Genomic DNA, 54,789 nt, shown 5'->3' with positions numbered 1-54,789 from the left:
CAAGACATCCGACGGTGTCTCGGGCAGCGTCAGTTCGGCCATACCGGTGGTCTCCTGTTGAAACCGAATCCTCCCAGACCCCGAATTGTAAACCATTCGTTAACGCGCGCCGACGTCTTCGTGACTCCGATCTTGTGACATCGCTCCGGCCGGGTCGCGACGTCAAAGAGGCATCAGGGCCCAGTAGTCGAGGTCCAGCAGGACGTCCGGGCCGTACTTCCCGTCCTCGCCGCGAAGCGCAAAAGGCGCGCCGCCCGTCGTGGCCACGAGACGCAGCCGGATGGCCCCCACCCCGGGCGCGCCGGTTTCGGCCTTGTCGAGCACCTCGGACCAGGCCTTGACGGTGTCGCCTGCAAAGCACGGATTGGCATGGGCCCCGCCATTCAGGCCCACGATCATCTGGGCGTTGGCCAGCCCGTTGAAACTGAGCGCGCGGGCCATGGAAATGACGTGGCCGCCGTAGATCAGCCGCCCCTCGGGACGAAAGGTCAGGTCGAAGTGCACCTTGGCGGTGTTCTGCCAGAGGCGCGTGGCCATCATGTGCTCGGCCTCTTCGATGGTGACGCCATCGACGTGGTCGATGGTTTCGCCCACCTCGTAGTCCGCCATGCGGTGCGGTTCGCCCGCGAGGGTGAAATCGTAGCCGGTGAAGTCGAGCCCCTGCGGCACCGTGAGGTCGGCCGGGTCGAGCACGGTCTTGAGGTCGGGTACCACGGTCTCCGGCGCGGGGGCCGAGATGTCGCGTTTGCGGACCATCACCCAGCGGCAGTATTCCAGCACCACCTCGTCGCGCTGGTTGAGCCCGCGAGTGCGGACCCAGACGACGCCGGTCTTGCCGTTGGAGTTCTGCTTGAGGCCAATCACTTCGGATGTGCTGCGCAGCGTGTCGCCCGGCCAGACCGGCTTCAGCCAGCGGCCCTCGGCATAGCCGAGATTGGCCACGGCGTTCAGGGAGACATCCGGGACGGTCTTGCCAAAAACCACGTGGAAGGCGGCGAGATCGTCAATCGGCGCGGCCGGCAGCCCGCAGGACTGAGCGAAAAGATCGGAGGAATAGAGCGCGTGGCGGGCGGGATAGAGCGCATGGTAGAGCGCCCTTTCCCCGCCCGAGACCGTCCGGGGTACGGCGTGCTCGATCACCTGCCCGATGGCATAGTCCTCGAAGAAGCGTCCCGGATCAATTTTGGCCATCATTGCTGTCCCAGCTTCAGGTCGGGATGATAGTCGCCCTCAACCTCCTTGGTCACCGCCTGGCCGCAGCGCATGACGCCGTTGGCCGCATCGAAGGCGTAGGTCGGATCACCGTGCAGTTCCCAGCCCTTGGACAGGGCTTCGGAAACCTTGTGGCAGAAGGCCGAGGTGTCGTCCTCGGAGAGGAAGCGGTAGAGTTTCATGATGTTATCCGAACGCAGGGTAGCCGAGGGCGTAGTGAATGCCTGCGATCGCACCGTAGACCACGAGCGTGGCGACGACGGCGATGATCTCTTTGCGGGCAACCACCTGCACGGCGGGTTTCGTGAATGTCGTCTGCTTGTTGATGAGGATCACTTCCACCACGGCCCAGGCCATGAGCCCGCCGAAGAGGATGAACGAGGGCAGGTCCCCGTTCACCAGGATATGCGCCAGCGACCACGTCTTGACCGCGATCAGCTGCGGGTGGCGCATCCGCTGGCCGAGGTAGGTCTTCATGCCGGAGGCAGCAAATAGGTAGACCGAGAGCAGCATCAGCAGGTTGTTGATGCCCACGGTGGCGGGATGACGGCCCCAGAAGAAGGGCCCGTAGCTGCCCCGGTAGCCGATGACCATGAGGACGATGGCGACGACAAGCGCCAGGGCGACCAGTCCCTTGGCCTTGCCCCCCATGGCAGCACGGCGCGCAGGCGCGAGCCTCTTGAAGAGGTGCGCGCCGGACCAGAGCGCGACGCCGATGATGAGGACAAGGTAAGACATGTGGGCTACTCCGCGGAGAGGGCTGCAATCGCCTCCGCTTTTGCCAGAGTCTCGCGTGCGGTCGCAACGTGCAGGTTCTCGACGATCTTGCCGTCGACCACCGCGACGGCCTGACCTTCCTTGCCTGCGGCCTCGAAGGCGTCGATCTGTCGCTGGGCGAGATCGATCTCGGCCTGCGAGGGGGCGAAGGTTTCGTTGGCGATCTCGACCTGCGCGGGGTGAATCAGCGTCTTGCCGTCCGTGCCCATGTCGCGGCCCTGTTCGCATTCAGCCCGCAGTCCATCGTCGTCCTTGAAGGCATTGTAGACGCCATCGACGATGACGGTGCCATGCGCCTTGGCCGCCAGCAGGCAGAGCCCGAGGCCGGTCATCATCGGCAGGCGGTCGGGGCGGAAGCGGCTTTGCAGTTCCTTGGCAAGGTCGTTGGTGCCCATGACCATGCCGGCAAGCTTCGGGTGGGCCGCGATCTCGGCCGCGCGGAGCATGCCCTTGGGGGTTTCCATCATGGCCCAGAGCGGCGTGTCGCCGGTAATCTGCGCAAGCGCGTCGAGATGCTCGGGGCCGTCGACCTTGGGCAGCAGGATCGCGTCGCAGTTCATCTGCGCGGCGGCCTCGGCATCGGCGCGGCCCCATTCGGTGTCGAGCGCGTTGATCCGGACGATCGTGGTGCGCTTGCCGTAGCCCTGCGCGAGCGCGGTCTTGAGCGTGTCGCGGGCAGCCGGTTTCTCGGCGGGCGCGACGGCATCCTCGAGGTCGAAGATGATGGCGTCGACGGGCAGCGTGCGGGCCTTTTCAAGCGCCCGCTCCTTGGAGCCCGGGATGTAGAGAACCGACCGGTAGGGGCGCGCACGCATGTCCATGGAAGCCTCCGTTAGTAATATTCTTGCGCATTTGTGCGCATTTTTGGGCGTAAAATTCAAGCACGTTTGCGCCGCAACGCAGAAAATCTGCTCGAGAAGGAGGGATCGGACGTTGCGTTAACCGGATTTAATTTCCTTCCACCGCAGTCTGTCCAGAATTCCGAAGCGGCCGAAGCCGCGCCTGGGGGTGAAGCGATCCTGATCGAGGGGACGTGGACGCGGGACCTGCCCCGCGTCGCCAGCGCCGAAAGGGCATGATGATGACGCAGTTGCAGATGAAACGGATCTTCCTGGCCGCGGGGCTGTTGCTTGCCGCGGCCACCATGGTGAAGGCGGACGGGAACCGCCAGTGCGCACCGCGCGACCAGGTTGTGGAGCGGCTTGCCAAGAAATACGGCGAGACGCGGCAGAGCATCGGGCTTGGCACCAACAACCACCTGATGGAGGTCTTTGCCTCGGACAAGACCGGGTCGTGGACGATCACCGTGACGACGACCGCGGGTCTGACCTGCCTGCTCGCCACCGGCCAGGCCTTCGAGACGCTGGCCGAGGCGCTGCAGGAGGGCGACGACGCCTGACAGTTCAGGTCAACGCGTCCCAGATCAGCTTGGCCCCCGTCAGCGTCAGCGCGAAATAGGTGATCGCGAAGAACGTCCGTTCGGACACGCGGTCATGACCCTTGATGCCCAGCCACGCGCCGAGAACCGCGAAGGGAGCCAGCGCAAGATCCAAGGCCAGCGTTTCGGTCGAGAAGATGCCGAGGCTGGCGTAGAAGCCGACCTTGAAGAGGTTCACCGCCCAGAAGACCAGCACGGTCGTTGCCTGGTAAGCGGTCTTGGGAAGCCCCTGCCCCAGCAGATAGACCGCCGCCGCCGGTCCGCCCGCATGGCTGACGAAGCTGGTGAAGCCGAGCACCGCCCCCGAGATCAACCCTGCCCGCGACCCGAATTTCCGGTCGAACCTCAGAAGACCCGATTTCTGCGCCATCTGCCAGGCGACGAAGGCGAGCGAGACGAAGCCGATCAGGAAGCGGATCACGTCGGGGTTCGCCCACGAATAGAACAACGCCCCCAGAACCACGCCGGGCAGCGCGCCGATCAGCAGGACGCGCGCCTCGGCCCAGTGCCACTTGCGCCAGTAGGCCGGCAGGCTGGACACGTCGATCAGCATCAGCAGCGGAAGCATGATCCCGAGCGCGAGCCCGGGATCGAGCACCAGCGTCAGAATCGACGCGCTTGCAAAGGCCGCCCCCGACCCGAACCCGCCCTTGGAAATTCCGGCGAAGAGCACCGCCGGCACTGCGACCGCAAGGATCGAAACGCTAAAAAGCTCCATGCTCACTCCCCGATAACCTGCCGTTCTTCTTGACGTTAGCGCGCAATATCCTGTCCACTCGCCTGCGGCGCGCGCAACGGACGCGCCTCCGCAACCTTGCGAAAAGTGGCATCGCGCACTAGAGGGGCGGAAACAACCAAGGATCGGAGATACATCCATGGCCAGACCCAAAATCGCCCTGATCGGCGCGGGACAGATCGGCGGGACGCTCGCGCACCTTGCCGCCCTCAAGGAGCTGGGCGATGTCGTCCTCTTCGACATCCAGGAAGGCGTGCCGGACGGCAAGGCGCTCGATATCGCGGAATCCGGGCCCGCCGAAGGCTTCGACGCGAAGCTGAAAGGCACCTCGGACTATGCCGACATCGCGGGCGCAGACGTCTGCATCGTGACCGCCGGCGTGCCGCGCAAGCCGGGCATGAGCCGTGACGATCTTCTTGGCATCAACCTCAAGGTGATGAAGGCCGTGGGCGAAGGCATCCGCGACAACGCGCCGGACGCCTTCGTGATCTGCATCACCAACCCGCTCGACGCGATGGTCTGGGCGCTGCAGAAGTTCTCTGGCCTGCCGACCAACAAGGTCTGCGGCATGGCCGGCGTGCTCGACAGCGCGCGCTTCCGCCACTTCCTGAGCCTCGAGTTCGACGTTTCCATGAAGGACGTGAGCGCCTTCGTCCTGGGCGGCCACGGCGACACCATGGTACCGCTGACCCGTTACTCGACCGTCGCCGGCATCCCGCTTCCCGACCTGGTGTCGATGGGCTGGACCACGCAGGAGAAGCTGGACGCGATCGTGCAACGTACCCGTGATGGCGGCGCCGAGATCGTCGGCCTTCTGAAAACCGGCTCGGCCTTCTACGCGCCCGCCACATCGGCGATCGAGATGGCCGAGGCCTACCTGAAGGACCAGAAGCGCGTCCTGCCGTGCGCCGCCTACTGCGACGGCGAGTTCGGCCTGAACGGCTTCTACGTGGGCGTGCCGACGGTGATCGGCGACCGCGGCATCGAGCGCATCGTCGACATCAAGATGACCAAGGACGAACAGGCCATGTTCGACAACTCGGTCAGCGCCGTGAAGGGCCTGGTCGAAGCCTGCAAGGGCATCGACGAGTCGCTCGCCTGATATAGTTTTCCGGCCGGGCGTCAGCGCCCGGCCGATCCCCTCCCGAGATCCGGCGGGGGCCAAGGCGGGCCAGCTCGGTTCGCCGCAGCCGATTTCCCGAGATCCACGGTATTTCGCGAACGCATGCGCCCCGCGCAATACGAGCAATGCCGCGCCCTCGAATCGTGCAATTTTAGAGACACTTCGCATTTTGTGATCACACGAATTTCGACAGTGATCACAAATGTCGTTTTTCTGGCCGAAACCAGCTCATGCGGCAAATTTTCGTTTAGGTCCCCTGCTCCCAGCGCTTATATCGCAAGGAAATCGCAGCAGAACGGGGACATCCGACCCATGAACATCCACGAATACCAGGCGAAGGCGCTTCTGCGCAGCTACGGCGCGCCGGTTTCGGACGGCAGGGCCGTCACGAAGGCCGAGGAAGCCAAGAACGCCGCCGGCGAACTCGACGGCCCGCTCTGGGTCGTGAAGGCCCAGATTCACGCGGGTGGCCGCGGCAAGGGCAGCTTCAAGGAGGCCGATGCAGGCGAGAAGGGCGGTGTACGCCTGGCGAAATCCGTGGAGGAGGCCGCTGAAGAAGCCAAGAAGATGCTCGGCAAGACGCTGGTGACCCACCAGACCGGCCCCGCCGGCAAGCAGGTCAACCGCATCTACATCGAAGACGGTTCGGACATCGAGAAAGAGCTGTACCTTGCGCTTCTCGTCGACCGCGTCACCAGCCGCGTGTCCTTCGTCTGCTCGACCGAGGGCGGCATGGACATCGAGGATGTCGCCGCCTCGACCCCCGAGAAGATCCTGAGCTTCAGCGTCGACCCGGCCACTGGCTACCAGCCGTTCCACGGCCGCCGCATCGCTTTTGCGCTCGGTCTCGAGGGCGGTCAGGTCAAGCAGTGCGTCAAGCTGATGGGCATCCTCTACAAGGCCTTCATCGAGAAGGACATGGAGATGCTGGAGATCAACCCGCTGATCGTGACCGACAAGGGTGATCTGAAGGTTCTCGACGCCAAGCTGAGCTTTGACGGCAACGCGATGTACCGCCACCCCGACGTGGCCGAGCTTCGCGACGAGACCGAAGAGGATTCCAAGGAACTGGAAGCCTCCAAGTACGACCTCAACTACATTGCGCTCGACGGCGAGATCGGCTGCATGGTGAACGGCGCGGGCCTGGCCATGGCGACGATGGACATCATCAAGCTCTACGGGGCCGAGCCTGCCAACTTCCTCGACGTGGGCGGCGGCGCGACCAAGGAGAAGGTGACCGAGGCGTTCAAGATCATCACGTCCGACAAGAACGTGAAGGGCATCCTCGTCAACATCTTCGGCGGGATCATGCGCTGCGACGTCATCGCCGAGGGCGTTCTGGCCGCCGTGAAGGAAGTCGGCCTCGAGGTTCCGCTGGTCGTCCGTCTCGAGGGCACCAACGTGGAGCAGGGCAAGGAGATCATCGCGAACTCCGGTCTCAACGTGATCGCCGCCGACAACCTGTCCGACGGGGCCGAGAAGATCGTGAAGGCGGTGAAGGGGTGAGCCGCAAGGCCTCATACACACCCTTCCTGTTCGGACTGGGCATGGTCGGGCTGGGGCTTCTGGCGCGGCGGGCGAAGCCTTCCGCGCTGCGCCTGCCGGAGCCGGCGGACAAGCCGTCGCTGCGGGGCATCCGGGGCGGGCGCGACGCCGCCCGGGCCGCGCGCGACGGGATCGCCGACATCACGCCGAACAACCTGACCAGTTCGCTGGGCCGGACCCTGATCTTCATGGGCGGTGCGCTCCTCGCGGTGCGCGCGCTCGACGAACTCGTGGATGATGACAGCGCCGAGTACTGACCGGCGCGCCGGGGTGCCAAGCTGCCCCGGGACAGACAAAGGATGATTGAACGATGGCCGTTCTAGTCGACAAGAATACCAAGGTGATCTGCCAGGGCCTGACCGGCTCGCAGGGCACCTTCCACACGGAACAAGCGATCGCCTACGGCACCAAGATGGTCGGCGGCGTGACCCCGGGCAAGGGCGGGCAGGAGCATCTGGGCCTTCCTGTCTTCAACTCGGTGCACGAGGCGAAGGCCAAGACCGAGGCGAACGCCAGCGTGATCTACGTGCCGCCGCCGTTTGCCGCGGATTCGATCTGCGAGGCTATCGACGCCGAGATGGAGCTGATCGTCTGCATCACCGAGGGCATCCCGGTGCTGGACATGATGAAGGTGAAGCGGGCGCTTGCGGACAGCAAGTCGACGCTGATCGGGCCCAACTGCCCCGGTGTCATCACGCCCGACGCCTGCAAGATCGGCATCATGCCGGGCCACATCCACAAGCGTGGCAAGGTGGGCGTCGTGTCGCGCTCGGGCACGCTGACCTACGAGGCGGTCAAGCAGACCACCGACATGGGTCTGGGCCAGTCCTCGGCCGTGGGCATCGGCGGCGACCCGATCAAGGGCTCCGAGCACATCGACATCCTCGACATGTTCCTCGACGATGACGAGACCGAGGCCATCATCATGATCGGCGAGATCGGCGGCAGCGCCGAGGAAGATGCGGCCGAGTTCCTGAAAGAACAGAAGAAGAAGGGCCGCTGGAAGCCGACCGCGGGCTTCATCGCCGGGCGCACCGCGCCTCCGGGCCGCCGCATGGGCCACGCGGGCGCGATCGTCGCCGGCGGCAAGGGCGGTGCCGAGGACAAGATCGAGGCCATGAAGTCGGCCGGGATCGTGGTCGCCGACAGCCCCGCCACGCTGGGCGAGGCCGTGATGAAGGCCATCGAACAGGGCTGAGCCGGGCCCGTCTCCAAGAGGTGTCCCGGGCCGGGACACTTTCGGGGACAAGGAAAATCAAGGGGTTAGAGTTTCGGGTTTACCCGGCCTTAACCTCTGACAGGGTTTCCGCCCCCTCCGGGCGGGGCGGAGACCCGGACCTTCAGGGCGCCGCGCCCTGCCCCGCGACAAGGGCGAAAGGCGGCAGAGGGTGAGGAGCCTCCCGGCGGGGGCCGGCGTGATGCCGGTCTCCGCCCGGATGCTTCCAGACTGGGTTTGAAGGAGCCCGTTGTCACGTGATGAGAAAGATCCCTGTGCTCGTTCCGGCCCTCGCGGCCCTGAGCCTGCTTTCCGCCTGTGGCGGCGCCCACACACACGGCCACGAACGCCGGCCCGGCGACGTCTACCCCCTTTCCTCCGGCGAAGACGGCAATAGGTGCAGTGTCCGGAACCCCGGGGCGCTTGCCCCGAACACGCCCTGCTTTCCCTGAAGGCATGAGCCCCGTCCGAAAGGTGTCTGAATGACACAGACGCAGCATATGGCGCAGTTCCCGAGGCCGAAGATCCGGTCGACGATGGACCTGTTTGCGCGTGGTTCCGCCCTGCCCCGTTCCGGGGCCGTGAAAGCCTTTCGCAACCTTTCCCCGGAAGAGATGGCGCGCGGGCGGCCGCGCCATGCCTTCCCGCGCGCCCTGCCCACCGGCCGCGCGCAAATCAACCGAGACCGACCGTCAAACCCCAGCGAGGTCCAACAATGACCGATCAAAGCCCCAACGACCTCTTCCACGCCTCGAGCTTCATGCAGGGCACCAACGCGGAATACCTCGAACAGATGTATGCCCGCTATGCCAACGACCCCAACGCGGTCGACGAAGCCTGGGCCGAGTTCTTCCGCCAGATGGGCGATGACGAGATCAGCGTGAAGAAAGAGGCCGCGGGCCCCTCGTGGCAGCGCGCCGACTGGCCGCCGCAACCCAACGATGACCTGACCGCCGCCCTGACCGGCGAATGGCCCATGCCGCAGATCCCGGGCGAGGCCAGCGCCGCCGGCGAAAAGATCCGCAAGAAGGCCGAAGAAGCCGGCGTGAAGGTCAGCGACGATGCCGTGCAGGGTGCCGTGCTCGACAGTATCCGTGCGCTCATGCTGATCCGGGCCTACCGGATCCGCGGTCACCTTGCCGCCGACCTTGACCCGCTGGGCATGCGCGACAATGCCGAGCACCCCGAGCTCGACCCCAAGGCCTACGGTTTCACCGAGGGCGATCTCGACCGGCCGATCTTCATCGACAACGTGCTGGGGCTTCAGATTGCGTCGATGCGCGAGATCGTCAGCGTGCTGAAGCGCACCTACTGCGGCACCTTCGCGCTGCAGTACATGCACATTTCCGACCCCGAGCAGAGCGCCTGGCTCAAGGAGCGCATCGAGGGCTACGGCAAGGAAGTGAAGTTCACCCGCGAGGGACGCCGCGCCATCCTCAACAAGATGGTCGAGGCCGAGGGCTTCGAGAAGTTCCTGCACGTGAAGTACATGGGGACCAAGCGCTTCGGCCTTGATGGCGGTGAAAGCCTGATCCCCGCCATGGAGCAGATCATCAAGCGCGGCGGCAACCTCGGTCTGAAAGAGGTCGTGATCGGCATGCCGCACCGCGGCCGCCTGTCGGTGCTCGCCAACGTGATGAACAAGCCTTACAAGGCGATCTTCAACGAATTCCAGGGCGGCAGCTTCAAGCCCGAGGACGTGGACGGATCGGGCGACGTGAAATACCACCTCGGCGCGTCCAGCGACCGGGAATTCGACGGCAACACCGTGCACCTGTCGCTGACGGCGAACCCCTCGCACCTCGAGGCGGTGAACCCGGTGGTTCTGGGCAAGGTCCGCGCCAAGCAGGACCAGCTCAACGATGCGGACCGCACCGCGGTGCTGCCGATCCTCCTGCACGGCGACGCGGCCTTTGCCGGTCAGGGCGTCGTGGCGGAATGCTTCGCGCTGTCGGGCCTGCGCGGTCACCGCACCGGCGGCACGATCCATATCGTGGTGAACAACCAGATCGGCTTTACCACGGCGCCGCACTTCTCGCGCTCGTCGCCCTACCCCACCGACAACGCGCTGGTGGTCGAGGCGCCGATCTTCCACGTCAACGGGGATGACCCCGAGGCGGTGGTGCACGCGGCCAAGGTCGCGACCGAGTTCCGCCAGAAGTTCGGCAAGGACGTGGTCATCGACATGTTCTGCTACCGCCGGTTCGGTCACAACGAGGGCGACGAGCCCATGTTCACCAACCCGCTGATGTACAAGCAGATCAAGGGCCACAAGACGACCCTGACGCTGTATACCGAGCGGCTGGTGAAGGATGGCCTGATCCCCGAGGGCGAGATCGAGGATCTCAAGACCACGTTCCAGTCGCACCTCAACGAGGAGTTCGAGGCCGGCAAGACCTACAAGCCCAACAAGGCCGACTGGCTGGACGGGCGGTGGAGCCACCTCGACCGGCAGGCGCATGGCAAGTACCAGCGCGGCAAGACGGCGATCTCGAAGGAGACGGCCGAGGCCGTGGGCAAGGCGCTGACCACGCGACCGGACGGCGTCACCCTGCACAAGACCATCGGGCGTCTGATCGACACCCGCACGAAGATGTTCGAGAGCGGCAAGGGCTTCGACTGGGCGACCGGCGAGGCCATGGCCTTCGGCTCGCTCCTGACCGAGGGCTACCCGGTGCGTCTGTCCGGTCAGGACAGCACGCGGGGCACCTTCTCGCAGCGGCATTCGGCCTTCATCAACCAGGACAACGAGGACCGGTACTACCCGCTCAACCACATCCGCGAGGGGCAGGCCCGCTACGAGGCGATCGACTCGGCGCTGTCGGAATACGCGGTGCTGGGCTTCGAGTACGGCTACTCTATGGCCGAGCCCAACGCGCTGACGCTCTGGGAGGCGCAGTTCGGCGACTTCGCCAACGGCGCGCAGATCATGTTCGACCAGTTCATCAGCTCGGGTGAATCGAAGTGGCTGCGGATGTCGGGGCTTGTCTGCCTGATGCCGCACGGCTTCGAGGGCCAGGGGCCGGAGCACTCTTCCGCGCGTCTGGAACGCTTCCTGCAGATGTGCGGTCAGGACAACTGGATCGTGGCCAACTGCTCGACCCCGGCGAACTACTTCCACATCCTGCGCCGCCAGCTGCACCGCAGCTTCCGCAAGCCGCTCATGCTGATGACGCCGAAGTCGCTTCTGCGTCACAAGCTCTGCGTGTCGGACATCGAGGATTTCGTGACGGGGTCCTCGTTCCACCGGGTGCTGTGGGACGACGCCGAGAAAGGCCATTCGGAGACCGAGCTGAAGCCCGACGGCGAGATCAAGCGCGTGGTCATGTGTTCGGGCAAGGTCTACTTCGACCTGCTCGAAGAGCGCGACGCCCGCGGGATCGACGACATCTACCTCCTGCGCGTGGAGCAGTTCTACCCCTTCCCGGCGCTGTCGCTGGTCAAGGAGCTGGAGCGCTTCCCGCAGGCGGAGATGATCTGGTGCCAGGAGGAGCCCAAGAACCAGGGCGCCTGGAGCTTCATCGAGCCCAACATCGAGTGGGTTCTCGGCCGCATCAAGGCCGACTATGCCCGGCCCCGCTACGTGGGCCGCGCCACCTCGGCCTCGCCCGCGACGGGCCTGGCGAGCCAGCACAAGGCACAGCAAGAAGCGCTCGTGAACGAAGCGCTGACCATCGAAGGGAATTGAGACAATGACGGAAGTGCGCGTCCCCACACTCGGGGAATCGGTGACGGAGGCGACGGTCGCCACCTGGTTCAAGAAGCCGGGTGACAGCGTGGCCGTGGACGAGATGCTGTGCGAGCTCGAGACCGACAAGGTCACCGTCGAGGTCCCCTCGCCCGCGGCCGGCACCCTGGCCGACATCGTCGCGAACGAAGGCGATACCGTCGGCGTCGATGCCCTGCTGGCCAACATCTCCGAGGAAGGCAACGCCGGCCCCGAGGAAACCAAGCCCAGGGCCGAACCCAAGAGCGAGGAACCCGCCAAGGAAGAGGCTTCGTCCGAGGACAGCGGCAAATCCTCGGGCGGCTCTGGCGGCGGCAGCATCGACGTGATGGTGCCGACCCTGGGCGAAAGCGTCTCCGAGGCGACCGTCTCGACCTGGTTCAAGAAGGTCGGCGACACGGTCGAGCAGGACGAGATGCTCTGCGAGCTGGAAACCGACAAGGTCTCGGTCGAGGTCCCTGCCCCCGCGGCCGGCACCCTGAGCGAGATCGTCGCCGAGGAAGGCACCACGGTTCAGGCCGACGCCAAGCTGGCGGTGCTCAGCTCGGGCGACGCGCCGGCCAAGCAGGCGAGCGAACCCAAGGGCGAGGACAAGCCGCAGCCCGAGGAAGCGCCCAAGGGTGACACGCAGTACTCCACGCCACCCGCGGGCGACGGCGGCCGCGGCCGCTCGGATGTCGAGGATGCCCCCAGCGCCAAGAAGGCCATGGCCGAAAAGGGCGTCAGCCGCGATCAGGTGCAGGGCTCGGGCCGCGACGGCCGCGTCATGAAGGAAGACGTCTCCAAGGCGGTCGAGGCCACCAAGGCCGCGCCGCAGAAGGCCGAGACCAAGCAGGCGCCGCGCGCCCCCTCGCCCGCCGAGGACGCCGACCGCGAGGAACGGGTCAAGATGACCCGCCTGCGCCAGACCATCGCCCGCCGTCTCAAGGACGCGCAGAACACCGCGGCGATGCTGACCACCTACAACGAGGTGGACATGACCGAGGTCATGGCGCTGCGGAAGGAGTACAAGGATCTCTTCGAGAAGAAGCACGGCGTGCGCCTGGGCTTCATGTCCTTCTTCACCAAGGCCTGCTGCCATGCCCTGAAGGAGGTTCCCGAGGTCAACGCCGAGATCGACGGTGCCGAGATCATCTACAAGAACTTCGTGCACATGGGCATCGCCACCGGCACGCCCACGGGCCTCGTGGTTCCGGTGATCCGCGACGTGGATTCCATGTCCTTCGCCGAGATCGAGGGCGCCATCGCCGAGAAGGGCAAGCGCGCCCGTGACGGCAAGCTCTCCATGAACGACATGCAGGGCGGAACCTTCACGATCTCCAACGGCGGCGTCTACGGCTCGCTGATGTCCTCGCCGATCCTGAATCCCCCGCAGTCGGGCATCCTCGGGATGCACAAGATCCAGGAACGGCCCATGGTCGTGAACGGCGAGATCAAGATTCGCCCGATGATGTACCTTGCACTCAGCTACGATCACCGCATCGTCGACGGCAAGGGCGCGGTGACCTTCCTCGTCCGCGTCAAGGAAGCGCTCGAGGATCCGCGCCGCCTGCTGATGGATCTCTGAGACCGCAAGGGCCCGGCCGCACGCCGGGCCGCCCCGCCCCCGGGACCGACCACCCGTCCCGGGGGCGGCGACACGATCCGCGAAGGCCCGAGATGACCGAGACGCCATATCCCACCCGCATCGAGGACGGCTCGCCCGACCTGCATGACATGGAGGGCGCGCCCGGCATGACCTACCGGCTGTTGATCGACAGCACCAAGGTGCCGAGCGCCAGTCTTTGCCACGGCATCTTCTACATGGAGCCCGAGGCCGAGGAGGCCTCGCACACCCACGACGTCTCCGAGACGATCTACGTGCTCTCGGGGCGCGGCTACGTCCGGCTCGACGACGACAAGGTGACGCTGGCACCCGGCGACATGGTCTACATCCCACCCGGCACCGCCCACGGCTTCTACGCCGAGGACGAGATGCAGGTGCATTTCACCTTCCCCGTCGACTGCTTCGACGACGTTGCCTACCACGACGCAACCTGACCCGGAGAGACCGCCATGAGCCAGCAACTGCTGCTTCGCTTCGACAATTTCGACAAGGCTGCCTTCGACGATGACGCCGAGAACCGCGCCAGTGCGGGCCTGAGCGTCCTGCAGCTCTGGCAGGAGGGCAGCACCGCCCACTGGGCGCTGCTCGAGGTCAACGACAAGGGCAAGGCGCAGGGCTGGATCGACAAGAACAGCTCTCTCGGACACGGGCCCTCGGGACACCATTTCCTCACCACGCTATGACCCCCGAGCTCACCGCCCTCACCCTTGCCGCGCTGCTGCAGTTCGCGCAGGTCGCGCTCTACTCGGGCCTGGCCCTGGACCAGGTCGGCGTGGCGCGCGCGGCCGGGCCACGCGACGGCGGCGTGACGCTGCAGGGCCGCGCGGGACGGGCCTCGCGGGCGCTCAACAACCACTTTGAAGGGCTGATCCTCTTCGGCATCGCCGTGGGCGTCCTCGTCGTCTCCGGCCAGACCGGCCCGCTCACCGCCACGCTCGCCTGGATCTACCTCGCCGCGCGCCTGGCCTATGTGCCCGCCTACCTGCTGGGCTGGACGCCCTGGCGGACGCTGATCTGGGCCTTCGGCGCCGGCGCCACGCTGCTCATGCTGCTCGTGGCGCTGCTGTGAGGGCCGGGATGCGCATATCCGCGCATGAAGGCGCCGCGCGGGCCCTGCGCTTCTTCTTGGCACAAATACTCCCGGGGGTGTCCCGCAGGGACGGGGGCAGAGCCCCCTGCCCGTTCACCATGCAGGACACCGCCCCGATCCGTTTCGCCCGGCCAAGCGCCGGGCCAATATCCCAGAATAGGAGACTTCCATGGCCACTTACGACGTGATCGTCATCGGTTCCGGCCCCGGCGGCTATGTCGCCGCCATCCGCTGCGCCCAGCTCGGGCTCAAGACCGCCTGTGTCGAGGGCCGCGAGACGCTGGGCGGCACCTGCCTGAACGTCGGCTGCATCCCCTCCAAGGCGCTGCTGCACGCCACGCACCAGCTGCACGAGGCCGAGCACAACTTCGCGGCCATGGGCCTCAAGGGCAAGGCGCCCACGGTCGACTGGAAGCAGATGCTCACCTACAAGGACGAGACCATCGCCACCAACACCAAGGGCGTGGAGTTCCTGTTCAAGAAGAACAAGATCGACTGGCTCAAGGGCTGGGGGTCGATCCCCGAGGCGGGCAAGGTCAAGGTCGGTGACGAGACCTACGAGACCAAGAACATCATCGTGGCCTCCGGTTCCGTCCCGTCCTCGCTGCCCGGCGTCGAGATCGACGAGAAGGTGGTGGTGAGCTCCACCGGCGCGCTGGAGCTGGGCAAGATCCCCAAGAAGATGGTGGTGATCGGCGCGGGCGTGATCGGGCTCGAGATGGGGTCGGTCTATAGCCGGCTCGGCGCAGAGGTCGAGGTGATCGAGTTCCTCGACAAGATCACCCCCACCATGGACGGCGAGGTGTCCAAGCAGTTCCAGAAGCTGCTGACCAAGCAGGGCCTGAAGTTCACCCTGGGCGCCGCGGTGCAGAGCGTCGAGGCGATGAAGACCAAGGCCAAGGTGAGCTACAAGCTGCGCAAGGACGACAGCGAGCATACCGTCGATGCGGACGTCGTGCTGGTCGCCACCGGCCGCAAGCCCTACACCGACGGCATCGGGCTCGCAGACCTGGGTGTCGAGATGTCCGACAAGGGCCAGATCAAGACCGACGGCCAGTGGAAGACCAGCGTCGACGGCATCTACGCCATCGGCGACGCCATCGACGGGCCGATGCTGGCGCACAAGGCCGAGGACGAGGGCATGGCCGCCGCCGAGGTGATCGCGGGCAAGCATGGCCACGTGAACTACGGCGTGATCCCGAGCGTGGTCTACACCCACCCCGAGGTCTCGAGCGTCGGCAAGACCGAAGAGCAGCTCAAGGACGAGGGTGTCTCCTACAAGGTCGGCAAGTTCTCGTTCATGGGCAACGGCCGGGCGAAGGCCAACTTCGCGGCGGACGGCTTCGTCAAGATCCTCGCCGACAAGGAGACCGACCGCGTGCTGGGCGCACATATCATCGGGCCGATGGCGGGCGACCTGATCCACGAGATCTGCGTGGCGATGGAGTTCGGCGCCGCGGCCGAGGACATCGCCCTGACCTGCCACGCGCACCCGACCTATTCCGAGGCGGTCCGCGAGGCGGCGCTGGCCTGCGGCGACGGTGCGATCCACATGTAAGGCAAAGGCGCGGCCCTTCGGGGCCCCGCTACCACATGGTGCGCGCGGCGCGCTCGGGCCAGGTGCGGTCGTAGTCGGCGCCCCCCTCCTGCCCGTTTGATGCCTCGAGCAGCATGTCGCCGGCGCTCGGCAGCCCGGCGCTTTCATCCTCGCCCGACCAGAGACGCGCGCGCATGATCGCGCGGGCGCACTGGAAGTAGACTTCCCCGATCTCGATCACGATGACCGTGGCGGGCTGTCGGCCGCCCTTCTCGAAGCGAGCGCGCAGGTCGGCGTCGTCGGTGACGAAGGCGCGGCCGTTGACGCGCAGCGCGCTGGTCGAGCCCGGCACCATGAACATGAGCGCCACGCGCGGGTCGCGCACGATGTTGCGCAGGGAATCGAGCCGGTTGTTGCCGCGCCAGTCAGGCATGGCGAGCGTGCGGGCGTCGAGCTCAGTGACCACCGGGCCGTCATCGCCGCGCGGGCTGCCATCGACGCCCTCGGGGCCGACGGTCGAGAGCACGCAGAAGCGCGAGGCCGTGATCCAGCGGCGATAGTGCGGGGTCAGAGCCGGGGCGACCTTGCCCAGCGCGGTGCCTTTGGGGGTGCCGTAGAGGGCGTGCAGCGCCTCTTCAGTGTCGATCCGGTGCATGAAATCCTGCCTCTGCCATCAGCTTGTCGGATGCGGTTTCGACCTCGCGCTCGAGCCGGGCGAGGAAATCCTTCTGACGCAGGCCCTGCGGGATCTCGGGGAGGAATTCCACCACCGCAAGGCCGGGCCGCCGCAGGATGCCGTTGCGGGGCCAGAAGAGGCCGCAGTTGGTGGCCACGGGCACACACGGATAGCCCGTCTGGGCATAGAGCGCCGCGGCGCCGGTCTTGTAGCGTTCGGGCACGCCCGGTGCGACGCGGGTGCCCTGCGGATAGATGACCAGCTGGCCGGGTTCGGCGCTGCCGGCGTCGACATCGGCAAGCATCTTGGCGATGGCCTTGCCGCGCTTGCCGCGGTCGACGGGCACGCAGCCGATGCGCAGGGTGTACTGGCCGATGAAGGGCGCCCAGATCAGTTCCTTCTTCATGATGAACTTGGCGGCCGGAAGGCTCGCGAAGATCATGATGATGTCGAGAAAGCTCTGGTGCTTTGCGGCGATCAGCACCTCGCCCGAGGGGGGCATGCCGCGCACCTCGGTGCGGATGCCCACCATCCAGCGGGCCAGCCAGCAGGCGAAATTCGCATAGGATCGGCAGGCGTATCTCGCCGCGCGGCGCGAGAAGATGGCGGCGGGGAAGAAGGCGATGCCGTAGACCGCCATGCCGGCGAAGACGACGACGGTAAAGAGCACCGAGCGGATGTACTGGAACGGGCCGGGATTGGTCATGCGAGTTGTCCAAGAACGCGGCGCGCGGCGGCGGCTGTGGCAAGGCAGGCGACCGTAGCGGCAAGCGGCGGCACGAGGAAGGGCAGGATCCAATGCCAGCCGGCGAAGCGCAACGAGGTGAGGAAGCCCCCCGAAGTGTCGCCCTCGGGCATGAGCAGCATGGCGCCCAGTCCCAGCACCGTGCCGATGCCGGCGCCGATCAAGGTGCGCAGGGTGAAGCGGCGCACAAAGGCGCGGGCAATGTAGCCGTCGGTTGCGCCCACGAGGCGCAGAACCGCGATCACCTGCGCGTTGGCCGAGAGCGCGGCGTGCGCCGCAAGCGTGACCATGGCGGTCATGGTGGCGCCGATGAGCCCGATCGAGATCCAGCCGATGCCCCGCAGCCGCGAGGCCGCCGAAACCAGCGGGCGCCGCCAGCGGGCGTGTTCGTCGAGCACCGCGCCGGGCACCTCGGCCTGCAGGCGCAGGCGAAGGCCCGCCGCGTCAAAACCGGAGGCAGCTTCGCGGATCTCGATGAGCTGCGGGACGGGCAGCTGGCCGAGCGGCAGGTCGGGTCCGAACCAGGGCTCGAGCAGGGCCTGGGCCTCTTCCTCGGTCAGGGCCCGGGCGCTTTCGACGCCGGGGGTCTGGTCGAGCACGCGCAGCGCGGTCTCGGTCTGGGCGGCGAGTTGCCCCGCCGGCGCCGAGATGCGGACCGTCGAGGCCCGGGCCAGTTCCGCGCCCCAGCTTGTGGCCAGCCGCCCCGAGGCGAGCGAGAGTGCCAGCGCGAAGACCGTGAGAAAGGCCATGGTCGCAGCCGTGAAGAGCGTCAGCCAGACGGTAAAGCCCGAGGGCGGCACGATACGGTCGGCGCCCGGGTCTGCCGTGAGCAGGCGGCGCGGAGAGAGGCCGGGCCAGTTCAAAGCTCGGACCCAGCGGCGTAGAGACCGCCGCCCGCCAGCCGCAGGACGCGCGCCTGCACGTGCGCCTTGGTGGTACGGATCAGCATGAGGTCGTGGGTGGCGATTAGGATCGTCTTGCCCATGCGGTTGAGCTCGATCAGCAGGCGCATGAGCCGCTGCGACATCTCCCAGTCGACGTTGCCGGTGGGCTCGTCCGCGAGGATGACCTCGGGCGACATGATGACGGCGCGGGCAAGTGCCGCGCGCTGGCGTTCGCCACCCGACAGCTCGGCCGGCAGGGCGCCGGCGCGGTCGGTGAGCCCCACCCAGGTGAGCAGTTCGGAAAGGTTCTCGTCGTGTTCGGGCGAATACTGGCCCGAGACCACGAGCGGCAGGGCCACGTTCTCGATCACAGGCAGATGGTCGAGGAACTGGCAGTCCTGGTGCACGACGCCGACGCGGCGGCGGTTCATGGCCACGGCGTCGCGGTCCATCTCGGTCACGGAACGGCCAAAGAGGCTGAGATCGCCCTCGGTCGGGCGCAGCGCGCCGTAGCAGAGCTTGAGCAGCGTGGTCTTGCCCGCGCCCGAGGGGCCGGTCAGGAAGTGGAACGAGCCGGGCGCCAGTGTGAGAGAGAGGCCGCGGAACAGCGCCTCTCCGCCGTAACTGTAGGCCACATTGTCGAGCTCGATCACCGCTGCCCTGCCTTGACGCTTTTCTGACTGCCGTCTTGTGCCGCAGCGCTGCCCCGGTTGCAATGAGAGGCTTGCAACGATTGGGCTTTTCCGCTCTTTCCTCGCAACCTATTGTGGGGCTGTCAGGATTTCGGTTGGCCAAGGGCCAGGGGGCACGTGTGAGCAGGTTCCGGTTGATATGTCCGAATTGCGGGGCGCAATACGACGTGCCCATGGACGTGATTCCGGCGCGGGGACGGGACGTGCAGTGTTCGAACTGCGGACACACCTGGTTCCAGGGGCATGCGCAGGTGGGCGAGGATATCCCGCTGGTCGAGCCGGTGGCGGATCCGAAGGTGCGCACCCCGGCAAGCCCGCCGCCGGCGGAACGCCCTGCGCCGAAGGCGCCAGCGGAGCCTGTAGAGGCCGAGACGGCCACGGACGAGGCGACCGTGGACGCGGCGGTCGAAGCGCCGGTGGAGCCGGAGGACGAGGGCGAGGAGGATGGCGGCAAGATGCCGCCCGCGCCGCCGCGGCGCGAGCTGGATCCGTCGGTGCTCGGCGTGCTGCGCGAGGAGGCCGCCTACGAGAACCGGCGCCGGCAGGAAGAGCGCGGCGCGCTCGAGGTCCAGAGCGACCTCGGACTGGAGGAGCCATCGAGTGACGACGCCCGGCGAAAGCGGAACCTGACGCTGGAGGCCGGCGCCCACACCGTGCCTGCCCCGTCGTCGAAGGCGTCCGGGGCCGCGCGGGAGAGGTCCCGCGAGGAGGCGTTTCCCGACCTCGACGAAGTGTCCCAGTCGCTGCGCCACGACCGGAGCACCCGGCGCCGCGAGGCCGAGCCGGAGGCCCGCGAGGGCGGTTCGGGTTTCGTGACGGGCTTCGTCCTGGTCGTCGTCGTGGCAGCGCTGGCGCTCGCGATCTACAGTTCGGCCTCGCAGATCGCCGAGGCAGTGCCCGAGGCGGCTCCGATGCTCGAGGCCTATGCGGACCAGGTGGACGCGGCGCGGCGCTGGCTGGACGAAAGCAGCACCGACCTGCTCATGCGGCTCGATGCCATGAGCTCGGAGGCGGCGCAGGGCGACGGGGAGTGACCCCGCCTGCCCTCGTGCGCGTCCTTCTCAGACCCGGCCCTTCCACGGCACCAGCAGCCGTTCGGCGTAGCGCATCAGGATGTCGATGCCGAAGCCGATGACGCCGATCAGGATGATGCCCATGATGACGATGTCGGTGAGCTGGAACTTGGAGGCCACCATGATCATCATGCCCGCGCCCTTCTCGGCGGCGACAAGTTCGGCCGCGACCACGGTGCCCCAGCAGACGCCCATGGCGACGCGGGCGCCGGTGAATATCTCGGGGAGCGAGTTCGGCACGATGACGTGGCGCATGATCTGCCACTTGCTGGCGCCCAGCGAATAGGCCGCGTGCACCTTGGAGATCGCCACGCCCGACACGCCCGAGCGCGCGGCAATGGCCATGATCCAGAGCGCCGCGAGGAAGAGCAGGATGATCTTGCCGACCTCGCCGATGCCCGCCCAGATGATGACCAGCGGGATCAGCGCGAGCGGCGGCACGGGCCGCATGAATTCGACAATGGGGTCGAACCAGCCGCGGAACCAGTCCGAGAGGCCCATGGCGTAGCCCAGCGGGATGCCGACCAGCGCGCCGAAGAAGAAGCCGACGATCACGCGGAAGAGCGAATAGCCCAGGTGTTCCCAGAGCGTGCTGTCGCGGTAGCCGTCGCTGGCGATTTCCGAGAGGCGCGCAAGCACGGCCTCGGGCGCGGGCAGCCAGATCGGCTCCATCTGCCAGCCCTTGGACGGTTCGAAGTTGAGCGTGCCCTTGGGTGACATGCCGACGCGGCCATAGTCGGTCTCGACCGAGCCACCTGGTTCGATGGGGGTGCCGTTGATGGCGGTGACGACGTGACCCTGGTCGCGACCGTATTCGTCGTTGTCGTCGACGCGGATGAGGCCCGAGCGCCATGCGCCGATGGTGTCGACGTCGTTCTTCGCCCAGCCGTCGCCGGGATCGACCACCGGGTCCTCGGCATCGTTGCCGACCTCGAAGACCCGCACGGTCACGGTGGCGTCGTCGGGCGCCACCCCATCGGCCTCGGCCGTGTAGGTGAAGGTGGCGTCGCCGATGAAGGGGCCCGGCGCGTGCAGGAAGGAGGGCACGAGGCTGGAGCCGGTGAAGGCGGCCCAGAGCAGGAAGATGGTGAGGATCGAGATGACGCTGGCAAAGCGGTTGGGGACCACGGCGGATTCGTCGCCGAAGGTCACGGTCTTGAGCGAGGCATAGTCCGTCGTGGCCTTGCGGGCGACGAACTTCACCAAGACGTAGGCCGCCACGAAGATGGCGATGTAGATGAGAAGAACGATCATTGCGCCGCCTCCGTGCGTCCCATGATTTCCTCTTCCATGTTCCAGATCATGCCGAGGATCTCCTCGCGCTTCTGGCCGAACTCGGGGTTCTTCTTGACCTCGCGCAGGTCGCGCCCGACGCCTTCGTCGGCGAAGGGAAGGCGGTATTCCTCGTGGATGCGGCCGGGGCGCGGGGCCATGACCAGCAGGCGTTCGCCGAGCAGAAGCGCCTCTTCCACCGAATGGGTGATGAGGATGATGGTCTTGCCCGTCTCCTTCCAGAGCCGCAGCACGAGGCCCTGCATCTTCTCGCGGGTAAGCGCGTCAAGCGCGCCGAGCGGTTCGTCCATCAGGATCACGTCGGGATCGTTGGCGAGGCATCGGGCCAGCGCCACGCGCTGCTGCATGCCGCCGGACAGCTCGTAGACGGCCTTTTCCTTGAAGTCTCGCAGTCCCACCACGTCGAGCAGGTGGTCCACGTTGGCGCCCCAGTCCCTTTCACGCTTGCCGGCCATGCGGGGGCCGAAACTGACGTTGTCGCGGACGTTCATCCACTCGAAGAGCGCGCCCTGCTGGAAGACCATCCCGCGTTCGGCGTCGGGACCCTTCACCGGGTGGCCGTTGAGGGTGATCCTGCCTTCGGTGGGGGCGAGGAAGCCCGCGAGGATGTTGAGAAGCGTGGTCTTGCCGCAGCCCGAGGGGCCAAGCACGCTCATCAGCTCGCCCTCCTTGATGTCGAGCGAGACATCCTTCAGCGCCTGCACCGATGTGCCGTTCGGCAGATCGAACCGCATCGACACGTTTTCAATCGTCAACCCACTCATGGTGCTGCCTCTTTCGCGAATGCATGGGGCGCTTGCGGCGCGGGCCGCCCAAGGGACGGCCCGGCCGGGATCGTTTCGGGGTGTGGGCCCGGGGTTTACATGCCCGAGGACGCGGTCTCGAGCGGGCCGGTGTTCACGTTGTCGGCGTAGCTGTCGAGCGCGCTGTCGATCGAGCCTGCCTCGACGAAGACCTGCGCGACGCCCGCCATGAAGTCCTGCGCGCCGCCGCCGAGCCATTTCTCGGTGAGCTGCTCCTCGACCGGCGGGAAGACGAAGGTTTCGAGCGTCGCTGCGGTGGCTTCCTCGTCCATGCCGGCGTCCTTGGCGATCACGGGGAGCATCTCCTCGTGGTTGGCCTCGTCCGCCCACATGGCGTTGGCCTCGGCGGTCACGCCGAGGAAGGCCGCGACCATGTCGGAGTTCTCGGCCACCCAGGTGGCGGGACCGGAGGTCACGTCGAAGACGAGGATGCCGAGTTCTTCCTTCTCGGCGCCGGTCAGCAGCACGTTGCCGTAGTCCTTCATGCGGCGCAGGCTGCCGCCCCAGCCGCAGGCCATGTCGACGGAGCCCTGCGCCATCGCGGCGGCGCCGTCGGGCGGGGCCATGTCGACCACGTCCATGGTCGTGATGTCGACGCCGAAGTGGTTCATCTGCTCGAGGAAGCCGTAGTGCGCGGCGGTGCCGAGCGGCACGGCGACGCGCTTGCCCTCGAGCTCAGCGGCGGAGTCCTTGTCGATTTCCAGGATCTCCTGCACGACGCAGTTGTCGTTGTCGGAGTAGCTGACCGCCACGTCGAGGGCCTGCAGGTCCTGTCCGGCGCTGGTCGCCACCACGAAGGGCGGGACGCCCTGGCTGACCGAAAGCTGCACGTCGCCCGAGGCCATGGCCGCGGACATGGCGGTGCCGGTGTCGAAGCTGACCCAGTTGACGCTCGTGCCCAGCGCCTCGTCGTACATGCCGGTGGCCTTCGCGTACTGGAAGGGCATCGGCCATTCGAGGAAATAGCCGACGGTGATGTCCTGCGCCTGCGCGGCCTGCGCCCCGGCGACAAGGGCCATGCCGGCGGCACCGGCCATCAAGGCGTTCCTGATCGTCATAGTCCTGGTACTCCCCTGTTGGTCTGCCCACGGGATGGGCGGTTCCTGGCGCCCTTTTTTCGGCGCTCTGGACCGATCGGAGCGGAATTCTCGTGCCCGATCAACGGTTTTTCGGTCATGGGACCTGATCGGGTGCCGATGGCGCGAACGAGCGCGGGCTTCGTTTGCCGGCCCATCCGCCTGAATTCGCGCCATTTTTAAGGAAAGTGACCTTAGGTGCAGCGCCCGCGGCGGCAAAACTGGATACATAGCTCGACCCCATCTGGACCTACGCCTTGCCCATTTCCGTGGCGCATGTGCTATTCAGAAGAAACACCCCCGCACAGCGCAGGAGAGACGCATGATGGACGGCAGCCCCAACGATCTGAGCCACGTGGTCGAAGCCGACCGCGCGCACATCTGGCATCACCTGATGCAGCACAAACCCTTCGAGACGAATGATCCGCGCATCATCGTCGAGGGCAAGGGCATGCGGGTCTGGGACCAGGGCGGCAAGGAACACCTCGACGCCGTGTCGGGCGCGGTGTGGACGGTGAACGTGGGCTACGGCCGCGAGCGGATCGCGAAGGCGGTCTATGACCAGTTGATGAAGATGAACTATTTCGCGGGCTCCATGGGCTCGATCCCCGGCGCGCTGTTTGCCGAGAAGCTGGTGGAGAAAATGCCGGGGATGAGCCGGGTCTACTACTGCAACTCGGGGTCCGAGGCCAACGAGAAGGCCTTCAAGATGGTCCGCCAGATCGCGCACAAGCGCTTCGGCGGCAAGAAGCACAAGATCCTCTACCGTGACCGCGACTATCATGGCACGACCATCGGCTGCCTGAGCGCGGGCGGGCAGGACGAGCGCAACGCGCAGTACGGGCCCTTTGCGCCGGGCTTTGTCCGGGTGCCGCACTGTCTTGAATACCGCGCTTTCGAGCAGGAGGGCGCGCCGGAAGAGAACTACGGCGAATGGGCGGCCTCCCAGATCGAGAAGGTGATCCTGGCCGAGGGGCCCGAGACGGTGGGCGCGCTCTGCCTTGAGCCCGTGACCGCCGGCGGCGGCGTGATCGTGCCGCCCGAGGGCTACTGGCAGAAGGTGCGCGAGATCTGCGACAAGTACGAGATCCTGTTGCACATCGACGAGGTGGTCTGCGGCGTGGGCCGGACGGGCACCTGGTTCGGCTACCAGCATTACGGGATCGAGCCGGATTTCGTGACCATGGCCAAGGGCGTGGCCTCGGGCTATGCCGCCATCGCCTGCCTCGTGACGAACGAGAAGGTGTTCGAGCTGTTCAAGGACGACGACACCGATCCGCTGAACTACTTCCGCGACATCTCGACCTTCGGGGGCTGCACCGCCGGTCCGGCCGCCGCGATCGAGAACATGGCGATCATCGAGGAAGAGGGCCTGCTGGAGAACACCACCAAGATGGGCGACTACATGCTCGACCAGCTGCAGGCGCTGGCCGACAGGCACGAGGTGATCGGCAACGTGCGCGGCAAGGGACTGTTCCTGGGCGCCGAGCTGGTGGCGGATCGCGGCACGCGCGAGCCCATGGCCGAGGCGAAGGTGCAGGCGGTGGTCAAGGACTGCATGGCGCAGGGGGTCATCATCGGGGCCACCAACCGGTCGGTGCCGGGGAAGAACAACACCCTGTGCTACAGCCCCGCGCTGATCGCCACGAAGGACGACATCGACCAGATCATCGCCGCGACCGAGGGCGCGCTGGGACGCGTCTTTGGCTGAGGTGAACCATCTCGGGCAGCCGGTCGGGCTGCCCGTGGACCTCGCCCTGCCCCGACCCGCCCCGCAGCACCTGACGCTGGCGGGCCGCTACGGGGCCGTGGTGCCGCTGGAAGCGGGCCATGCGGATGCCCTGTTCGCGGCCTATTCCGAGGACCCCGAGGGGCGCGGCTGGACCTACATGCCGCTGCATCCCTGGCCCGACGTCGCGACGGCGCGGGCCTGGGCGATGCAGGCGGCGGAGAGCGAGGACCCGCTGTTCTTTGCCGTGACCGATCCCGATGGCGTCGCGCTCGGGGTCTGTTCCTATCTCAGGATCGCTCCCGAGGTGGGGTCGGTGGAGGTGGGCTTCATCCATTTCGCCCCGCCCCTGCAGCGGACGCGGCTGGCGACCGAGGCCATGGCGCTGATGATGGGGCATGTCTTCGACCACCTCGGCTATCGCCGGTACGAGTGGAAATGCGACGCGCTCAACGCCCCCTCGCGGGCCGCGGCGGGGCGGCTGGGGTTCACCTATGAGGGCACCTTCCGGCAGGCCACGGTCGTCAAGGGGCGCAACCGGGACACGGCCTGGTTCTCGGTGATCGACAGCGAGTGGCCCCGGCTGAAGGCGGGGTTTGAGGCCTGGCTGGCGCCGGAGAATTTCGACGCCGAGGGGCGGCAGAAGGTCTCGCTGAAGGCGCTCCGGGAGGGCTGAGCCTTCCCCGCCGCAGGGTGCCTTGGAGCGCCAAACGGGGTGTCCCGGGCCGGGACATCCTGTGGGCGTATATGAATCAATGGATTACAGAGACGAATTAACTGAAAATTAGGGGTGTCCCCGACGGGCCTTGGATTGCAGGCGACGGGCTCCGCGACATTCCGGTGGCATGCTGGCTCGCCCCCGGCGCTCATGGAATGGGTGAGCGCGCATCGCGCGGCAGGGTCGCGGGCGTCGCGAAATTTGCACCTTCCGGCGCCTAAAGACTGCAGTTGAACGGAAATTTTAACGTTCGGTAAAGACTCATTTGCGAGTCGGGGATATCACAACCTTTGACTCGAATACTCGCAAACTTTGACTCGATGATGTTCCCAGCCCATCCTTCACGGGTCCCGGCGGCGCCGGCCCGAGCCCTCGGCAGCCAGGTCTTGCTGACCGGCAGACGGCCCCACGAGGCCACACAATGACCTTCGGTACGACGGAAGACCGCACCCTCGTCGCCGGATTGGGACATTTCCTCTCGGTGGTGGCGATCACCGCCGCGCTCTACGTGGCCAGCCACGCCATCACCGCGCTCTGCATCACGCCCCTGCAATCCTACGTGCTGGGTGATGCGACGACCTACGCGAGCCTTCTGTACCTTCCACATGGCATCCGCGTGCTGTCGGTCTGGTTCCTGCGATGGAAGGCGGTGCCGGGGCTGATCCTTGGCGGGGCGCTCTCGGAGTGGATCTTCACCGACCCCGAGACGCTTCGGACCCTTGCGCCGGTGCTGGTGCCATCGATCCTGGTCGGAGCGCTGTCGACGATCGTGATCTTCGAGACGCTGCGTCATCTCGGCACCAGCGGCTATGCCGGGACCGGGCGGCGGGTGGAAGGGCGCGCGCTGGTGGTGGTCGGCCTGGCCTCCTCGCTGCTGAACTCCATCGGACAGATGATCGTCTTCGACAGCTACGTGTCGCCCGGCAGTTCGACCGGAATCATGCTGCTCTACGCGGTCGGTGACATCGCGGGGATGTTCGCCGTGCTCTTCGCGGGGCTTTGGGTCTATCGGCGCGGCGGGTGGCGGATCATCTCGCTCTAGTCCGGGGGGGCAGCTTTCCTGCCTGCGGCCAGCCACCGCGCCGCGCCGTCGCCCGCGCCCCAATTCCCCCGTATACAAACGCCCGCATATGCGTTAGGGAGCCCCTTTCCCCCTGTCCAGCAGGCCGGGCACGGCACGGTGCCGTCCCCCGCAACACGGTTTCCAGATGATCCAGACCCTCTCCGATGCGCTCGCCGAGCGTGGCTACGACACGTTGACCCCCGTCCAGGAGGCGGTCACCGATCCCGACCTGAACGCGGCGGACCTGCTTGTCTCGGCGCAGACCGGGTCGGGCAAGACCGTGGGCTTCGGCCTTGCCATCGCGCCCACCCTTCTGGGCGAGGATGGGGTGTTCGGCGTGGCCGCCGCGCCGCAGGCGCTGATCGTGGCCCCCACCCGCGAGCTGGCCTTCCAGGTCAGCCGCGAGCTCGACTGGCTTTATGCCAAGGCGGGCGCGCGGGTCACCACCTGCGTCGGCGGCATGGACATGCGCGACGAGCGCCGGGCGCTGGAACGCGGGGCGCATGTGGTCGTGGGCACGCCCGGCCGTCTGACCGACCACATCCGGCGCGGATCGCTCGACATGAGCGCGCTGCGGGCGGTGGTGCTCGACGAGGCGGACGAGATGCTCGACCTCGGCTTCCGCGAGGATCTGGAATTCATGCTGGGCGAGGCGCCGGCCGACCGGCGCACGCTGATGTTCTCGGCCACGGTGCCGCCGATGATCGTGAAGCTCGCACAGCAGTACCAGCGCGACGCGGTGCGGGTGACGACGCTCTCGGGCAAGGGCCAGCATTCGGACATCGCCTACCAGGCGCTGCGGGTGGCCCAGCAGGACGCCGAGAACGCCATCATTAACCTGCTGCGCTACCACGAGGCGCCCAATGCCATCGTCTTTGCCAACACGCGGGCGACGGTGAACCGGCTGACCGCGCGCTTTGCCAACCGCGGCTTTGCCGTGGTGTCGCTGTCGGGCGAGCTGAGCCAGGCGGAGCGGACGCATGCGCTGCAGGCGATGCGCGACGGCCGGGCGCGGGTCTGCGTGGCCACCGACGTGGCGGCGCGGGGCATCGACCTGCCGAACCTCGAACTGGTGGTGCATGCCGAGCTGCCCTCGAACGGCGAGACGCTGCTGCACCGTTCGGGCCGGACGGGCCGCGCGGGTCGCAAGGGGATTTCGGCGCTGATCGTACCGCCGAAGGCCACGAAGAAGGCCGAGCGCCTGCTGCAGAGCGCCAAGGTGCAGGCGGAGTGGACCGTGCCGCCGGGCGCCGAGGAGATCCTGCGCCGCGACGAGGAACGCCTGCTGGCCGATCCGGTCTGGGAGGAGGCGCCGAGCGAGGCCGAGGCGGAATTCGCCAAACGGCTGCTGGCAGCACAATCGCCCGAGACCGTGGCCGCGGCCTACCTGCGGCTGTTCCGGTCGCGGCATTCGGCGCCCGAGGACCTGTCGCCGCCGGACGCGCGCCCCGAGCGCAAGGAGCGCGCGCCCTTTGGTCCCAGCGTCTGGTTCACGCTTTCGGTGGGGCGCAACGAGCGGGCCGAGGCGCGCTGGCTGCTGCCGATGCTGCTGCGGGCTGGCGGGCTCGACAAGGATGCCATCGGGGCGATCCGGGTGCGCGACGACGAGACCTTCGTCGAGATCGCCGAGAGCAACGTGGCGCGTTTCCAGGCGGCGCTTGGGGCGAGCGGCGAGCTCGAGGACGGGCTGACCGCGCGGCGGATCGAGGGGGAGCCGGATTTCGGGCGCCCCTCGGCTGGCGGGCGCCCTGCGGGGCCGAAGCCGCGGCGCGAAGGCCCCAAGGGCGACCGGCCCGCGCCGAAGCGCGACGGGTTCAAGCCGAAGCGCGAGAGCCGCGAGGCGGCGCCCGCGCCGCAGGGTGATGCTGTTGCCAAGGCACCGGAGGCCCCTGCCCCGGCCCCCGAGGCGGCGCCGGAGCGGCCTGCACAGGCCGACAAGCCGCGCGAGCGCAAGGCGCGCGACGCGGCACCGGCCGCCAAGCGCCCCGCGCGCGAGGCGGGCGATGCCCCGGCGGCCAAGCGTGGCTTCGGCAAGCCGAAGGGCGACAAGCCCTACAAGTCCGGCGAGGGGCGGCCCGCGCGGACCGGCAAGCCCGGGGCCGGCAAGCCGCGTGGCGATGGCTTCAAGCCGGGCACCGGCAAGCCGCGTGGCGAGGGTGGCAAGCCCGGGGGCGCCGGTGCGCCGCGCAAGGCGCCGGCCTCGGCCTCCGACACCTCGAAGCGCTTCACGCCCCCGGGCAAGCCGGCACGCGCCAAGCCTGCCCGTGACAAGGGTGGCATGCAGCCGCCGAAGCGCCGCAAGCCCTGAGAGGGCGGCGGTTGCCAGGTCTTTCGTAGGAAGGATGGGGGCTCTGCCCCCTCCTGGCCTGCGGCCAGTTCACCCCCGGAGTATTTTCGCCAAGAAGAAGCGCCGGGTTCAGGCGCGTTTCAGGGCCTGGGTGTGGAAGCCTTCGGGGATGGTGTCGCGGCCTTCAAGGATCAGGTCGGCCATGGTCGTGGCGACCTTGGGCGCCATGCCGAAGCCGATCTTGAAGCCGCCGTTGGCGACATAGTGGCCGTCCCGACCCGGCCATGGCCCCAGCAGCGGCGCGCGGCTGCGGGCGCGGGGGCGGACACCGGCCCAGCGTTGCAGGATCGGCGCATCGGCCAGCGCGGGCAGCGCGGCCACGGCCCGGGCGTGCAACGTGTCGCACTGGTCGTCAGTGGCGGTGGGGTCGGTGAAGTCGCTTTCCGTGGTGGAGCCCACGGCCACGGTGCCGTCGGCGTGCGGGATCACGTGCAGCCCGTCGACGAAGAGCTGCGGTGCCTCGGGGGCGGCGAAGCCCAGCAGGAGCGCCTGCCCCTTCACGCCGTCGCCCGCCTTGCGGCCCAGATCCTCGTTCAGGGCCAGAAGCCCCTGCCAGCCGGTCGCCCAGAGGGTGGGCGTGGTCTCGGCGGCCTCGGGCGTGATCTCGACGCCTTTGGCGCGGAGCGCGAGCGCCAGCGCCTCGCAGGCTTTGCGGGGGTGGGCGCGGGCGGTGAGCGTGTCGTGGATGAGCTTGCCCGTGGGGCTATGCGGGGCAAAGGCGCCTGCGTCCTGCGCGTCAATGACCTGCCACGTGGCGCGGCCCTGCCAGAGGTCGGCGGCGGTGTTCGCCCGCGCCTGCGCGAGATCGAGCGCGGCCTCGTCCGCGATGGGCTGAAGCCGGCCGCTGCGGGCGTAGCCGGGCGCGCCGCCGCCCGCCTCCGCGACCTCGGCCCAGAAGTCCTCGGCCATGAGCAGGCTTTCGAGCTGGAAGGCCTTTTTCGGGTTCCAGTTTTCGGGGACATGCGGGGCGAGCGCGCCGACCACGCCGCCGCTGCTGCCCGCGGCCACGCCGTGCGGGTCGACCACCCGGACGCGCGCGCCGCGGCGGGTGAGTTCCCAGGCGCAGGCGAGGCCGAAGATCCCTGCCCCGCGCACGGTGATATCCGGGCTTGTCATCGCTCCGCCTCCGTTCCAGTTTGCACGCGATCGAGGACATATCCCCATGAGCGACACTCTGCACCCCCTCGACTGGCGCGATCGCGTGCCGGTCTCGGACCGTTTCGACGATCCCTTCTATTCACTGGAAAACGGTCTTGCCGAGACGCGCCATGTCTTCCTTGACGGCTGCGGGCTGCCGGGGCGGTTCGCGGACGGGTTCCGGGTGGCCGAGCTGGGCTTTGGCACCGGGCTGAACCTGCTGGCCTGTCTTGCGCTCTGGCGCGAGAGCGGGACCAGGGGGCGGCTGCATTTCACCACCTTCGAGGCCTACCCACTGGCCCCCGCCGACATGGTGCGGGCCCAGGAGGGGTTCCCCGAGCTGGCGGACCTGGCCGAGGAGCTTGCGCCCTTCTGGGGGCAGGCGCGGTTCACCCTGCCCGACCTGTCGTTCGAGATGGTCACGGGCGACGCGCGCGAGACGCTGCCCGCGTGGGAGGGTGCGGCGGATGCGTGGTTCCTCGACGGGTTCTCGCCCGCGAAGAACCCCGAGCTCTGGGGCAAGGCGCTGATGGCCGAGGTGGCGGCGCACACGGCCCCGGGCGGGCGGCTGGCCACCTACACGGCGGCGGGCCACGTGCGCCGGGCGCTGGAGGCGGCGGGCCTTGAGATCACGCGGGCCCCCGGCTATGGCCGGAAGCGTCACATGACCCAAGCGCGAAAGCCCGCCCCATGACATCGCAGAACACCCGTTTCGGCATCTGGCTGATGGTGCTGACCACGGCCATCTTCGCCGCGCAGGACGGCATCTCGCGGCATCTGGCCGAGGCCTACAACGTGCAGATGGTGGTGATGATCCGCTACTGGTTCTTCGCGGCCTTCGTGATCGCCATGGCGGCGCGCCATGCGGGCGGGCTGCGGCGCGCGGCGGCCACGCGCCAGCCGCTGGTGCAGGCCTTCCGCGGCGTGCTGCTGGTGGCCGAGGTCAACATCATGGTGCTGGGCTTCGTCTACCTTGGCCTCGTGGAAAGCCACGCGGTCTTTGCCTGCTACCCGCTGCTGATCGCGGCGCTGTCGGGGCCGATCCTTGGCGAAAAGGTCGGCTGGCGGCGGTGGTCGGCGATCGGCGTGGGCTTTGCCGGCATGCTGATCATCCTGCAGCCGGACGGGGGCGTGTTCTCAGCCTACTCGATCCTGCCGCTGGCGGCGGCGCTGATGTTCGCGCTTTACGGGCTGCTCACGCGCTACGTGGCGCGGCAGGACAGCGCGGCGACCTCGTTCTTCTGGACGGGGACGGTGGGCGCGGTGGCCGCCACGCTGGTGGGGATGTGGACCTGGGAGCCGATGACCTTGGGCGACTGGGGCTGGATGGCGGTGCTCTGCGTGACGGCATCGGCCGGGCACTTCACGCTGATCAAGGCCTACGAGCAGGCCGAGGCCAGCGACGTGCAGCCCTTTGCCTATCTACAGCTGCCCTTCGCCAGCCTGATCGGGCTTTACCTTTTCGGCGAGACCCTGCGGGCCAACGTGGCCATCGGGGCTGCGATCATCGTGGGCGCGGGGCTGTTCACCCTGTGGCGGACGCGCCGGAGGGCGCAGGCGCACTGAGCCGCGTCACGCACGCGTAACACGGGCTTCACCGGCCTGTTTCACGCGGCGGGCAGGTTGTCGGCATCCCCAGACCGACACCCGGAGGTTTCGTCATGCTTTCGCGACGCTCTTTGCTTGCTTCCGCCGCCGCCACCGCCGGTTCGGCGCTTGTCACACCCTTCGCGGGCTTTGGCGCCGCCCGGGCGCAGGAGGGCGGCCCGGCCTTCCGTTTCGGCGTGATCGCCGACCCGCAATACGCGCCGGTGCCGCCGCGGGGCACGCGCTATTACGCAAATTCGCTGTGGAAGGTTCAGGAGGCCATCGCCGAGTTGAACACCCGCGAGTTGGAGTTCGTGGTCACGCTTGGCGACATCATCGACCGCCACTGGAGCAGCTTCGACCATATCCTGCCGCTCTACGATCAGCTCGAGGTGCCGGGGCATTTCGTGCTCGGCAACCACGACTATTCCGTCGCGCCGGACTACCTTGCCTCGGTCGAGCGCGTGGCCGGGCTGGAGCGCGCCTATTACGACTACACCGGTGGCGGTTACCGCTTCCTGGTGATCGACGGCAACGACATCTCGACCTTTGCCAACGCGAAGGACAGCGCGGCCTATGCGGAAGCCGAGGAACGGCTGGCGAAGCTGCAGGAGGCCGGGGCCGAGAATGCGCAGAGCTGGAACGGCACGCTGTCTGAGGCGCAGTTCGCCTGGATCGAGGCGAGCATGGAGGATGCCCGCGCCAAGGGCGAGCGGGTGATCGTCCAGGGGCACTACCCGATCTACCCGAAGAACCGGCACAACCTGTGGGATGACGAACGGCTGGTCGAGCTGCTGACGAGCTACGACAACTTCGCGCTCTACATGAACGGGCACAACCACGCGGGCAACTACGGCCGCATCGGCAACCAGCACTTCGTGAACCTCAAGGGCATGGTCGAGACGCCGGACACCACGGCCTATTCCGTGGTCGAGGTCTTCGACGACCGGATCGAGATCCTGGGAGAGGGCGTCGAGGAGGACCGGACGCTGACGCTCTGATCCGCCTGCCCGGCCGGCCACACGGGCGGCCGGCTTAGTCCGTCGCCGTGCGCAGGGTATTGCCGGTCAGCTCCTCGGAAAACGGCACCGGGTGCGGGTCGCGGCCGAGGCGCGCGCGGTAGACCACGACGCTTTCGGCGACGCGCATCACGTAGTTGCGGGTCTCGTCGAAGGGGATCATCTCGACCCAGTCGATCACGTCGATGTCGCCCCGGCGCGGGTCGCCGTAGCGCTCCATCCAGTCGATGGGCCGGCCGGGGCCCGCGTTGTAGCCCGCCGCCATCATCACCACGTTGCCGTCGAAGCGCTGCGCGAGATCGGCGAGGTAGGCCGCGCCGAGGCGGGCGTTGTAGGCCGGATCGCTGAGCAGGCGGCCCGCGTCGTAGTCGAGGTCGAGCCAGCCCGAGACAAGCTGCGCGGTGCCCGGCATGAGCTGCATGAAGCCGCGGGCGCCAGCGTGCGAGATTACGCCCGGATCGAACTCGGATTCGCGGCGCGCGATGGAGAGCACCAGTTCGGTGGGCACCGGGTAGTCGGTGCCGGTCACGCGGGTGTCGAGCGCGTAGTAGGGGCCGGGTATCTCGATCCCGAATTGCGCGGCGCGCTTGCCCAGGCGCACGGCGATGTGAGGGCGGCCCATCTCGGCCAGCATGTCGCCCATCTGGCCGATCTGCTGGCGGTCGAGGCTTTCTGCGAGATGCGTGAGGAACCGTTCGGCCAGCGCGTCCTCGCCCGCGGCCATGAGCAGGATCGCGGCGCGGTAGACGGTGGAGCGCGTCCACGCGGCTGTGCGCCAGTCGGGAAAGTCCTCGGCGCCGGTCAGGGCGGGGTCGATGGGCAGGTCGCCGCGTTCGGCGGCGAGCAGCCCGTAGTAGGAGGTCTGCCAGCGCGCGCCTTCGGCATAAGCGGTCTTTGCCGCCTCGGTGTTGCCAAGCGCCTCTTCTGCGCGGCCGAGCCAGTAGCCCGCGCGGCCCGCCGAGATCGGCGAATCGACGGCCCCGGAGAAGGCGATGAAATGCTCGCGCGCCGCCTCGGCGTCGTCGCGGAAGCGCAGGGCGATGAAGCCCGCCAGCCATTCCAGCGCGGCGAAGTCGGCACCCTCGACCAGCCCGTGGCGGGCGGCGATACGGTAGGCCTCGTCATACCGGCCGTCGCGCATCAGATCGCGGGCGAGATCGGCGCGCCGGGGCGCCCAGGCCCAGGGCTCGCCCAGCCCCTCGCCGGTCTCGGAGCGGGCGAGGATCAGCTCGGCCGCGTCGTCGTAACGGCCCTTGCGCATGCGCCAGAGGAACCGCTCGTAGGCGAGGCCGGCGTGATCGGCGAGTTCCTCGGGCACGTCCTCGATGCGGGCGTCGACGCCGGGAGAGAGTTGCCGCAGGGCCATGCGCGCCTCGGCCAGTTCACGCCAGCCCTCGGGGACGTAGGGCAGCAGCGCCTCGGCGTTGTCCTGCCAGCCGCGCCAGAGCGCCATGTCGAGCCGGGCCACGTTGTGCGGGGTGACCACGCTGCCCCACTCGGTCTGGATCTGGCGACGCTCATCGCCCGAGAGCGGCAGCGTGCGCCAGGCCATCACGACGGTGGCCTCGGCCGCGCCGCGGTTGCCCATGGCCTCCTGCGCGCGGGCGAGCGTCAGCGCGCCGCCGCCGGTCTGGGGATCGCTGTCGCCAAAGAAGGCCAGCACCTCCTCGGGCGCGGCCGAGCCTATGGCGGTCTCGCTCTTCTCGCGCAGGTAGGGCATACCCGGCCAGTCGGGGTTGCGGTCGATGAAGTCCTGCACCTGCGCCGCCTCGCCCCGCCCGGCCCGCAGGAAATGCCAGAGCACAACGTCGAGCGCTTCCTGCCCATCGCGGCGCGCCTCGATCATGGCGCCGGCCCAGTTGCCCTGGCGCATGTCCTCCATGGCGGCGGCCAGCGCGCGCCCCGTGTCCTGCGCGGCGGCGACACTGGTCCAGACGAGGCAGAGAAGGGCGGCAACGACTCGCGCCATGAGCTTGCAATTTCCTTGCTGAAGGGGAATAGACGCGCACGGAAAGCTAGCCGCTTCCGGCCGCCCGTCAAACTCACAATCGCGGCAGGAGGCTCTTTCCGCCGGATAATGGTAAACCACAAGGAGCGTGTCATGTTTAGGGGATCACTTCCAGCCCTGGTCACGCCGTTCAAGGACGGCGCGGTGGATTACGACACGCTCAAACGTCTTGTCGAATGGCACGTCGCGCAGGGTAGCCACGGGCTTGTCCCCGTGGGGACCACGGGCGAGAGCCCGACGCTGAGCCACCGCGAACACGAGGACGTGGTGAGCTTCGTGGTCGAGGCCGTCGCGGGCCGCATCCCGGTGATCGCCGGGACCGGGTCGAACAACACGCAAGAAGCGATCCGCCTGATCCAGCACGCCGAGAAGGCGGGCGCGGACGCGGCGCTGTCGGTCGTGCCCTACTACAACAAGCCGACGCAGGCGGGGCTGATCGCGCATTTCACCATGGTCCACGACGCGGTGAACCTGCCGATCATCATCTACAACATCCCCGGCCGTTCGGCGGTGGACGTGCTGCCCTCGACCATGGGCGAGCTGGCCAAGCTGCCGCGCATCGTCGGCGTCAAGGATGCCACGGGCGATCTGGCGCGTGTCTGCGCCCAGCGCCTGACCTGCGGGCCCGAGTTCATCCAGATCTCGGGCGAGGATGCCACCGCGCATGGCTTCAATGCACAGGGCGGCACCGGCTGCATCTCGGTCACGGCCAACGTGGCCCCGGCGCTCTGCGCCGAACTGCAGGAGGCCTGCCTTGCCGGCGACTACGCCAAGGCGCTGACGATCCAGGACCGGCTGATGCCGCTGCACCACGCGATCTTCACCGAGCCGGGGCTCTGCGGCGCGAAATACGCCATGAGCCGCCTCGGCCTCTGCGCCGAGGACGTGCGCCCGCCGCTGATGCCGCTCACGGCCGAGACCCGCGGCAAGGTGGACTACGGGCTGCGCCACGCGGGCCTGCTGAACTGAGACCTTCCGTTCCGGAGCCGTCCCTCGCCCGTGTGCCCTGAGGAACGGGGCCGGCCGGCACGATCAAGCGGAATCCCCGAGGGGCCCCGCGCAGCGGGGATACGGCGATTGCGCTTGAACGGGACGGCAGGCCGCGTCAGGGCAGACACGGGGGGCGAGGGATGGCTTCGGGACGGATTTCCGTTTCGGTGAGTCCCGAGCCCCCTTCCCTCTCGATGCCCACAAGAGCAAATCGCCCCGTCCACGGGGAACGGGGCGATCATGCCGGTCTGGCGGAATGAAAGCGCGCGGTAGCGCGCAGCTGGATCAGGGCCGGGTCACTGCCCCGGGGCCGAGACCTCCTGCAGGCCCTCAGGCTGGCCCACGATGGCGAAGTGCAGGGCTTCGGGTTTCAGCAGACGTTTCGCCACGCGGTTGATGTCTTCCACCGTCAGCGCCTCGACCTTGTCGTTGCGGGTCAGCACGTACTCTGGGTCGAGGCCGTCGAGCTGCATGCCCACGAGGATCCCCGCGATGGCGGCGTTACTGTCGAATCGCAGGGGATAGGCGCCGGTGAGATAGGTCTTGGCGCGCTCCAGTTCCTCTTCCGTCACGCCCTCTTCCGCCATGCGGGCCCATTCGTCGCGGATCACCTGCACCGCTTCGCCGACGCGGTCGTTGGCCGAGGCGACGCGGCCCATGTAGACCGGCCCGTGATCCTTGGGCACGAGGTAGGAATAGACCCCGTAGGTGAGGCCCCGCTTCTCGCGCACCTCCTGCATGAGACGCGCCTCGAACCCGCCACCGCCGAGAATGTGATTCATCACGTAGGCAGCGAAGAAATCCGGATCGTCGCGGGCAATGCCCTCGTGGCCGAAAACGACGGTGGATTGCGGCGTGTCGAAGGGCACCACCGTCTCGCCGCCCTGCATCTGCACGTCCACGTCCTCGGGCATGGGCGCGCCGGTCTCGGGCAGGTCCGAGAGCAGGTCGTCCATGAGCTGCGAGAGCTCTTCCGGCGTGATGTCGCCCGCGGCCGAAACGTAGACGCGGTCCTGCGCGATGGCATTGTGGAGCGCGGTCTGCATGTCCTCGCGGGTGAGCGCGGCAACGCTCTCGAGCGAGCCAATATAGGGGCTGCCGTAGGGGTGATCGCCAAAGGCCGCCTTGGCGAAGCTTTCTGCCGCGAGCGTGTCGGGGTCGGTGACATCCGAGCGGATCGAGGAGAGCACCTGCGCGCGCACGCGTTCCAGTGCCGTCTCCGAGAAGGTCGGTTCCACCAGCGACTGGCGCAGCAGGTCGACGGCCTCGTCCCGGGTTTCGGTAAGGAAACGCGCCGAGACCGCGACCGCGTCGTCGCCCACGTCATAGCTGAAGTTGGCGGCGATGCTCTCGGCGGCGGCGGCAAAGCCGCGCGCGTCCATGTCGCCCGAGCCCTCCTCGAGCAAGCCGACCATCAGGTTGGTGGCGCCGCGCTTGCCCTCTTCGTCAAGCGAGGCGCCACCGCGGAAGCGCAGTTCCAGCGCGACGAAGGGAATCGAGTGTTCCTCGGCCAGCCAGGCGGTGAAGCCGTTTTCGCTCTCGACCGTCTGAATATCGGTGGCGGCCTGCGCCGTCGTTGCGGCGCCGAGGGCGATTCCCGCGATCAGTGCGAAACGCATCATCATTGGCCCACCTCCGCGTCGGCATTGGAGTCGATCTGTTCGGTCTGCGCGTCGGCTTCCGGCGCCATCAGGTAGCCGGTGACCGAGCTGTCTCGGTCGAAGACCTCGCGCGCGGCAGCGAGGATGTCTTCTTCGGTGACGTCCTGCAGGACTTGCGGCCAGGCCTGCACGTCCTCGACCGTCAGCCCCGAGGTCAGCGCGGCCCCGTAGCGGCGGGCGAGGTTGTTCACGTCGTCGCGGGCGTAGGTGAGCTGGGCCTTGAGCTGGAACTTGATGCGGTCGAGCTGCTCGCTGTCGACGCCTTCCTCGAGGAACTCGGCCACTGCGGTGTCGAGCGCCTCTTCGGCCTCTTCCAGCGAGACGCCCTCGGCGGGCACCACAGCCATGCCGAAGGTCGTGTCGTCGTAGGAGGTGCCGTCGTAGAAGGCGCCGGTGTAGATGGCGTTCTGCGTTTCGAACTGCAGTTTGCGGTTCAGGACCGAGGTCTGCCCGCCGCCGAGCACCTCGGCCAGCAGGGTCAGGGCCGCGGCCTTTTTCTGGTCCCCGGCGTCGCGTTCGGGGGCAATGTAGCTGCGCATCACGTAGGGCTGCGAGACGCGGGCGTCGCGCATGATGATGCGGCGTTCGGCCAGGTGCTCGGGCTCGACCACGCGTTCGCGGGGGCCGATGTCGGGATTGGCATGGAGCGGGCCGTAATTGGCATTGGCCAGTGTGCGCACCTCGTCGGGGGTCACGTCGCCCGCCACCACGAGCACGGCATTGTTGGGGGCGTAGAAGCGGTCGTAGAAGGCCCGCACGTCGGGCAGGTCCATCTGCTCCATCTCGTGGCGCCAGCCGATGACCGGGGTGCCGTAGGGATGGTGGATGAACTGCGCGGCGCTGCGCTGTTCGCGAAAGAGCGAACCGGGGTCGTTCTCGACCCGCATGTTGCGTTCTTCGATGACGACCTCGCGTTCGGTGTCGAGATCTTCCTGCGCCAGCTTGAGGTTGACCATGCGGTCCGCCTCCATGCCCATCATCAGGCCGAGCCGGTCGGCTGCGACGCGCTGGAAGTAGGCGGTGTAGTCGTAGCTGGTGAAGGCGTTGTCGGTGCCGCCGTTGGCGGCAACGATCTCGCTGAACTCACCGGGTTCGAGGTTCTCGGTCCCGCGGAACAGCAGATGTTCGAGGTAGTGGGCAACGCCCGAGGATCCCTTTTCCTCGTCTGCGGCGCCGGCCCTGTACCAGAGCATGTGAACGACAACCGGAACGCGGTGATCCTCGATGACGACGACATCCATGCCGTTGTCGAGTTCGAAAGTGGTAACCTGATCCTCCTGCGCCAGCGCCGGAGCGGCAAGGGCACAGGCGGCGGCGATCAGAGCGGCAATGCGGCTCATGCAACCCTCCTGTTGGACAAGGTTCTAGCTGTGGTCCGCACACGGGGTTTCAACCTTCCGGCACGAACCCGTGACCTTATCGCGCGGGCGGCGGCGCCGAGGGGGTGCGGGCGCCCGCGGCCCGGTAGCGTTCGAGCCACTCGTAGGCGTCGAGCGACTGGGCGCTGTAGGCGCGGTTGTACTTGTCTTCCTGAAGGAGCTGCCAGGAGAAGCGCGACTTGCGCTGGCGGAACTCGGCGTCGGCCTGGGCAAGCTCCTGCCGGATGGTGGCATCGCGCCCGAAGCGCGAGGCGTGCTGCACCAACGCGCCGTCCGAGGCGGGTATGCCGCCCGCCGAGATCGCGGCGGGGTTGCCGCCCATGGCGGCGACGGCATCGGCCTGCGGCGTCTGGTCGGTGCGGTTCGCGCCCCCCGGCGTGGGCGCCGGAAGCTCGGACAGGTTCTGCGGCCTTTCCAGAGGCTTGTTCGGCACGATGGCGAATTCCTCGGGACTGCCGCTGAAGCTGCGCAGCTCGTGCAGGCGCGGCTCTCCGCCGCCACAGGCGGCGAGGGCAAGAAACGTCATGGATGCAAGGACATGCGCGCGCCGCATGGGGAACCTCCGGAATTTCGGACAGCCTTAGCCTATCTGGCTCCTGCCGTCACGGGGTCTTCTTGTTGCCGCCGCGGGCCGGCCGTTACCTGCGCTTCCCGTTGCCGTTCGGCCCCGGGAAAAGGATGAGCCCTACCGCCCCCAGAAAGATCGCCACATCGGCGACATTGAAGGCGAAGGGATTGTCGATGCCGCAGCAGGACATGTTGATGAAGTCGGCCACCGCGCCGTAGAGCAACCTGTCGACCACGTTGCCGAGCGCGCCGCCCACCAGCAGGCCACCGGCGATCTGGCCGCGCAGGCCCGGCGGGTCGCGCCAGAGCCAGACCAGCACGAAGAGCACGATGCCCAGCGCGACCGAGATCAGGATCCAGCGCACGGCGCCCTGTTCACCGGCCAGCAGGCCGAAGTTGATGCCGTAGTTCCAGGCCATGCGCAAGTTCAGCAGCGGCGGCCAGACGTCGATGGCCCCGCGCGTGTCGAGGTCGAGCCCGCGCAGGATCCAGAACTTGGAAAGCTGGTCGACCACGAAGATCGCCAGAGCCACCCAGAAGACGCGGATCATCGCGCGGCGGGGCGCGCCCTTTGCCACGGGCCCGCTCAATGCCGGAAGTGCCGCATGCCGGTGAAGACCATGGCGAGGCCGGCTTCATCGGCGGCCTTGATGACCTCATCATCGCGCATGGAGCCGCCCGGCTGGATCACGCAGGAGGCCCCTGCCCCGGCGGCTTCGAGCAGGCCATCGGCGAAGGGGAAGAAGGCGTCGGAGGCGACCGCGCTGCCCTTGGTCAGCGGCTCGGGCAGGCCCAGCGCCTCGGCCATGCGTTCGGCCTTTTTCGCGGCGATGAGCGCGCTGTCCACGCGGCTCATCTGGCCGGCGCCGACGCCGACGGTGGCGAGATCACGGGCATAGACGATTGCGTTGGACTTGACGTGCTTGGCCACCTTCCAGGCGAACAGAAGGTCGTTCATCTGGGCATCGGTGGGTTTTACCTTGGTCACGACCTTGAGCTCCTCGGGGGACACGCGGCCGTTGTCGCGGTCCTGCACGAGGAAACCGCCCGAGACCTGCCGGAAGGTCAAGCCCGCGGCCGCGCTGTTGGCAAGTCCCGGGGTGATGAGCAAACGGAGGTTTTTCTTCTTCGCGAAGACCTCGCGCGCGTCGACGTTGGCGCCGGGGGCGATGACGACCTCGGTGAAGATCTCGGTGATGGCCTCGGCGGTCTCCTTGTCGAGGATGCCGTTGAGGGCCACGATGCCGCCGAAGGCAGATGTACGGTCGCAGTCGAAGGCGCGGGCGTAGGCCTCTTTCAGGGTCTTGCCACGCGCCACGCCGCAGGGGTTGGCGTGCTTGACGATGACACAGGCCGGGCCGTCGCCGGGCAGGAATTCGCTGACCAGTTCGAACGCCGCGTCGGTGTCGTTGATGTTGTTGTAGCTGAGTTCCTTGCCCTGCAGCTGTTCGGCGCTGGCGACGCCCGGGCGGTCGGTGCCGTCGGTGTAGAAGGCCGCCGACTGGTGCGGGTTCTCTCCGTAGCGCAGCGATTGCGCCAGCGTGCCGGCAAAGGCGCGGCGGCGGGGCATCTCGGCGCCGATGGCACCGGCCATCCACGTGGACACGGCGGCGTCATAGGCGCCGGTGCGGGCGTAGGCGGCCTGGGCGAGACGCTTGCGGAAGGCCTCGGTCGTCTGGCCGTCGTTGTCCTCGAGCTCCTTCAGGAGGGGCTCGTAATCGGCCACGTCCACCACGGTGGTGACGAAGGCGTGGTTCTTGGCCGCCGCGCGGATCATGGCGGGGCCGCCGATGTCGATGTTCTCGATGCAGGTGTCGTAGTCGGCGCCCTTGGCGACGGTTTCCTCGAACGGATAGAGGTTCACCACCAGCAGGTCGATGGGGCCGATGCCGTGCTCCTCCATGGCGGCGACGTGGTCGTCGTTGTCGCGCAACGCCAGAAGGCCGCCGTGGATGCGCGGGTGCAGCGTCTTGACGCGGCCATCCATCATCTCGGGCGAGCCTGTGACCTCGGCCACGTCGGTGACCTTCACGCCCGCGTCGCGCAGGGTCGCGGCGGAGCCGCCGGTTGAGAGGATCTCGACCCCCCGCTTCGACAGGGCCTGACCGAGTTCGGCGAGGCCGGTCTTGTCGGACACGGAAATCAGCGCGCGGCGCAGCGGGGCGAGATCGGGCATGGCAGGGGCCTTCCAGGGTGATTCAGAACGGGTCCACCTCGTCCATCACCAGGTCGCGGACCGCAAGTGCGGTATCATGCGCCTTGGCCAGGCTCCAGCGGACGCGCGTCGAATAGCCCATCGCGCGGCCGGATAAAACGATCTGTTTGGTCGCGCGTGGGCGGATCCGCCCCTTTTCGAGCAGGACCGAGGGTTCGATGCGCATCGAGACGTCGCCCTCGAAGCGGAAGACCCAGACCTCGCCCGAGCGCAGCGTGACCGAGGCCACCCGACCGCCCAGGTCCAGCGAGACCTCGAGATCGGGGTGCAGGTGGAAGTGGATGTCGAAGGAGAGGCCCGAGAGCCCGCCCTCGTCCACGGCGCGGTCGAAGCGTTTCTTGTGCTCGGGTTCGAGCGTGACGAGGAAATCCTCGCCCTCGAGCGTGCGGCCGTCGAGCGAGAGCAGCACGCTGCGGGCATGGGTGAGGCCGGTGGCTGGCACGTAGCCGTCGTGGGCGCCTTCGAAACGGTAGCCCTCGGCCGGGCGGGTCTGTTCGACCTGTACGGAGCGGGGCCCGTCGCGGAGGTATTCGCGCATCTCATCGCCGAAGGTCTCGGGATCGGAGAGCCGGGAGCTGGAGCCGCCGTCGAGGCAGAGCACGCTGTGCGAGGGCGTGGCCCGCCCGGCGCGGCGCCAGTCGGGGCCGAAGGCATGGCCCGCGCCGCAGTTGACCAGCACCGGGCGCCGGCCCGAGGTCAGCTCCATCGCCAGCGTCGAGGCATGGGCATTGGCCGAGGCGCGCCCGGCAGGCGGCGGCGCCGCGTCGATCAGCACCGAGGTACGCCCGGCGGAGAGCCGCGCGAAGCCCATGGCGAGCCCTTCCTTGCGGCGGCGGCGCACGCCGGAGCTTGCCAGCGCCTCGTCGAGACGGCCGTCGACACCGCGCCCGCCGCCGTGGAAACGGCCCAGCGACCCGTCGGCATGGCGCAGGGCGCGCAGGGTCGGCGCCATGCGGGCGAGCGCCGCGCTGTGGGCGTCGGTGGGCGTCATGTCGGCGGCATCCAGCGCCTCCTGCGCCCAGGTGAGCAGGGTGAAGACCTCGAGCAGGTCCTCGGGGTTGCGCGTGGGGATGCCTCCGCCCTCGTCGATCATGCGGGCGCATTCGGCGCCCAGCGCCTCGCGGGCGGGGGCGATGTGGTGCTGCATCCCTTCAAGCGAGAGCCCGGCATAGAGCAGGCCGGTCATGGCCTCGAACCGGGGCAGACCGGGGCCCGCCGCCCTGCCCCGGCGGGACAGGAACTCGGCCTGCCGCGAGAGGGCGGCGTAGAAGAGATCGGCCCTGGCGCGGTCCTGTCCGCGCAGCAGGAAGATGGCGTGCTGCACCCAGCGGATGGTCCGGCGCCCGGTCAGGTCCGGTGTCCAGCCGGGCCCCTTGCCGCGGCCGTAGCGACGGATCCAGTCCCAGGTCCATTTCTGCGCCTGCACGCGGGCCGTGGCATCGCCGACAGCCGCAAGATCGTCGAGCCAGGTGAAGGCGTGCAGGTCGGCGGCATAGGCGGGGCTCGGCGGGGTCACGTCCCAGGGCATGCCCGGGGTTTCGATCAGGTGCCCCGCGAACATGAGGTTGCCCGCCAGAAGCTGTCGCCCGCGGGCGACGTAGCCGATGGTGTGCGGTTCGGGATGCGACAGGAAGCCGGTGGCCGGCTTGGTGCGGGCCGACAGTCGTGCGCTCAGACGATTCCGGAACCGCCCGTAGGCGGCAGCGGGACGGGACATGCGGGCCATCTGCTCTGCCTCTCGGGACCGCCTTCTGGCAGTCGTTTAAGGCAAGCTTAACCTTTCAGGCCCGCGAAGTCACCGGATTTCCGAATCACCCTTGCGCATAAGGGCCATGTAGAAGCCATCCATGCCGCCTTTTTCCGCCCAGATGTCCGGGCGCAGGCGCAGACCGCCCTCCTCAGTGATCCATGCGGGCTCGATCCCCGGCGCCTCGGGCGGCAGGACGGTGAGGTCCGCGTGGCGGGTGAGCGCCTCTTCGACCTGGCATTCTCCCTCGTCCGGGATCAGCGAACAGGTGGCGAATACGAGTTTGCCGCCGGGTTTCAGCAGGTGCAGCGCGTGGTCGAGCATGACCTCCTGCAGGCCGATGAGATCGGCGATGCGTTCGCCCTGCGTCACATGCGGCAGGTCCGGGTGGCGGCGGATGGTGCCGGTGGCCGAGCACGGCGCGTCGAGCAGGATGGCGTCGTACTGGCCCTCGTGCTCCATGACGTCGCACGCGATGACCTCGGCGCTGAGGCCGGTGCGGCCCAGGTTTTCGTGCACGCGGGCAAGGCGGTGCTCGGAGATGTCGAGTGCGGTGACCTGCGCGCCCGCGGCGGCCAGTTGCAGGGTCTTGCCGCCGGGGGCGGCACACATGTCGAGCACCTTGAGGCCCGCCACGTCGCCCAGCAGGCGGGCGGGCAGCGCCGCGGCGGCGTCCTGCACCCAGAAATCGCCCGCCTCGAAGCCCGGCAGCGCACTGACCTGTCCACGCTGGTGCAGGCGGACGGTGCCGGTGGGCAGCAGCTCGCCGCCCGTGGCCTCGGCCAGTTTCGCCGGGTCGCCCTTGGCGGTCAGGTCGAGCGGCGCACCGGCGAAGTGGGCCTTTTCCATCTGCGCCACGGTGCGGTCGCCCCAGGCCTCGCGCAGGGGGCCGCGCAGCCACTTGGGCAGCATGGGCACGGGCATCTTGCCCCAGGTGGCCGGGGCTTCCTCGGCCATCTTGCGCAGGATGGCGTTGACCATGCCCTTGGCCGAGGCGCTGCGGCGGTCGCCCTCGGCCAGCTTCACCGCCGCGTCGACCACGCCGTGCGCCGCGCCGCCCTGCGCCAGCTCCGCGACGCCCAGCCGCAGGATGTTCTGCGTGCGCAGCGCCGGGCGCTTGCGAAGGTGCGGCTTGAGCAGCCGGTCGCAGCGGTCGAGCCCGCGCAGCACGTCGGCGGCCAGCCGCTGGGCGGTGGCGCGTTCGGAGGCCGAGAGCTTCGCGGTGGTGGCGGTCAGTTCCGAGAGCGCCCTGCCCTCGTCCAGCACCTGCATCAGCAGGTCGAGCGCGGCGGCGCGAGCCGGGTCGGGTCTGGGGGGCATGTTGGTCCTCGGTGGTTGTCGGCAGGCAGGCGGCGCGTATATCAAGGGCAAAGGCACGAGGAAAGCGTCATGACCGATACGCCCGAGAGTACCCCCGAAACCGACCGTCCGGACCTGCCCGAGGCCGCGCGCCGCGCGCTGGCCGAGGCCGAGGAACGCCGCCGCCTTGCCGCGCTGGCCGAGCCGCTGCCGCTGGAGCTTGGCGGCCGCGACGGGCCGGAACCCGTGCGCTACGGCGACTGGGAGAAGAAGGGCCTCGCGGTCGATTTCTGAAGGACGGCGCGGAGCCGGGCGAGCGCCGGACCGTGGTATGGCGCTGCGACCTCCGGGGTGGGCGCTTTATCTTGGCCAGATCCTAAGGACCGCCGAACGTCGTGCTGCAATTGCCAAAGCGCCAGACCGCGGGGACGGTCCGGCGCTCGCCCGGCGGGCCTGCGGCCCTTGTTCCGGGCGGGAAGGGCGCGAAGCTCACCGCTTCAGCCCGAGCACGTCCAGCATATCGTATTCGCCGGGCTCCTTGTCCTGCCCCCAGAGCGCAGCGGTGAGCGCGCCGCGGGCGAAGAGCGCGCGGTCGGAGGCCACGTGCCTGATCGAGATACGCTCGCCCGCGGTCGCAAACAGCACCTCGTGCTCGCCCACGATGTCGCCGCCGCGAATCGCGGCAAAGCCGATGTCGCCGCGCTTGCGGGCGCCGGTCATGCCGTCGCGGCCCGAATCCGTGACCTCGGAGAGCACCTGCCCCCGGCCCTCGGCGGCGGCCTCGCCCAGCATGAGCGCGGTGCCCGAGGGCGCATCGACCTTGCGGTTGTGATGGGCCTCGATGATCTCGATGTCCCAGTCGAGGTCGAGCGCGGCGGAGACCTGTTTCGTCACCTGCGTGAGAAGGTTCACCCCGAGGCTCATGTTGCCGGCGCGCACGATCACCGCATGGCGGGCGGCGGGCTTGAGTTTTTCAAGCTCGTCCTCGGTGAAGCCGGTGGTGCCGATGACATGCACCGCGCGGGCCTGCGCGGCGAGTTCGGCGAATTCCAGTGTCGCAGCGGGGGCGGTGAAATCGAGCACGGCCTGCGCCTTCGCGAAGGTTTCGACCGGGTCGTCGGAGACCGTCACGCCCATCTCCGGGCCGCCCATCGCAACACCAAGATCCTGCCCGATCCAGTCGTGGCCCGCGCGTTCCACGGCGCCGACAAGACGCATCTTTTCCGAGGCGCGCACCTCGCGCACCAGCATCTGGCCCATCCGTCCGGAAACCCCGACAACGACAATACCCGGCAACTCGCTCATGATCCGCTCCTGCTTGACCTTCGGGCGGGGGCATAGCGCGGTGCAGGCTGCTTGGCAAAGCCCGCCGGAAGCCTTACCTCTCTGCGCATGGCACGCAGCAGACATAACGAGGGCCCCGGGCCCAGCCAGCGGCAGCGCCGCGTCGGGGAACTGATCCGGCGCACGCTTTCCGACGTGCTGAACCGCGGCGACATTCATGACCCCGAGCTCAACCGGCTTTCGATCACGGTGGGCGAGGTTTCGGTTTCCCCCGACCTGAAGGTGGCGACGGCCTACGTCGTGCCGCTGGGCGGCGAGGGCGAGGACGACATGTTCGAGCTTCTCGACCGCAACAAGGGCGAGCTGCGCCGCGCGGTGTCGAAGGAGCTGACGCTGAAATACGCGCCCGAGCTGCGCTTCCGGCTCGACGAGACCTTCGACCGGCTGGACGACAGCCGGCGGCTTTTCTCGCAGGAGACCGTCCGGCGCGATGTCGAGGACTGAGAGCGCCCTGCTCGCCGTCGCCGCGCTGGCGGCGTCGTTGCTTGCCGCACCGGCCCGGGCGGTGGAGTGCGAGCGGATCGAATTCGACGGCAACCGCTACGTGACCTGCGCGGTGGATCCCGAATCCGAGCAGCTGGAGCTGTTCCTGCGCGATCCCGAGGGCGAGGTCTGGGGCGATTTCAGCACGCTGGATACGGCGCTGGAGGCCGAGGGGCGCAACCTCGTCTTTGCCATGAACGGCGGGATGTACCATTCCGACCGCAGCCCGGTGGGCCACTACGTCGAGGACGGCGAGGAGGTCATGCGCGTGATCCCGAACGCCGGGCCGGGCAACTTCGGGCTGCTGCCCAACGGCGTGTTCTGCCTGCGCGATGGCTATGCCCGCGTCTTCGAGACGCGCGACTACCTCGAACGACGCCCAGAATGCCGGGACGCGACGCAGTCGGGGCCGATGCTGGTGATCGGCGGCAAGCTGCACCCGCGGTTCTTGCCCGACAGCGATTCCCGCTACATCCGCAATGGCGTGGGCACCACCGACGAGGGCGACCGCGCGGTCTTTGCCATCTCCGAGAATGCGGTGACCTTCCACGATTTTGCGCGGCTGTTCCGCGACCGGCTGAACCTGCCCGAGGCGCTCTATTTCGACGGCAACGTGTCGCGGATCTACGCGCCCGAGGTGGGTCGCGCGGACCTTGGCCGTCAGATGGGACCGATCGTGGCGGTGACGGCGCCCGCGTCCTGACGGGCATCGAGATGGAGCGATGAGCCGGGCGAGCGGCGGACCGTGGTGTGGCGCCGCGACCTCCCGGGGTAAGTGTTTTATGCCTGCCAGATCCGGATGACCTCCGAACGTTTCACTGTAATTGCCAAAGCGCCAGACCGCGCGGACGGTCCGGCGCTCGCCCGGCGGGCCTGCGGCCCTTGTTCCGGGCGAAGCCGCATATGGCAGCCGCGCGCGGAGGCGATCCAGACCGACCATTCTCTTGTTTTATCCCAGCAAGGTCAGGAAGACCTGGACACGCCGCGCTCAGCTTCGCCAAACCGCCGCCTCGGGGGCGCAGTGATGCCAGAGGCGCTTCCAGCATGACGATGCCCGGCGGCCTGCGGCCCTTGTTCCGGGCGGGTCAGCGAATAGCCTGAGCGTGCAGGCGCTTCAGCACCGCCGCAACGTCGCGCCGAACCCTCGCAACCTTGCGCTGACCTGCACCGCGGCATAGGTCATAGCCCTGTCCACCCCGATCAGGAGCGCCCATGACCGCCAGCCCGCAGAGCCTTGCCCACGCCCTTCTGGACGCCGCGAAAGCCGCCGGCGCTGACAGCGCGGATTCCATCGCCGTCTCGGGCACCTCGGTATCGATCGACGTGCGCGGCGGCGCGCTGGAACAGGCCGAGCGCGAGGAAAGCACCGACATCGGGCTGCGGGTCTTCGTGGGCAGCCGGTCGGCTATCGTGTCGGCCTCGGACAGCCGACCCGAGACATTTGCGGCCATCGCCGAACGCGCGGTCGCCATGGCCCGCGAAGCGCCCGAGGACCCCTATGCGGGCCTCGCCGATCCGGGCCAGCTCGGCACGCCGGTCGATCCCGGCCCGCTTGAGATGTACGACCCGACCGAGGAACCCTCGCCCGCGACGCTGGAGCAGACCGCGCGCGAGGCCGAAGCGGCGGCGCTGGGTGTCGAAGGCATCACGCAGGTCCAGTCGGCGAGCGCCGGCTATACCGCGCGCGACGTCTGGCTGGCGGCGACCAACGGGTTTTCCGGCGGCTACAAGCGGACCTCGCGCGGGCATTCCTGCGTCGCCATCGCGGGCGAGGGCCTGAAGATGGAGCGCGACTACGACGGCGACAGCCGGACCTTCCAGTCGGACCTGATCTCGCCGGCCGAGATCGGGCGCAGCGCCGCCGAGCGCGCGGTGCAGCGCATGAACCCGCGCCGTCCCAGGACCGGCAAGTACCCGGTGATCTTCGACGAACGCATCGCGGCCTCGCTCATCGCGCACCTGATGGGCGCGGCAAGCGGCAGCGCCGTGGCACGGGGCGCCTCCTGGCTGCGCGGCGCGCTGGGCGAGGACCTGCTGCCCAGGGGCATCGACCTTATGGAAGACCCGCACCGGGCGCGCGCGGCGGGCACGCGGCCCTTCGATGCCGAGGGGCTGGCGACGCGGCCTCGCGCGGTGGTGCGTGACGGGGTGCTGGAAAGCTTCACGCTGGACCTTGCCAATGCGCGCAAGCTGGGCATGGAGAGCACCGCCAATGCCGCACGCAGCGCCGGGTCTGGGCCGTCGCCCAGCCCCTGGAACCTGTCGCTGACGCAAGGCACGCAGAGCCGCGACGCGCTCGCCGCCGAGATGGGCACGGGGCTGATCGTGACCTCGATGATCGGGGCGACGATCAACCCCAACACCGGCGACTATTCCCGCGGCGCCGCCGGCATGTGGGTCGAGAACGGCGAGGTGGCCTACCCGGTCTCGGGCGTGACGCTCGCGGGCAACCTGCGCGAGATGCTGGCCACGATCACGCCCGCCAACGATGCGCGGCCCTGGCTGTCGCGGATCGTGCCCTCGCTACGGGTGGAGGGGCTGACCCTTGCCGGAGAATGACCTGAGGCTTCTGACGGAGGCGGCGCAGCGCGCGGCCGAGGTCGCCACGACCTACATCGGCGGGGCGCTCGACGTGCGCACCAAGGAGCATGACCAGACCCCGGTGACGGACGCGGACCTCGCCGTGAACACCGTTCTGGAAGAGGTCCTGCGCGGCGCGCGGCCGGACTACGGTTGGCTGAGCGAGGAAAGCGCCGAGGACCCCGACCGGCTGACCAAGCCCGCCACCTTCATCGTCGATCCCATCGACGGCACGCGGGCCTTCATCGACGGGCAGGATGCCTGGGCGCATGCGCTGGCTGTGGTGGTGAACGGCGAGGTGACGGCGGCGGTGGTCTACCTGCCCATGCTCGACAAGCTTTACACCGCGGCACGGGGATCGGGCGCGCGGCTGAACGGCGCGCCGGTGGGCATCGCCGAATATGCCCCCGAGCTTGACGACGCCGATGTGCTCGCCACCAAGCAGAACATGGAGCCGCGACACTGGCCGCGCGGCGTGCCGGGGTTCCGGCGGCATCACCGGCCCTCGCTCGCCTACCGCCTGAGCCTTGTGGCCGAGGGCAAGTTCGACGCCATGCTGACGCTGCGCCCCGCCTGGGAATGGGACATCGCGGCCGGCAGCCTGATCCTTGAGGAAGCCGGCGCGAAGGTGACCGACCGCTACGGCGCGGGGCTCAGATTCAACGCGCCCGTGCCGCAGCATCCCGGGGTGATCGCGGCGGGGCCTGCCATGCATTCAGCCCTGCTTGACCGTCTTCTCTGACGCAGCTTGACCGGGAAGCGCGGATCGCTAGGGTCGCGCGCGTCACCGGCCCTCTCGCCCGAGCCCCAGAAACAAAGGAGTGCCCTTCCATGCAGCGCCTGCATCTTGTCTTCGGCGGCGAACTCGTCGATCCGTCGAAGTCCGTCTTCAAGGACGTCAACGATCTGCATATCGTCGGCATCTTCCCGAACTACGAAGAGGCCTACAACGCCTGGAAGGCGGAGGCCCAGCGCACTGTGGACAATGCCCACATGCGTTACTTCATCGCCCACCTGCACCGCCTGCGCGACGAAGAGCGGGCCGCCTCCTCGACCGAGGAGCTGGGCTGACACCTTGCCACGCCGACCGCTCGCCCTGCGCACCTACCTGGCCTATGCGCATGGCCGCAAGGCCGGGTCGGGCGCGGGGCGCGTGCCCCTTCCCGAACGACCCGCGGGCCCGCTGATCTGGGCCCACGGCGGCGACCGCGAGAGCGGGCGGTCGCTAGGCAATCTCTGTGCGCGGCTGAAGCAGCAAGCCCCCGACGTGACCGTGCTGGCCACCGGCAGCTGCACCACCTGCCCCGAGTCGATCCTGGCCGACGTGCCCCCCGAACTGCCCGCCGACGTGACGCGGTTTGCGCAGGAGATGCGGCCCGAAATCGGGCTCTGGACCGGGAGCGAGCTGCGCCCCGCGCTGATGATGGCGCTGCAGGACGCGGGCACGCGGCTGTTCGCGCTGGGGGCGGCCGGGGACGGCTATACCACGCCCTCGCCGCGTTGGGCGCCCGATCCGGTGCCAGGGACGCTTGGGCTGTTCGACGCGGTCTATCCCGCCAGCGAAGAGGCCGAGCGGCAGCTGCGCCGGTTGGGCGTACTGCCCACGCGCCTGCGTGCCGCCGGTCCATTCATGCCCGCTCCCCTGCCCCTGACGGTGCGCGAGGAGGACCATGAGGAATTGGCCGCGACCTGCGCGGGCCGGCCGATCTGGCTGGCCGCGCACCTGAGGGCGGCGGAGGCGGGCGATATCCTGAGCGCCCACAAGCGCGCGGTGCGGCTCGCCCACCGTCTGCTGCTGGTGCTGGTCCCCGAGAACGCCGAGGAGGCCCGCGGCATCGCGGCGGCGGCGGCCGCATCGGGGCTGCGGCTGTGCCGCTGGGACGCGGGCGAGTTGCCCGACGACAACACGCAGGTCTTGGTGGTGAACGACGGGGACGATCTGGGCCTGTGGTACCGGCTGTCACCGGTGACATACCTTGGCGGGTCGCTGGTGGCCGGCCACGGCGGGCATGACCCGCTGGAAGCCGCGGCACTCGGGACGGCAATCCTGTACGGGCCGAACGTGGGCAAGCACCTGCCGGCCTACACGCGTCTGGCCAAGGCGGGGGCGGCGCGGATCGTGCAGGGGGATTCGAGCCTCGCCTCGGCGATTTCGGCGCTGGTCGCGCCCGAGCAGGCGGCGGCCATGGCCCACGCCGGCTGGGAGGTCATTACCCAGGGTGCGGACCAGACCGACGCGGTGATCGCCGAACTGCTCGAAACGCTCGACATGGTGCCCGCGGGCGGGGAGGACGACTGATGCGCGCACCCGGGTTCTGGGGACCGCCGCCCGAAAGGCCCGACCTGCGGGCGCGGCTGCTTTCGCCGCTGGGGCGGCTGACGGCGCAGGCCACGGCGCGGCGCGTGGGGCGCCCACCCGAGGTGGTGCCGGGCGTGCCGGTGATCTGCGTGGGCAACCTGAATGCCGGGGGCACGGGCAAGACGCCGACGGTGATCGCGCTGGTGCAGCACCTGATGGCGCGCGGGCTGGCGGTGCATGTCCTGTCGCGCGGCTACGGCGGCAGCGAGGCGGGGCCCTTGCAGGTGAACGAACGGACCCACCGCGCCGAGGAGGTGGGCGACGAGCCGCTGCTCTGCGCGGCCTTTGCCCCCACCTGGGTGGCGCGGGACCGCGCGGCGGGCGCCCGGGCGGCCGAGGCGGCGGGCGCGCAGGTGATCGTCATGGACGACGGGTTCCAGAACCCGTCGGTGGCGCGGTCGCTGTCGCTGGTCGTGGTGGATGCAGCCTACGGGTTCGGGAACGGCATGTGCCTGCCCGCCGGGCCGCTGCGCGAGCCGGTGGACACCGGGCTTGCGCGCGCGGACCTGCTGCTGTCGATCGGCGGGCCGCAGGCACAGGCACGCTTTGGCGAAAGCTGGGGGGATCGCATCCCGGTACCGCACCTGACGGCCGAGCTCGCGCCGTTGCAGACCGGCATGGACTGGACCGGCCTGCCGGCCTTTGCCTTTGCCGGCATCGGCCATCCGGGCAAGTTCTTTGCCACGCTCAAGGGGCTCGGGGCGGATCTGAAGGCGACACGGTCACTCGACGATCACCAGCCGCTGGGCGATGCAATGCTGACCCGGCTCGAACGCGAGGCGGCTTCGGTGGGCGCGCAGCTTGTCTGCACCGAGAAGGACGCCGTGCGCCTGCCGCCCGAGATGCGGCGGCGGGTGCTGACGCTGCCGGTGCGGCTGCAATGGGGCGACCCGGCGCCGCTGGATGCGGCGCTGGACCGGGTGCTGAACGGCTAGGGCCGCCCTGCCCCGCGCGGCCAGCCGATCCAGCGCGGGACCCTCCCAGTGAAATTCGCGAAGGCCGCGCCGTGGGTCTTTCGCAGCACGGCCTCTTCCGAGCGGATCTGCGTTTCGGCTGACACCACGAAAAGCACGGCGGCGGCGAGCCCCGCGAAGCTCGGCAATGCGATGACCACGCCAAACAGAAGCAGGGCCTGGCCAAGGAAGGTCGGATTGCGTGACAGCGTGTAGAGACCGCCCGTCACGAGATCCCCGACCGCATCGGACCGCACCCCGACCCGCCACGAGGCCCCCATGGCCATCTGCGCCGCGAAGGCCAGCATGGCCCCCGCGACGGCCACGAGGTGCCCCGGCACGGCGAGCCAGTCCGGGCTGTTCCGCCACAGCGGGTCGAGGGTGGGAAGGAGGGCGGACAACACCGGGCCAAACAGTGCCAGCGCGAAGCTTGCCCGGAAGCCCATGGCCGCGAGGCGGTCGGCGCCGCGCGCCGATCCGAACAGCCACACGGGACGGCCAGCCGCGCGCGCCGCAAGCGCAGAGCCCACGAAGAAGGCGAGCAGGTAGAGCACCAGGATGGAAAGGGTCATGCGCTGGAGCAGTGTCACGGGGGGCATTCCCTACTCGGCGGCCAGGGGCTGCGCGCTGCGGCCGATCTCGGCGATCTCGCCCACGACGCCGCGCAGAAGGCGGCGGAAGGCCTGGAAGTTGGCGTTGGGGCGAATCGTGCGTTCGTCCATGTAAATGGCGCGGTCGATCTCGACCTGCACCGCGTGATGTCCGCGCTGCGGACGGCCATAAGCCTGCGTGACATAGGCCCCGGCGAAGGGCGCGTTGCGTGCCACGACCAGTCCGGCGCCGGCGAAGGCGGCCTCGATCCGCTCGACAATTTCGGGCGCGGCGGAGGCGCCGAAACGGTCGCCGATGACGATCTCGGGGCGCGGCTGGCCGGAGCGGGCGACGCCCTCCACGGCCTCGTGCGGCATGGAATGGCAATCGACGAGAATCGCCTCGCCAAAGAGCATGTGCCCCTCGGTCATCAGGGACTTCAGCTTGTCATGGTAGGGACGCCAGATACCGGCGACGCGGCGCTCGGCCTCGATCCGGGGGATCTTGCCGCGATAGATGGCGCGACCGTTGGCCACCACGCGCGGCACGACGCCCAGACCGCTGGCCACGCGCGGGTTGTGCCCCGAGCGGCGCACGCCCTCGATCAGCGCGGGGTCGAATTCGTCGGCGGCGCGGTTGAGGTCCACGTAGGCGCGCGGCGCCCCGGCGTGCAGCAGGGGCGCGCCGCAGGCGGGGGCGCAGTCGAACAGGCGGTCGACATAGGCGTCCTCCGAGGAGCGGATCGCGTGCTCGTCGAGCACGGTGTGCCGCAGGAAGGACCAGGGATAATCGCGCCCGGAATGGGGTGACGCGAAGACAACCGAAGAGGTCCGCAGACCCGGACTTTCAAGGTGAAAAGGCTCTATGGGCACGATGCGGCGCTCCGTTGCTGGCGGACAAGATAGCGCGAAAATTTCCGGTCTCAAAAGCCCTTGATCCCCCTCGCGACTCTCATTATAGACCCCGCACCGGCGCGGTTCTCCGCGCCTCGGATCATCCGGGGCAAGGCAGGGTTGCGCAGCGATAGGGCGGTTAGCTCAGCGGTAGAGCACTTCGTTGACATCGAAGGGGTCACTGGTTCAATCCCAGTACCGCCCACCAGAATTCACCGTCCCGGCGGCTTGCCGCGCGGGACAGAACGCAATGAAGGCGCTCGCGCGCCGCGACGAAAGGGGAGAGCAGCTATGAAGGTTGCCAACTCGCTCCGCTCGCTCAAGAAGCGCCACCGCGACTGCCGCGTTGTGCGCCGCAAGGGCCGCGTCTACGTGATCAACAAGACGCAGCGGCGATTCAAGGCCCGCCAGGGCTGATACCTCGGGTTTCCCGCAGGCACGTATCGTAGAGGGCCATCCGTTCGGATGGCCTTTTGCGTGTCCGGGGTGTGGTTTTTGCTTTTTCGGGTGTGAGGGAACCGACTTTCGGCTGGGGTCCCTGCCCCGGGTCGGATTCGGTGAATGCACGCGGTCGTTTGCCCGGAGCACGACGAAGGTCGGCTGCGAGGCCATCTCTCCCTTGACGCTCGTGCAACCGAGCCGGGACAAAGCCGGACCGTGGTTTGGCGCTGCGACCTCTGAGGTAGGCGCTTTATGCCTGCCACGCACGGATGGCCTCTGAGTGGTTCCCTGCAATTGCCAAAGCGCCAGACCGCGGCGACGGTCCGGCGCTGGCCCGGCGGGGCTTAAGCCCCTTGTTCCGGGCCTGCCAGGGCATGGCTCGAAGGGTAGCAAAGTCCGCGCGGCTACTTTCGTGCTCTCTGCATCGAAC

The 54,789-nt window shown here is 68.3% G+C and carries 55 protein-coding genes and 1 tRNA gene (1 of these 56 cut by a window edge); 31 read left to right on the top strand and 25 right to left on the bottom strand.

All coding sequences use genetic code 11. The features are described 5' to 3' along the window. The 5 genes from C8N44_RS01085 to C8N44_RS01065 all read right to left on the bottom strand — a co-directional run. On the bottom strand, positions 1–42 hold the start of the coding sequence (locus C8N44_RS01085; protein WP_107974302.1) for a hypothetical protein. It extends 162 nt beyond the left edge of the window; the window shows 42 of its 204 coding nt (coding positions 1–42); it begins with the start codon at positions 40–42; its stop codon lies beyond the left edge, outside the window. Between the two features lie 120 nt (positions 43–162). Then, positions 163–1,191, bottom strand: a complete 1,029-nt coding sequence (locus C8N44_RS01080) for a MaoC family dehydratase (protein ID WP_107974432.1) — start codon at positions 1,189–1,191, stop codon at positions 163–165. Beyond that, positions 1,191–1,394 carry a DUF1737 domain-containing protein gene (locus tag C8N44_RS01075; RefSeq protein ID WP_107974301.1) on the bottom strand — a complete coding sequence of 68 codons (204 nt, stop codon included), beginning with the start codon at positions 1,392–1,394 and terminating at the stop codon, positions 1,191–1,193. The genes C8N44_RS01080 and C8N44_RS01075 overlap by 1 nt, the downstream gene beginning before the upstream one ends. A 4-nt stretch (positions 1,395–1,398) precedes the next feature. After that, entirely contained in the window at positions 1,399–1,950 is a 552-nt protein-coding gene (locus C8N44_RS01070; protein ID WP_107974300.1) for an NnrU family protein, read from the bottom strand. 5 nt (positions 1,951–1,955) lie between these two features. Next, positions 1,956–2,810 carry an HpcH/HpaI aldolase/citrate lyase family protein gene (locus C8N44_RS01065; protein WP_107974299.1) on the bottom strand — a complete coding sequence of 285 codons (855 nt, stop codon included), beginning with the start codon at positions 2,808–2,810 and terminating at the stop codon, positions 1,956–1,958. Positions 2,811–3,085: 275 nt separating this feature from the next. Between C8N44_RS01065 and C8N44_RS01060 the strand changes: the two genes are divergently transcribed. Further along, positions 3,086–3,388 carry a hypothetical protein gene (locus tag C8N44_RS01060; protein WP_107974431.1) on the top strand — a complete coding sequence of 101 codons (303 nt, stop codon included), beginning with the start codon at positions 3,086–3,088 and terminating at the stop codon, positions 3,386–3,388. Between the two features lie 4 nt (positions 3,389–3,392). Here C8N44_RS01060 and C8N44_RS01055 read toward each other — a convergent pair whose 3' ends face one another. After that, a complete protein-coding gene (locus C8N44_RS01055; RefSeq protein ID WP_107974298.1) occupies positions 3,393–4,145 on the bottom strand; it encodes a sulfite exporter TauE/SafE family protein in 753 nt (250 codons plus the stop codon). A 157-nt stretch (positions 4,146–4,302) separates the two neighbouring features. Between C8N44_RS01055 and mdh the strand changes: the two genes are divergently transcribed. The 11 genes from mdh to lpdA all read left to right on the top strand — a co-directional run bounded on the left by mdh (position 4,303) and on the right by lpdA (position 16,028). Beyond that, positions 4,303–5,265, top strand: coding sequence for a malate dehydrogenase (mdh, locus tag C8N44_RS01050; protein WP_107974297.1), 963 nt, complete (start codon positions 4,303–4,305; stop codon positions 5,263–5,265). Between the two features lie 333 nt (positions 5,266–5,598). Next, positions 5,599–6,792, top strand: coding sequence for an ADP-forming succinate--CoA ligase subunit beta (gene sucC, locus C8N44_RS01045; protein ID WP_107974296.1), 1,194 nt, complete (start codon positions 5,599–5,601; stop codon positions 6,790–6,792). Continuing rightward, a complete protein-coding gene (locus tag C8N44_RS01040) occupies positions 6,789–7,088 on the top strand; it encodes a hypothetical protein (protein WP_244640936.1) in 300 nt (99 codons plus the stop codon). Before sucC ends, C8N44_RS01040 begins: the two co-directional genes overlap by 4 nt. A gap of 53 nt (positions 7,089–7,141) precedes the next feature. Continuing rightward, positions 7,142–8,029, top strand: a complete 888-nt coding sequence (gene sucD, locus C8N44_RS01035) for a succinate--CoA ligase subunit alpha (protein WP_107974295.1) — start codon at positions 7,142–7,144, stop codon at positions 8,027–8,029. A gap of 500 nt (positions 8,030–8,529) precedes the next feature. Further along, the gene (locus tag C8N44_RS01030) at positions 8,530–8,766 is read left to right on the top strand and encodes a hypothetical protein (RefSeq protein WP_107974294.1); all 237 of its coding nucleotides are present in this window, start codon (positions 8,530–8,532) and stop codon (positions 8,764–8,766) included. Further along, the gene (locus tag C8N44_RS01025) at positions 8,763–11,735 is read left to right on the top strand and encodes a 2-oxoglutarate dehydrogenase E1 component (protein ID WP_107974293.1); all 2,973 of its coding nucleotides are present in this window, start codon (positions 8,763–8,765) and stop codon (positions 11,733–11,735) included. Before C8N44_RS01030 ends, C8N44_RS01025 begins: the two co-directional genes overlap by 4 nt. Positions 11,736–11,739: 4 nt before the next feature. Further along, on the top strand, positions 11,740–13,341 hold the full coding sequence (odhB, locus tag C8N44_RS01020) for a 2-oxoglutarate dehydrogenase complex dihydrolipoyllysine-residue succinyltransferase (protein ID WP_107974292.1): 1,602 nt from the start codon (positions 11,740–11,742) through the stop codon (positions 13,339–13,341). A gap of 92 nt (positions 13,342–13,433) precedes the next feature. Next, entirely contained in the window at positions 13,434–13,814 is a 381-nt protein-coding gene (locus tag C8N44_RS01015; RefSeq protein ID WP_107974291.1) for a cupin domain-containing protein, read from the top strand. A 15-nt stretch (positions 13,815–13,829) separates the two neighbouring features. Further along, complete coding sequence (locus C8N44_RS01010; protein WP_107974290.1) at positions 13,830–14,063, top strand: hypothetical protein; 234 nt, start codon at positions 13,830–13,832, stop codon at positions 14,061–14,063. Further along, positions 14,060–14,449 carry an MAPEG family protein gene (locus tag C8N44_RS01005; RefSeq protein ID WP_107974289.1) on the top strand — a complete coding sequence of 130 codons (390 nt, stop codon included), beginning with the start codon at positions 14,060–14,062 and terminating at the stop codon, positions 14,447–14,449. The genes C8N44_RS01010 and C8N44_RS01005 overlap by 4 nt, the downstream gene beginning before the upstream one ends. 190 nt (positions 14,450–14,639) lie before the next feature. Further along, the gene (gene lpdA / locus C8N44_RS01000) at positions 14,640–16,028 is read left to right on the top strand and encodes a dihydrolipoyl dehydrogenase (protein WP_107974288.1); all 1,389 of its coding nucleotides are present in this window, start codon (positions 14,640–14,642) and stop codon (positions 16,026–16,028) included. A 28-nt stretch (positions 16,029–16,056) separates the two neighbouring features. Here the strand turns inward: lpdA and C8N44_RS00995 are convergent, their stop codons facing one another. The 4 genes from C8N44_RS00995 to C8N44_RS00980 are packed head-to-tail and all read right to left on the bottom strand — an operon-like array spanning position 16,057 to position 18,965. Further along, positions 16,057–16,662: a pyridoxamine 5'-phosphate oxidase family protein gene (locus C8N44_RS00995; protein WP_107974287.1), complete on the bottom strand. Its 606-nt coding sequence runs from the start codon at positions 16,660–16,662 to the stop codon at positions 16,057–16,059. Then, positions 16,643–17,389 carry a lysophospholipid acyltransferase family protein gene (locus C8N44_RS00990; protein ID WP_107974286.1) on the bottom strand — a complete coding sequence of 249 codons (747 nt, stop codon included), beginning with the start codon at positions 17,387–17,389 and terminating at the stop codon, positions 16,643–16,645. The genes C8N44_RS00995 and C8N44_RS00990 overlap by 20 nt, the downstream gene beginning before the upstream one ends. Further along, positions 17,386–18,291: a cell division protein FtsX gene (locus C8N44_RS00985; protein ID WP_158273976.1), complete on the bottom strand. Its 906-nt coding sequence runs from the start codon at positions 18,289–18,291 to the stop codon at positions 17,386–17,388. Before C8N44_RS00985 ends, C8N44_RS00990 begins: the two co-directional genes overlap by 4 nt. After that, positions 18,288–18,965, bottom strand: a complete 678-nt coding sequence (locus tag C8N44_RS00980; protein ID WP_107974285.1) for a cell division ATP-binding protein FtsE — start codon at positions 18,963–18,965, stop codon at positions 18,288–18,290. Before C8N44_RS00980 ends, C8N44_RS00985 begins: the two co-directional genes overlap by 4 nt. A gap of 62 nt (positions 18,966–19,027) precedes the next feature. Here C8N44_RS00980 and C8N44_RS00975 point away from each other — a divergent pair, with 62 nt between their 5' ends. Next, positions 19,028–20,038, top strand: coding sequence for a zinc-ribbon domain-containing protein (locus C8N44_RS00975; RefSeq protein ID WP_107974284.1), 1,011 nt, complete (start codon positions 19,028–19,030; stop codon positions 20,036–20,038). Positions 20,039–20,065: 27 nt separating this feature from the next. On the opposite strand, the gene C8N44_RS00970 is transcribed toward C8N44_RS00975, so the two are convergent. From C8N44_RS00970 to C8N44_RS00960, 3 genes are all read right to left on the bottom strand, one after another. Beyond that, on the bottom strand, positions 20,066–21,331 hold the full coding sequence (locus tag C8N44_RS00970) for an ABC transporter permease (RefSeq protein WP_107974283.1): 1,266 nt from the start codon (positions 21,329–21,331) through the stop codon (positions 20,066–20,068). After that, complete coding sequence (locus C8N44_RS00965) at positions 21,328–22,134, bottom strand: taurine ABC transporter ATP-binding protein (RefSeq protein WP_107974282.1); 807 nt, start codon at positions 22,132–22,134, stop codon at positions 21,328–21,330. Before C8N44_RS00965 ends, C8N44_RS00970 begins: the two co-directional genes overlap by 4 nt. 95 nt (positions 22,135–22,229) lie before the next feature. Continuing rightward, positions 22,230–23,231 (bottom strand): taurine ABC transporter substrate-binding protein, encoded by a 1,002-nt coding sequence (locus C8N44_RS00960; RefSeq protein ID WP_107974281.1) that lies wholly within the window; start codon positions 23,229–23,231, stop codon positions 22,230–22,232. A 343-nt stretch (positions 23,232–23,574) separates the two neighbouring features. Here C8N44_RS00960 and C8N44_RS00955 point away from each other — a divergent pair, with 343 nt between their 5' ends. From C8N44_RS00955 to C8N44_RS00940, 4 genes are all read left to right on the top strand, one after another. Next, the gene (locus C8N44_RS00955) at positions 23,575–24,960 is read left to right on the top strand and encodes an aminotransferase family protein (protein ID WP_107974428.1); all 1,386 of its coding nucleotides are present in this window, start codon (positions 23,575–23,577) and stop codon (positions 24,958–24,960) included. Continuing rightward, positions 24,953–25,654, top strand: a complete 702-nt coding sequence (locus C8N44_RS00950) for a GNAT family N-acetyltransferase (protein WP_107974280.1) — start codon at positions 24,953–24,955, stop codon at positions 25,652–25,654. The genes C8N44_RS00955 and C8N44_RS00950 overlap by 8 nt, the downstream gene beginning before the upstream one ends. A 463-nt stretch (positions 25,655–26,117) precedes the next feature. Then, a complete protein-coding gene (locus tag C8N44_RS00945; RefSeq protein ID WP_107974279.1) occupies positions 26,118–26,738 on the top strand; it encodes a hypothetical protein in 621 nt (206 codons plus the stop codon). Between the two features lie 166 nt (positions 26,739–26,904). Next, positions 26,905–29,067: a DEAD/DEAH box helicase gene (locus C8N44_RS00940; protein WP_107974278.1), complete on the top strand. Its 2,163-nt coding sequence runs from the start codon at positions 26,905–26,907 to the stop codon at positions 29,065–29,067. Between the two features lie 108 nt (positions 29,068–29,175). Here the strand turns inward: C8N44_RS00940 and C8N44_RS00935 are convergent, their stop codons facing one another. Then, positions 29,176–30,222: an NAD(P)/FAD-dependent oxidoreductase gene (locus C8N44_RS00935; protein WP_107974277.1), complete on the bottom strand. Its 1,047-nt coding sequence runs from the start codon at positions 30,220–30,222 to the stop codon at positions 29,176–29,178. A 46-nt stretch (positions 30,223–30,268) separates the two neighbouring features. Here C8N44_RS00935 and mnmC2 point away from each other — a divergent pair, with 46 nt between their 5' ends. From mnmC2 to C8N44_RS00920, 3 genes are all read left to right on the top strand, one after another. Next, positions 30,269–30,937, top strand: a complete 669-nt coding sequence (gene mnmC2, locus C8N44_RS00930; RefSeq protein ID WP_107974276.1) for a tRNA (5-methylaminomethyl-2-thiouridine)(34)-methyltransferase MnmC2 — start codon at positions 30,269–30,271, stop codon at positions 30,935–30,937. Then, complete coding sequence (locus C8N44_RS00925) at positions 30,934–31,809, top strand: DMT family transporter (RefSeq protein WP_107974275.1); 876 nt, start codon at positions 30,934–30,936, stop codon at positions 31,807–31,809. The genes mnmC2 and C8N44_RS00925 overlap by 4 nt, the downstream gene beginning before the upstream one ends. A 95-nt stretch (positions 31,810–31,904) precedes the next feature. After that, positions 31,905–32,831 (top strand): metallophosphoesterase, encoded by a 927-nt coding sequence (locus C8N44_RS00920; protein ID WP_107974274.1) that lies wholly within the window; start codon positions 31,905–31,907, stop codon positions 32,829–32,831. 34 nt (positions 32,832–32,865) lie between these two features. Here C8N44_RS00920 and C8N44_RS00915 read toward each other — a convergent pair whose 3' ends face one another. Beyond that, positions 32,866–34,818, bottom strand: a complete 1,953-nt coding sequence (locus tag C8N44_RS00915; protein ID WP_107974273.1) for a lytic transglycosylase domain-containing protein — start codon at positions 34,816–34,818, stop codon at positions 32,866–32,868. 132 nt (positions 34,819–34,950) lie between these two features. Between C8N44_RS00915 and dapA the strand changes: the two genes are divergently transcribed. Beyond that, complete coding sequence (gene dapA, locus C8N44_RS00910) at positions 34,951–35,826, top strand: 4-hydroxy-tetrahydrodipicolinate synthase (RefSeq protein WP_107974272.1); 876 nt, start codon at positions 34,951–34,953, stop codon at positions 35,824–35,826. 317 nt (positions 35,827–36,143) lie between these two features. On the opposite strand, the gene C8N44_RS00905 is transcribed toward dapA, so the two are convergent. From C8N44_RS00905 to C8N44_RS00875, 7 genes are all read right to left on the bottom strand, one after another. Next, positions 36,144–37,469 carry a M16 family metallopeptidase gene (locus C8N44_RS00905; protein WP_107974427.1) on the bottom strand — a complete coding sequence of 442 codons (1,326 nt, stop codon included), beginning with the start codon at positions 37,467–37,469 and terminating at the stop codon, positions 36,144–36,146. Beyond that, the gene (locus C8N44_RS00900; protein ID WP_107974271.1) at positions 37,469–38,848 is read right to left on the bottom strand and encodes a M16 family metallopeptidase; all 1,380 of its coding nucleotides are present in this window, start codon (positions 38,846–38,848) and stop codon (positions 37,469–37,471) included. Before C8N44_RS00900 ends, C8N44_RS00905 begins: the two co-directional genes overlap by 1 nt. 76 nt (positions 38,849–38,924) lie before the next feature. Further along, a complete protein-coding gene (locus tag C8N44_RS00895) occupies positions 38,925–39,440 on the bottom strand; it encodes a DUF3035 domain-containing protein (protein WP_107974270.1) in 516 nt (171 codons plus the stop codon). 85 nt (positions 39,441–39,525) lie between these two features. Then, positions 39,526–40,005, bottom strand: coding sequence for a signal peptidase II (gene lspA, locus C8N44_RS00890; protein WP_107974269.1), 480 nt, complete (start codon positions 40,003–40,005; stop codon positions 39,526–39,528). A 35-nt stretch (positions 40,006–40,040) separates the two neighbouring features. Continuing rightward, positions 40,041–41,630, bottom strand: coding sequence for a bifunctional phosphoribosylaminoimidazolecarboxamide formyltransferase/IMP cyclohydrolase (purH, locus tag C8N44_RS00885; protein ID WP_107974268.1), 1,590 nt, complete (start codon positions 41,628–41,630; stop codon positions 40,041–40,043). Between the two features lie 22 nt (positions 41,631–41,652). Continuing rightward, a complete protein-coding gene (locus tag C8N44_RS00880) occupies positions 41,653–43,395 on the bottom strand; it encodes a heparinase II/III family protein (RefSeq protein ID WP_107974267.1) in 1,743 nt (580 codons plus the stop codon). A gap of 69 nt (positions 43,396–43,464) precedes the next feature. Continuing rightward, on the bottom strand, positions 43,465–44,736 hold the full coding sequence (locus tag C8N44_RS00875) for an RsmB/NOP family class I SAM-dependent RNA methyltransferase (protein ID WP_107974266.1): 1,272 nt from the start codon (positions 44,734–44,736) through the stop codon (positions 43,465–43,467). A gap of 69 nt (positions 44,737–44,805) precedes the next feature. Between C8N44_RS00875 and C8N44_RS00870 the strand changes: the two genes are divergently transcribed. Further along, entirely contained in the window at positions 44,806–45,009 is a 204-nt protein-coding gene (locus tag C8N44_RS00870; RefSeq protein ID WP_107974265.1) for a DUF1674 domain-containing protein, read from the top strand. A 195-nt stretch (positions 45,010–45,204) separates the two neighbouring features. Here the strand turns inward: C8N44_RS00870 and dapB are convergent, their stop codons facing one another. Further along, on the bottom strand, positions 45,205–46,020 hold the full coding sequence (gene dapB, locus C8N44_RS00865) for a 4-hydroxy-tetrahydrodipicolinate reductase (protein ID WP_107974264.1): 816 nt from the start codon (positions 46,018–46,020) through the stop codon (positions 45,205–45,207). Positions 46,021–46,107: 87 nt separating this feature from the next. On the opposite strand from dapB, the gene rbfA reads away from it, so the two are divergent. From rbfA to lpxK, 7 genes are all read left to right on the top strand, one after another. Next, entirely contained in the window at positions 46,108–46,503 is a 396-nt protein-coding gene (gene rbfA / locus C8N44_RS00860; RefSeq protein ID WP_107974263.1) for a 30S ribosome-binding factor RbfA, read from the top strand. Next, positions 46,490–47,245 (top strand): phosphodiester glycosidase family protein, encoded by a 756-nt coding sequence (locus C8N44_RS00855; protein ID WP_107974262.1) that lies wholly within the window; start codon positions 46,490–46,492, stop codon positions 47,243–47,245. Before rbfA ends, C8N44_RS00855 begins: the two co-directional genes overlap by 14 nt. A 509-nt stretch (positions 47,246–47,754) precedes the next feature. After that, entirely contained in the window at positions 47,755–49,101 is a 1,347-nt protein-coding gene (locus C8N44_RS00850) for a TldD/PmbA family protein (RefSeq protein ID WP_107974261.1), read from the top strand. Continuing rightward, on the top strand, positions 49,088–49,864 hold the full coding sequence (locus tag C8N44_RS00845) for a 3'(2'),5'-bisphosphate nucleotidase CysQ (RefSeq protein WP_107974260.1): 777 nt from the start codon (positions 49,088–49,090) through the stop codon (positions 49,862–49,864). Before C8N44_RS00850 ends, C8N44_RS00845 begins: the two co-directional genes overlap by 14 nt. 89 nt (positions 49,865–49,953) lie before the next feature. Further along, a complete protein-coding gene (locus tag C8N44_RS00840; RefSeq protein WP_107974259.1) occupies positions 49,954–50,193 on the top strand; it encodes a DUF4170 domain-containing protein in 240 nt (79 codons plus the stop codon). A 4-nt stretch (positions 50,194–50,197) separates the two neighbouring features. Next, a complete protein-coding gene (locus C8N44_RS00835) occupies positions 50,198–51,421 on the top strand; it encodes a 3-deoxy-D-manno-octulosonic acid transferase (RefSeq protein ID WP_244640937.1) in 1,224 nt (407 codons plus the stop codon). Then, positions 51,421–52,416 carry a tetraacyldisaccharide 4'-kinase gene (gene lpxK / locus C8N44_RS00830; RefSeq protein WP_107974257.1) on the top strand — a complete coding sequence of 332 codons (996 nt, stop codon included), beginning with the start codon at positions 51,421–51,423 and terminating at the stop codon, positions 52,414–52,416. The genes C8N44_RS00835 and lpxK overlap by 1 nt, the downstream gene beginning before the upstream one ends. Here the strand turns inward: lpxK and C8N44_RS00825 are convergent. Together C8N44_RS00825 and C8N44_RS00820 are read right to left on the bottom strand one after the other, a co-directional pair. Continuing rightward, complete coding sequence (locus C8N44_RS00825) at positions 52,413–53,024, bottom strand: methyltransferase family protein (RefSeq protein ID WP_107974426.1); 612 nt, start codon at positions 53,022–53,024, stop codon at positions 52,413–52,415. The two genes, lpxK and C8N44_RS00825, sit on opposite strands and share 4 nt — an antisense overlap. 12 nt (positions 53,025–53,036) lie before the next feature. Beyond that, positions 53,037–53,897: an N-formylglutamate amidohydrolase gene (locus C8N44_RS00820; protein WP_107974256.1), complete on the bottom strand. Its 861-nt coding sequence runs from the start codon at positions 53,895–53,897 to the stop codon at positions 53,037–53,039. A 154-nt stretch (positions 53,898–54,051) separates the two neighbouring features. Between C8N44_RS00820 and C8N44_RS00815 the strand changes: the two genes are divergently transcribed. Further along, positions 54,052–54,126: transfer RNA gene (locus tag C8N44_RS00815), tRNA-Val, on the top strand. Between the two features lie 83 nt (positions 54,127–54,209). Then, a complete protein-coding gene (ykgO, locus tag C8N44_RS00810; RefSeq protein ID WP_007792261.1) occupies positions 54,210–54,335 on the top strand; it encodes a type B 50S ribosomal protein L36 in 126 nt (41 codons plus the stop codon). Positions 54,336–54,789 lie beyond the last annotated feature (454 nt).

The sequence above is a fragment of the Allosediminivita pacifica genome (assembly GCF_003054175.1).
GTDB lineage: Bacteria > Pseudomonadota > Alphaproteobacteria > Rhodobacterales > Rhodobacteraceae > Allosediminivita > Allosediminivita pacifica.
Note: the sequence above shows the minus strand (reverse complement) of the source record. Positions and strands in the feature narration are given on the sequence as shown.

What these genes read in the sequence shown, in the direction of transcription:
- C8N44_RS00870 (WP_107974265.1), top strand. Translation starts at nt 44,806, where the DNA reads ATGACCGATACGCCCGAGAGTACCCCCGAAACCGACCGTCCGGACCTG.
- C8N44_RS00855 (WP_107974262.1), top strand. Translation starts at nt 46,490, where the DNA reads ATGTCGAGGACTGAGAGCGCCCTGCTCGCCGTCGCCGCGCTGGCGGCG.
- rbfA (WP_107974263.1), top strand. Translation starts at nt 46,108, where the DNA reads ATGGCACGCAGCAGACATAACGAGGGCCCCGGGCCCAGCCAGCGGCAG.
- C8N44_RS00850 (WP_107974261.1), top strand. Translation starts at nt 47,755, where the DNA reads ATGACCGCCAGCCCGCAGAGCCTTGCCCACGCCCTTCTGGACGCCGCG.
- C8N44_RS00990 (WP_107974286.1), bottom strand. Translation starts at nt 17,389, where the DNA reads ATGACCAATCCCGGCCCGTTCCAGTACATCCGCTCGGTGCTCTTTACC.
- C8N44_RS00920 (WP_107974274.1), top strand. Translation starts at nt 31,905, where the DNA reads ATGCTTTCGCGACGCTCTTTGCTTGCTTCCGCCGCCGCCACCGCCGGT.
- sucD (WP_107974295.1), top strand. Translation starts at nt 7,142, where the DNA reads ATGGCCGTTCTAGTCGACAAGAATACCAAGGTGATCTGCCAGGGCCTG.
- C8N44_RS01030 (WP_107974294.1), top strand. Translation starts at nt 8,530, where the DNA reads ATGACACAGACGCAGCATATGGCGCAGTTCCCGAGGCCGAAGATCCGG.
- C8N44_RS00915 (WP_107974273.1), bottom strand. Translation starts at nt 34,818, where the DNA reads ATGGCGCGAGTCGTTGCCGCCCTTCTCTGCCTCGTCTGGACCAGTGTC.
- dapB (WP_107974264.1), bottom strand. Translation starts at nt 46,020, where the DNA reads ATGAGCGAGTTGCCGGGTATTGTCGTTGTCGGGGTTTCCGGACGGATG.
- C8N44_RS01025 (WP_107974293.1), top strand. Translation starts at nt 8,763, where the DNA reads ATGACCGATCAAAGCCCCAACGACCTCTTCCACGCCTCGAGCTTCATG.
- C8N44_RS00905 (WP_107974427.1), bottom strand. Translation starts at nt 37,469, where the DNA reads ATGATGCGTTTCGCACTGATCGCGGGAATCGCCCTCGGCGCCGCAACG.
- C8N44_RS00935 (WP_107974277.1), bottom strand. Translation starts at nt 30,222, where the DNA reads ATGACAAGCCCGGATATCACCGTGCGCGGGGCAGGGATCTTCGGCCTC.
- C8N44_RS00970 (WP_107974283.1), bottom strand. Translation starts at nt 21,331, where the DNA reads ATGATCGTTCTTCTCATCTACATCGCCATCTTCGTGGCGGCCTACGTC.
- C8N44_RS00965 (WP_107974282.1), bottom strand. Translation starts at nt 22,134, where the DNA reads ATGAGTGGGTTGACGATTGAAAACGTGTCGATGCGGTTCGATCTGCCG.
- C8N44_RS00900 (WP_107974271.1), bottom strand. Translation starts at nt 38,848, where the DNA reads ATGAGCCGCATTGCCGCTCTGATCGCCGCCGCCTGTGCCCTTGCCGCT.
- C8N44_RS00995 (WP_107974287.1), bottom strand. Translation starts at nt 16,662, where the DNA reads ATGCACCGGATCGACACTGAAGAGGCGCTGCACGCCCTCTACGGCACC.
- lspA (WP_107974269.1), bottom strand. Translation starts at nt 40,005, where the DNA reads ATGATCCGCGTCTTCTGGGTGGCTCTGGCGATCTTCGTGGTCGACCAG.
- lpdA (WP_107974288.1), top strand. Translation starts at nt 14,640, where the DNA reads ATGGCCACTTACGACGTGATCGTCATCGGTTCCGGCCCCGGCGGCTAT.
- odhB (WP_107974292.1), top strand. Translation starts at nt 11,740, where the DNA reads ATGACGGAAGTGCGCGTCCCCACACTCGGGGAATCGGTGACGGAGGCG.
- dapA (WP_107974272.1), top strand. Translation starts at nt 34,951, where the DNA reads ATGTTTAGGGGATCACTTCCAGCCCTGGTCACGCCGTTCAAGGACGGC.
- C8N44_RS01005 (WP_107974289.1), top strand. Translation starts at nt 14,060, where the DNA reads ATGACCCCCGAGCTCACCGCCCTCACCCTTGCCGCGCTGCTGCAGTTC.
- C8N44_RS00840 (WP_107974259.1), top strand. Translation starts at nt 49,954, where the DNA reads ATGCAGCGCCTGCATCTTGTCTTCGGCGGCGAACTCGTCGATCCGTCG.
- C8N44_RS00940 (WP_107974278.1), top strand. Translation starts at nt 26,905, where the DNA reads ATGATCCAGACCCTCTCCGATGCGCTCGCCGAGCGTGGCTACGACACG.
- C8N44_RS00955 (WP_107974428.1), top strand. Translation starts at nt 23,575, where the DNA reads ATGGACGGCAGCCCCAACGATCTGAGCCACGTGGTCGAAGCCGACCGC.
- mdh (WP_107974297.1), top strand. Translation starts at nt 4,303, where the DNA reads ATGGCCAGACCCAAAATCGCCCTGATCGGCGCGGGACAGATCGGCGGG.
- C8N44_RS01015 (WP_107974291.1), top strand. Translation starts at nt 13,434, where the DNA reads ATGACCGAGACGCCATATCCCACCCGCATCGAGGACGGCTCGCCCGAC.
- C8N44_RS01075 (WP_107974301.1), bottom strand. Translation starts at nt 1,394, where the DNA reads ATGAAACTCTACCGCTTCCTCTCCGAGGACGACACCTCGGCCTTCTGC.
- C8N44_RS00925 (WP_107974275.1), top strand. Translation starts at nt 30,934, where the DNA reads ATGACATCGCAGAACACCCGTTTCGGCATCTGGCTGATGGTGCTGACC.
- C8N44_RS00960 (WP_107974281.1), bottom strand. Translation starts at nt 23,231, where the DNA reads ATGACGATCAGGAACGCCTTGATGGCCGGTGCCGCCGGCATGGCCCTT.
- C8N44_RS00880 (WP_107974267.1), bottom strand. Translation starts at nt 43,395, where the DNA reads ATGGCCCGCATGTCCCGTCCCGCTGCCGCCTACGGGCGGTTCCGGAAT.
- C8N44_RS01055 (WP_107974298.1), bottom strand. Translation starts at nt 4,145, where the DNA reads ATGGAGCTTTTTAGCGTTTCGATCCTTGCGGTCGCAGTGCCGGCGGTG.
- ykgO (WP_007792261.1), top strand. Translation starts at nt 54,210, where the DNA reads ATGAAGGTTGCCAACTCGCTCCGCTCGCTCAAGAAGCGCCACCGCGAC.
- sucC (WP_107974296.1), top strand. Translation starts at nt 5,599, where the DNA reads ATGAACATCCACGAATACCAGGCGAAGGCGCTTCTGCGCAGCTACGGC.
- C8N44_RS01080 (WP_107974432.1), bottom strand. Translation starts at nt 1,191, where the DNA reads ATGGCCAAAATTGATCCGGGACGCTTCTTCGAGGACTATGCCATCGGG.
- C8N44_RS01010 (WP_107974290.1), top strand. Translation starts at nt 13,830, where the DNA reads ATGAGCCAGCAACTGCTGCTTCGCTTCGACAATTTCGACAAGGCTGCC.
- C8N44_RS01065 (WP_107974299.1), bottom strand. Translation starts at nt 2,810, where the DNA reads ATGGACATGCGTGCGCGCCCCTACCGGTCGGTTCTCTACATCCCGGGC.
- C8N44_RS01070 (WP_107974300.1), bottom strand. Translation starts at nt 1,950, where the DNA reads ATGTCTTACCTTGTCCTCATCATCGGCGTCGCGCTCTGGTCCGGCGCG.
- C8N44_RS00875 (WP_107974266.1), bottom strand. Translation starts at nt 44,736, where the DNA reads ATGCCCCCCAGACCCGACCCGGCTCGCGCCGCCGCGCTCGACCTGCTG.
- C8N44_RS00895 (WP_107974270.1), bottom strand. Translation starts at nt 39,440, where the DNA reads ATGCGGCGCGCGCATGTCCTTGCATCCATGACGTTTCTTGCCCTCGCC.
- purH (WP_107974268.1), bottom strand. Translation starts at nt 41,630, where the DNA reads ATGCCCGATCTCGCCCCGCTGCGCCGCGCGCTGATTTCCGTGTCCGAC.
- C8N44_RS00945 (WP_107974279.1), top strand. Translation starts at nt 26,118, where the DNA reads ATGACCTTCGGTACGACGGAAGACCGCACCCTCGTCGCCGGATTGGGA.
- mnmC2 (WP_107974276.1), top strand. Translation starts at nt 30,269, where the DNA reads ATGAGCGACACTCTGCACCCCCTCGACTGGCGCGATCGCGTGCCGGTC.
- C8N44_RS01060 (WP_107974431.1), top strand. Translation starts at nt 3,086, where the DNA reads ATGAAACGGATCTTCCTGGCCGCGGGGCTGTTGCTTGCCGCGGCCACC.
- C8N44_RS00975 (WP_107974284.1), top strand. Translation starts at nt 19,028, where the DNA reads ATGAGAGGCTTGCAACGATTGGGCTTTTCCGCTCTTTCCTCGCAACCT.
- lpxK (WP_107974257.1), top strand. Translation starts at nt 51,421, where the DNA reads ATGCGCGCACCCGGGTTCTGGGGACCGCCGCCCGAAAGGCCCGACCTG.